Source organism: Oerskovia enterophila, from assembly GCF_044748475.1.
GTDB lineage: Bacteria > Actinomycetota > Actinomycetes > Actinomycetales > Cellulomonadaceae > Oerskovia > Oerskovia enterophila.
In genome coordinates this window covers 692,839-741,007 of the sequence record NZ_JBIVFZ010000004.1, presented here as the reverse complement: position 1 = coordinate 741,007, position 48,169 = coordinate 692,839, and the positions used below count along the sequence as shown (strand labels likewise).

Here is a 48,169-nt window from a genome sequence, read left to right as displayed (position 1 = left end):
GACGTGGACCTGTACCGGTACTACATCGGGCGCGCGGACCAGTCCGTCAACGAGGACGTCATGATCTCGCGGGTGGATCAACAGCTGCGCATCAACCGCGCCATGATGAACCACCTGCGCGCGGTGCGCGCCGACCCTAGCGCTCCCCGGGCCCTGCAGCGCTACATGCTGCACTACATCAACATCGTGAGCATGGTCTCCTCGATGCTGCTGCTGCGCTCGGGCACGCCCCAGTCCCTGGCCAAGAAGGACACCTTCTGGGCCGAGGTCCGCACCCAGGACCCCGCCCTGTACCGGCGCCTGCGTCGCACGACCTTGCACCAGATCTCCAACCTGCCCGGACGCCCCGGACGCGGCATCTCCGTCCTGGCCTACAAGACCGCCCAACGCGTCATCGGCTTCAACTGACGGCGCGCCCACGCGTGGGGACCTTGGCCGGCGGACAGCAGGAGATCCCCCGGTGGTGTTTTCGTGTAGCCACCACAAATGTGGTGGCTACACGAAAACAACACCCTCCCTCGGGGGAGGAGACCCTGACCTGGGCACCTGGGCACCTGGGCACCTGGGCACCTGGGCACCTGGGCGCCCGGCCCCCGTATCAGGGGCCCCGACCTCAGCGCTCGGGGAGCGGGATCAGGGCCCGCACCACGAACCACCCGGACTCCGCGTGCACCGTGAGGGACCCGCCGTAGCCCTCGACGACCTGGCGCATGTTCCGCAGGCCGTACCCGTGGTTGAGCGCGTCGCCCTTGGTGGTGCGCGGGATCCCGTCGTCGAACTCCAGGTCGCCCACGTGGTAGTTCTCGAAGCGCACCAGGACGAGCGAGTTCTGGGTGTAGACCGCGACGCGGACGAGGCGGTTCTCCGGGTCCGGCAGGGTCGCGCTGCTCTCGATCGCGTTGTCGAGCGCGTTCCCGAACAGCGCGCTCAGTCCCATGGCGTCCATGAAGGACAGCGCTGCGCCGTCGACCACGCACGTCAGGGTGATCCCGAGCTCGGCGCACTGTGCCGTCTTGGACGTCAGGATGGTGTCGAGCACGGGGTTCCCCGTCTCGACCTGGGCCCCGTAGCCCTGGATGCTCTCCTCGAGCTGGTCGAGGTACGACGCCTTCGCGTCCGGGTCGTTCTCCGACCGGATCGCCGTGACGAAGTGCTTGAGGTCGTGGTACTTGCGGTGGACGATGTCGATGTTCCGCTTGGAGTGCAGGTAGTGCTCGTGCTGGGAGCGCAGCATCCGGTTCATCGCCTCGACCTCGACCGCGCGCTGGAGCTCGAGCCGCTGCCCCTGCTGCGCATAGAGAGCGACGTACCCCGCGAGGTCGACGAGCGTGCGGATGTAGAAGATCTCGGGACCGAACTGCGCGCTGAACGGCGTGTTCGAGCTCACGAAGCTCACGTTGCTCATGAGGAACGTGACGGCGGCGATCGAGGCCGCGCTCAGCAGGCCGCGCCGGTCGACCTCGAGCCGCTGGTCGGGCGGGAAGTGTCTCCGCTCGATGAGGTAGGCCGCGGTGAAGGCCGCGCCGTACACCAGGACCAGCAGCCCCACCTGGATGCCGACCCCCGTGAAGCCCTGGTCCACGGCATAGCTGTAGAGCTGCCAGTGGAGCGACGCGACCAGCTCGGCGAGCACGAACGCGCGCGCCGTGAAGTACCCGGCCTCGCGCGTCGAGACGTCGGCACACACCACGACCACGCCGAACATCGCGGCCACGGCCATCGCCATGCCGGCCGTCCACAGGGCGATCGGCAGCCCGTCCGCGAACGTCTGGACGGCCCACAGGAGGCCCAGGCCCAGGCCGAGGGACAGCGCCAGGACCGGCGGGGTGAACCGCTTGCGCAGGAGCAGGATGTAGACGAGGCACGCGGACCACTCGGCGAAGGCCGTGAAACCGCGGGGGATGTCGGTCGGGAGATCCCCGATCACGCGACGTGCCCTCCGACGTGGTCGGCGAGCGCATCGAGGAACGCGCGCTTGCGCGGGCGGCTGATCTGGAGCTCGTCCCCACCGAGCATGACGCACGTGCTCTGCTTGACGGCCGTCACGTGGCGCATGTTCACCAGGTAGCAGCTGTTGCTCCGGAAGAACCCCTTCTCGCCGAGGTCGGCCTCGAACGCCTTGAGGGTGCCCGTGAACGAGTACGTCCGGTCGACCGCGTGCACGACCACCCGGTGCTTGATGCTCTCGACGTAGACGACGTCGAGCAGGTCGACGCGGGCCAGCTCGCCGTTCACGGTCAGCATGACCGAGTCGGTCCCGCTGCGCCGGACGCGCTCGATGCTGCGGCGCAGCTCCTGGGAGAACGCGAACCAGGGGACGGGCTTGACGAGATAGCTCAGGGCGTCGACCTCGTAGCCGTGGATCGCGTACTGGGCCATGTTGGTGACGAACACGATGACGACCCGCGTGTCGAGCGTGCGGATGTGCCGGGCGGTGTCCAGGCCGTCGAGGTCGTTCATCTGGACGTCGAGGAACAGGATGTCGAACTCGGGTCGATACCCCGTGACGAGCTCGCGTCCGTCGGTGAACGTGCGGACGTCGAACGTCACGTCGTTCTCCGCCTGGTAGCGATCGAGGTGATCGAGCACGATCTGCCTGCTCGCCGACTCGTCGTCGACCACGCCGATGCGGATCATAGGACTGCTCGACCTCCTCTGGGGTGACCCCCCAAGATACCAAGCACGGACGGGCTGGAATCCGTGCGAACAGGCGGATTCGGGCATCTCATGAGGTGATGCTCGGCGGTGGGGCGGCCGACGTCGCGCCGGGTGCGGCGCCTCCCGCCGAAGCGGCCGTCAGACCGTGTCGTCAGGGGGTGTGCGGGCATTGCCGAAGGGCCCCGGCAGCCCCGGCCGCTCCGTCAGTGCCCGCCGCTCCGGCGGTGCGCACCGCGAGCCCGGACCCGGTCACGCGCGCTCGGGCGCGAGGGTCCTGGCCTCGCGAGGCAGTGGCTTGACCTGACCGGCCAGCGCGAGGCTCAGCACCATGGCCGCGCAGATGGTCAGGAGCGCGTAGCGGCCCCCGATCTCGTCGGCGAGGAGGCCGAGCACCGGGGGAGCGGTGAGCTGGGCGAACGAGCTGAACGACGTCACGACGGACACGCGTGCGGGCGAGCGCAGCGGGTCGTCGGACGCCGCGGCGATCGCGATCGGGTTGGCCAGGGCCGCGCCGCAGCCCCACAGCACGATCCCGCACCACGCGAGCCAGATCTGCGGGGCCAGGCCGAACAGCAGGAGGCCCACGAGGGCCGAGACGCTCGAGGCGCGCAGCACCGTGACGCGACCGAACCGGTCGATGAGGCCCGTCCCGGCGAAGCGGAAGACGGTCATGGCACCCACGAACGTCCCGTAGGCCATGGCGCCCACGGCCTCGCGCACCTCGAAGCCGTCGACCATGGCGATCGAGAGCCAATTGCCCGCCGACCCCTCGGACAGCGACGAAGCCAGCAGGACCAGGCCGATGAGGATGGTCCGCGGCTCGCGCCACGCGGACAGGGCCGAGCGCATGCCCGCGCCGCGCCGGGGCAGCTTCTGCGCCGTGTCCCGGGCACCGCGGGCAGTGCTGCCACCGTCGGAGCCGCCGGTCGCACCGGCCGAGGCGGCTTCTGTGGCCGCTCGCGAAGCCTCTGCGCCGGCCGAGCCGTCCGCCGCGTCGACGACGGCCCCCGACACCGCCTGCTCGGTCGCGCTGCCGGCGGGTGACTCGGCGAGGTCGTGCTCGAGGTCGGCCGGGCTCACGCCCGGCGTGGTCGTGGCACCGGCCCGACGCTCGGGAGCGAACACCGTCGCGGGTCCGATCGTCAGGGCACGCGCGACCGCGACCGCGACCGTGACGATCACGAGCTGTACCGAGATGTGGATGTGGGCCGCGGAGAACGCTGCGCCCACGAGGGCGCCCGCGCCCGCACCGATCGAGAAGGCCGCGTGGAAGTGCGGCAGGATCGCGCGCCCCACCTGCTGCTCGACGAGCGCGCCGTTGAGGTTGATGGGCACGTTCATGAGCGCGCCGCTCACGCCGTTGAGGAAGGCGCCGGCCGCGAAGATCCCGACGCTGCCTGCCGCTGTGCCCCACGCGACGAGCAGCAGGGCCACGAGGTTGAGGGCCGTGGCCGCCACGAGGGTGCTGCGGCTGCCGAACCGGGACACGATCGCGCCCGTCGAGACCACCGCGAACAGGGCGCCGACCGCGCCCACGATGAGGATCAGCCCGAGCTGGGCCGAGGAGACCCCGAGCGCGTCGCGGATCGAGGGCAGCCGCGTCATCCAGCTCGTGCCCACGATGCCGAAGAGCGCGAAGAGCGCCATCAACGACCAGCGGGCGCGACCGACTGCAAGGTTTCCTGACATTGGACGAACTCTATGCCGCGTGGGATCGCGCTCTCTCACTGTTTCCCTGGGCGGGACGACGGTGATCACCCGCGGGATCACCCGTCCCTGTCTGGTCGGCGGGCTCCGCGTGGGATGAGATCGAGACGTGGTGCCGCACCAGCGCCCGGTGCGGCACCATCGCACGTCGTCCAGCGAGCCCGCTCAGGGAGAGGCCGTCGTCCCGAGCGGGGTCGAGACCGTGAGGGCACCGACGAAGTACTGGTCGCCGGTCGTCGTCGCGGTGACCGTGGCCCGGGAGGTGGCGAATCGCGCCCCCTCGAAGGCTTTGACGTCCACCCCGAGCGAGTTGACGTAGCGAGATCCCGTCGCGGTCGAGTCGAACGCGTTCCCGGCCGACCCCGCACGAGGCGGGCCGGTGGGCGACCACGTCCTCGGGGTGAGGGGCACGTCGTCGAAGAGGAGACTGTCGCCCGCGCTCCCGGCGTCGCCCTCCCAGGCGACGGCCCCGACGCGCGCCGATGCCCCCGCACGGCCTGCGACCGTGAACGTGCGGGGTGCGGCTGGCGACAGGACGGGGGCGTACCCGTCGAAGAGGACCACGAGGTCGTCCGCAGCGGGGTCGGTGTGGACGACGACGAGGGCCCATCCGCCGTAGCGTCCCGTCCCCGGGGTCGCGCACACGTCCGCGACCGCCCACTCGCCGGCGCCGTGGGCCGCGACGACCGCGGTCACGTCGATGCTCGCCTGGTAGTCGGTGCCGCTCCGGTCGAGATCGGCGTCCTCGGCCCGTCCGGCCGGTGCGAACGCTCCGGTCCCCGGGGGCTGGATCCGGACCTTGCGAGGATCGGACGCGCACCGGCCCGCCCAGTAGAGCCGTGCCGAGACGACCTGTGACCCGGCCGGGAGGCGGAGCACCGCGCTCGACGACGTCGTCCCCGTGCCTCGCTCGTCCACGGCCACCATGGACCACGCGTTGTTGTTCCGCGCGGACCCGGTCGCCGCACCGGCAGCGACCTGCGAGCACCCTGTGAGGTGGGCCGCGCAGTGCAGCACGGGTGCGCCGACCTCGGTCACCGCGAACCCGCCCGCCGCGACGAACCGCGCCCCCATACCCTGCGCGGTGACGTGGAGGTCCTGCACGATCTCGAGATCCTTCATGCCGGGGCCGCTCACGTGGATCGTGGCCGGGACGACGTGGTCGACGAGGGCGGGGGAGACGTCGACGGGGACGACGGCCGTGGTGGTCGCCCCCGGGAGGAGCTCGTCGAGCCCGCACGACACCGAGCCCTCGCCCTCCGTCGCCGTGCACACCCACCCCACGCCGTCGGACACCGTGCTTCGTCGGTCGGCGAGAGTGACTCCGGGCGGTAGGAGGATCTCGGCGCGCAGCGCGGAGATCCTTGCCCCCGCCGGGTTCGCGAGCGAGAACCCGACGACCCCGGCCCGACCGACCACCAGGTCGCCGAAGTCGTCCCCGTTGCTCGTCAGCACGACCGGCGCGCCCTGCGGCGGCGAGGTGGGTTCGGCGGGGGGCCGGGCAGGAGGCTGCGTGACGGGGGACGGGCCCTCGCGACCGGGCCGGACCACGGGCGGGGCGGGGGTCCCCGCCATCCTGTCGGCGTCGCCCGGCACCAGGTCGCTCACCGGCGTGATGTCGAGAGAAGATCCGGGGCTGACGGGCGGCGGTCCCGGGGAAGGCGGGGTACCGACCTCTTCGTCCATGGGGGATTCCGGATCGGTGGTGCCCGGACGATGCTCGGTGCCGCCGGGCTCGTGCGAGGAGCCAGGCGCGCTCGAGAGCACGCCATGACCGGTCGCACCGCCCGGCACCTGGGCGGCGGACGAGTCGTCGACGGCCGGTTCGGTCCGCGCAGCGGCCCATGCGACGAGCGCCCCGGCGAGCAGGACGGTCGCGGCGACAGCGACGCACACCTGCACGACCGAGAACCGTCGCAGGAGCCGGAGAGCGGCTCGCACGGACCGCCCGCCCCCACCCGCAGCGAGCCGCCCGACCCGGGCGGCGGCTCGGGCGAGGTCGACCCCCGAAGGACCGGACCACCCGCGGGTGGCCCGCCCGGAAGGCAACCCCGACGGGGCGGCGGGTGCGAGAGCCGCCGCCAGGCCCAGAGGAGGCATCGCGATCCTCATGCGGCTGCTCATGTCGGCCAGGTCCTCGGCGAGCGTCGTGCAGGGCGTGCACCCCTCGAGGTGCACCAGGATCCTGGCCCGTTCGCCCTCCGGCAGCCCACCGCGGGCGAACGCACCGAGCGCACGCGCGAAGAGCTCGCACGAGGGCGCGGCGTGACGCAGGTGGGCCTGGAGGTAGTGCTGGCGCAGTCCCTCGCGGGCCCGTCGCACGAGCGAGGAGACCGCGTTCGGGCTGAGCCCCAGCTCGACGCTCACCTGCGCTGGGGAGAGGTCCTCGACGTCGCACCGCCACAGTGCGAGCCGCCATCGCTCGGGCAGACGGGCGAACGCCTCCCGCATCCTGCTCGACTCGTCCCCGGCCAGGACGAGGTCGACGTCCGTGTGCGTCGAGTCGAGCGACTCGTCGTCGCCGACCGGGCGCTCACGCCGGGCGCTGATCGTGCTGCGCGCCGCGAGGTTGCGGACCGTGGTCGTGAGGTAGGCGCGGACGTGCTCGTCGGGTCCCAGGCCGTGCCGCAGCTTCTCCAGCAGCGACGCGAACGCCTCGGCCGCGATGTCCTCGGCCGCCGCCCCCGCAGGGCAGTGCCGGCGCGCGACCGCTGTCACGGCGTGGCGGTGACGCTCGTACAGCGTCGCGAACGCCGGCGAGTTTCCCTCGCGGACAGCGATCACGAGGACCCGGTCGGGAACGTCCGTCGTCCAGGGCGAGAGGGCTTGCTGGGAGACGGTCACTGTGTGCTCCTTCGAGGTGGTGCGCGAGGGGGCCCCGGCCGTCGTCGGTTCCTGGGGCCTGTGTCCGATACTGCGCGGGCACCCGTCGAGCGGGCCGGAGAAGGACGGGTGATCACGAGGGTGAATGTCCTCCCTGTGGCTCTCGCCATGCGGGTGTCGGCGTCATGGACCTGTCCTCACGACGTCTGGACAGGTGTGTGGAAAGCACCCGAGGACCCGTTGCGCGAGCTCTGCGAGAGCTGGCGGCAGCTCAGCGGTGCCGGGGGGTGGCGTGTGCCGCAGGACTGGGGGGTCCAGGCCGTCGTCACGGTGGCATCGGCCGTCGTGCGCGGGGCCGACGCGTCGACCCCCGCCCGCGCGCTCGGCGCGTCGCGCGCACGCGCCGGGGTCGGGATCGTCGAGGCGATCGTCGATCTCGCGTACCTGTACGAGGCGTACGGCACCCCCGTCGCGGTCAGGGCGCTCGCGGCGCTCGCCGACGGGTGGGTCGCCGTGACCGACAGCGGGGAGGTGCGCGCCACCGCCATCGAGGCCGGGAGCGGCCTCTCGACGGTCGAGCACCTCGCTCTCCGGCTGGCGGACGTCGCCACGGGCCGGGCATGGGAGCGGCAGGAGGGCGGGGTCACGGTCGTGCTGGTCATCGACGTCCGGCCCGGGGAGGCGAGCCGACCCGCCACGTGGGAGCGGGACATCCTGCTCGGGGCCGCTGTCAGGCGGGCGTTCGGCGACGACGTGCCGTCGGCGATCCTGCGGGGACGCGCGGTGGTGCTCGTGCGGTGCGCCGCGGATCCCGTCACCGCGTCGGACGTCCCGGGCGTCGAGCGCTGCCGGGAGGTCCTGACGAGCTGGTGGGGGCAGGGCGAGGTCCCGTCCCGGCTTCCCGGGCGATTCACCTGGTTCCCCGTTCCCACCGGGTCGCGGCAGGACGTCCTGACGAGCCTTCAGCTGATCGTCGGTCCCTGACCTCACGCGGCTGCCCGGTGAGGCGAGCGTCCGGTGGTCGCCTCCGCGGTCGCGGCGAGCCGACGTCGGATCTGCTCGCGTGCCCGGACCAGGAGGGCGGCGACCGCGTTGCGCGAGATGCCGAGCTCGTCGGCGACCTCCTGGAGGTCGACCCCCTCGCAGGCCGTCCTCCACAGCGCGAGGCGCTGACGCGCCGAGCACTGGCGCAGGACCTCGAACGCCTCGGTCAGCTCGAGCGCGGCCAGGGTCTCCCGTGCGGGGTCGTCGGGCGACGAGACGTCGTAGGCCGCCTCGATCGAGACCAGGTGGACGGTGCGCCTCCGTGACGCGTCCGTGGCGAGGTTGCGGACCGTCCGGGCGATGTAGGTCCTGGCGTGGTCGAGCGGCCCACGACCGTCCCGGAGGAGCGCGAGGATCTTGCAGAACGCCTCGGACGCGAGGTCCTCGGCGTCGCCGGTCGACGAGGTGTAGCGGCGCGCCATGCTCCGTGCGTACGGGTGGTGTCGCCGCCACAGCTCGTCCACGGCGCGCGAGTCGTGCGAGCGCGCGGCGTCGAAGAGCTCGGCATCGGTCGTCAGGCGGGTCAGGTCCATGGTGATCCCCTCGGCTCGTGCCCGGACGACGACGTCCCGGCAGCACGGCCCGCTCGGGCCGGTACGAGGTGGTTCGTCGAGGGGCGGGATCGTGTCGGCGCCCGGAGGGTGATCGCGAGGGTGATCCCGTCCCTACCTCGTCGACAGGGCCCAGACGAGGGCCGCGCCCGCGACGAGGAGCGCCCCGGCGAGCGCGCGCTGGAGGCGATCCGCAGCGAGGGGATGGTCCGATGCGAGACGGGCGATCCGCCGTCGGGCACCGAGGACCGCCCGCCGCCCGGCCGCACGACAGGCGACCATGCCGTGGACTCCCGCGGCGCACAGGGTGCGCGTCAGGCTCGCTCGGGGCCGGACGTCCGGGCGCTCGGCCGCAGGCGTCGGGGCCCCGTCGTCCCAGGGCGGGAGCGTCGAGCGGATCCAGGAGAAGACCTCGACCAGGGGTTCCTGCGCCGGCCGCGGGCCCGAGCCCCACGTCCATCCCACCTCGCGTGGTGCGCGGGGCGCGGAGGGCAGCTGCCCCGGGGACTGCTCGTCGGTGGTCGTCGGCATCGTGCTGCTCCTCTGTGCGGGTGGCGTTCGGGTTCTCGACGGTGGCGTGCCCCCGTCCCGGTCCAGACGCGTCCCTCGCACGGTCGTGACGGGTGAAGGGCAACGTGCCGGGCCTGTCGGGGCTGCCCTGACGCGCGGGCCGTCGCCCGATCGACCTTTCACCCGTAGTCACTCGTCGAGCGACGCCGTCTATGCCCTCGAACGGCCACGGACGTGGCACTCATCACAGATGGCGTGACATCGCGCTGAGGAGGTTCGACCATGTACAACTCACCAGGGATCGTCACGGGGATCGGGACCGGTGCCACCGGGGCCGGCATGCTGGCGGTCACCGGGGCGACGACGTTCGCCTACGTGGCTGCGGCCGTCGTGCTTGTGGTCAGCGGCCTCCTGCTCCTGCGGACGTCTCGCCTGCGGCGTCTCGCGGCGGCCGAGCGGTCCTCGTCGAGCGGCGACTGACCCGATGAGCTCCCTCGTTCAAGGAGCCCCTGGGAGGGCCTGGTCGGTGCCCCGGCTCGGCGCGAGCGCCGTGCGCTGGGCTTTGGCGTCGTCCTTGCTGGGCGGCGCGGCGTACCTGGCGTCCCAGGCGCTGCCCTACCGCATGGCCGAGGCGCGCGGAGCGTCGTGGGTGCTCCGCACCTTCTTCGCGCTCGAGAGCCGCACGAGCCCGGACCGGCCCGTCTTCTTCTATCAGCGTGTGGCCGGCGACGACTTCTCGTGGCGAGGGCTCGTCGTGACGGCAGAGTGCACGTCGCTCTTCTTCGTCCTGCCGATCCTCGTGCTCGGCGCCGTGGTCCTGTCCTCGCGCCGTGCGAGCACCTGGCGGGTCCTGGCAGCCGTCGCTGCGGCGACGGGATTCCTCGTGGCGGTCAACCTGGGCCGGTGCGCGGCGATCGCGCTCGCCTCGATCCGGTGGGGCGACGAGGGGTTCCGCTGGGCCCACCACACGGCCGGGAGCGTCGTCATGCTCGTCGCCCTGACCGGGTGCCTCGTGCTCTTCTTCCGGCTCGGGTTCTTCGGGCGCAGGGGCGGGCAGGCACGGCAGACGTCCAGGGCTCGTCGTGAGCGCGCCGAGGGCCGTCCGGGCGGTGAGAGCTGATGCAGGCGCTCAACGTCCTGGCGAGCATCGTCATCTGCCTCTCGATGGTCTACTTCGTGATGCTCATGGGCTCGGGGCTGACCCACCTGCGCAGGCGTCGTGCCCGCCTGGGCGTCCAGGGGGACACGACCTACGGGCAGGAGGCCTCGCCGGCGCACCCGACCCTCCGGGTCTACTTCATGGTCCCGTGCCTCAACGAGGAGGAGGTCATCGGCCTCACCGTGGCCGGCCTCACGCGGCTCGAGGGCGCGACGACGCTCGTGATCGACGACGGGTCGGACGACGAGACGGCCGCCCGGGCCGAGGCCGCGGGCGGTGACCGGGTCGAGATCCTGCGCAGGGTCGCCCCGGACGCCCGCAAGGGCAAGGGTGAGGCGCTCAACGCGGGCATCGCACGCATCCGCGACCTCGTGGCCGAGCGGGGCGAGGACCCCGACGACGTCGTCGTCTGCGTCATGGACGCCGACGGGCGGTTGTCGGACGGGGCGCTCGAGGCGGTCCTGCCGCTCTTCGAGGACCCGACCGTCGGCGGTGCGCAGCTGCAGGTGCGGATCCGCAACCGGCACGCGTTCCTCACGCGCTACCAGGACTACCAGTTCTGGGGCATCGCGGCCGTCACGCAGTTCGGCCGACTTGGCACAGGCACCGTGAGCCTGGGGGGCAACGGCCAGTTCGCGCGGCTCTCGGCGCTCGACGACGCGGGCCCCAAGCCGTGGTCCGCGTCGCTCACCGAGGACCTCGACCTCGCGATCACGCTCGCGATGAAGGGGTGGGAGCTCACCACGACGCCCGACGCCTCGGTGGACCAGCAGGCCGTCGAGAAGCTGGGGCTGCTCGTGAAGCAGCGGACCCGCTGGTACCAGGGCCACATGATGGCGATCACCCGTCTGCCGGAGATCTGGCGCTCGCCCGAGCTGTCGAACGCCAAGGCGCTCGAGCTCTCGGCGTACTGCCTGGTGCCATGGATCCTCGACCTGCCGTGGTCCTTCTTCTTCCACTACTGCCTGGTCATGGTCGCGCTCAACCACGAGGCCGTCTTCGCGTTCACCGACCAGGCCGTCGCGCTCGTGATCGTGGGAGTGGTCTGGTACCTGCTGGCGTTCGCCCCGGCCTTGATCACGGGCTGGATCTACTGGCGGCGCGACCGCCGCTGGAGCCTGTGGAAGTGCCTGCTCATGGGCAACTCGTTCGTCGTCATGAACTACCTCTCGTTCACCTGCGTGTGGCGTGCGCTCTTGCGCATCCTGCGCGGGCAGACGAGCTGGGACAAGACCGCGCGCGTCCGGGAGAAGGTGCCCGACGGCGCCGCTCCCGCCGCGCCGTCGACCATCGGCCCGCGTGGGCCGGCCCGTCAGGAACAGGAGGTGCCGGTCTGACGGGTCCCGGGGGACCCGCACGCTCTTCACCCTTCTTCGGCCCCGCGGGGCCGCGACGATGAGGAAACGACATGTTCAAGAGATCTCTCAGCTCACTGGCCGTCCTGGGCCTGAGCGCGGCGCTGGTCGTCTCGGGCGGTTCGGTGGCCTCGGCCGCTCCCGCGACGGGGACCGGTACGGCCTCGAACCTGCTGTACTCGGTCAACGGTGGTCCCTGGACCGCTGACGCGAGCGCGAACCGCGGCGACACGGTGACCGCTCGCCTGTTCTACGACAACAGCTCGGACGGGACGCTGTCGGGTACTTCGCTGACCACCGCGATCCCCGACGGGTTCACCTACGTGCCCGGTTCCACACGCAACGTCCTCGCGCCGGGCTCGAACGTGGCGACCGGGGCGGTCGGGGCCGAGACCAAGGCGGCCGCGGTCGCGGACTCGGTGTGGTCCGGCGGCACGCTCACGGTCTCGCCCTCGGCCGGATTCAACGGCGAGCCCAACACCTCGCAGTCCGGCGTGCTCCGCAACGGCGTCAAGCGCTACCTCAACCTCGAGCAGTGCGCGTGGTATCGCAGCGACAGGGTGAACACGATCACCAGTCTCGTGCCGACGACCGGTTCTGCCGACCGTGCGGCGGCCACCAACGTCTCGTCGACGCGCGACACGACTCTCAACTGCGCCACCGGATCGGCGAACTACCCCGGCATGGGCAACGAGCGCGGGATCACGTCGATCGATCTGCTCGGAAACAAGTACCTCAACCTGCACCAGTGCGCGTGGTTCAACGCTGCTGACCGGAACACGATCACCAGCCTGGTCCCGACGACAGCGATGAGCGCCCGATCCGCCGGGACGAACTCATCCAACTCGGCCGATGTCACGCTCAGCTGCGGTACTGGAGACGCACGTCATCCGGCCGTCCAGAACGAGCGGGGCATCGTGGCTCTCGATCTCGTCGGTAGCCGCTACCTGAACCTGCACCAGTGCGGCTGGTACGACTCGGGCATCGTCAACACGATCACGAGCTGGGTACCCACCACGAACAACGCCTTCCGTTCGGCCGGCACCAATGCTTCGAACACCAGAGACAGTGCGCTGGTGTGCGGAAGCGGCCAGGCGAACTACCCGGCCTCACCGAACGAGCGCGGCCTGCTGGTGCTCGACCTGTCCGACCCTGCACGAGGGCAAGGGTTCGTGGAGTTCAGGCTGACCTCCGACGTGCCGCCGCTTCCCGCATGCGGTGAGAGCGTCACCGTGCCCGCGGTGGTGAGCTCCCGTGAGGGGGTGCTGAGCGGTTCGGGGACCGGTACCCCGGTCTCGTCGGCGTCGATCACGTTGAACGAGTACTCCGCGACCGGCGAGGACTGCCCCGTCGAGCCGGCGCTTCCCCGTGCGGTGGACGACGTGGTGGCGACGACGCAGGACGTGCCGGTCACGATCGACGTGCTGGCGAACGACACCGATGTCGAGAGCGTGACGGTCACAGCAGGGCAGACCGGGCCGTTCCACGGTGCGGTCGTCGTCAACGCGGACAACACGATCACGTACACCCCCGAGCCTGGGTTCTTCGGGATCGACTCGTTCACCTACACGGTCACCGACGCGGAGGGGAACTCCTCGACCGCGACGGTGGACGTGACGATCGCCGAGGAGGACGACGGTATCCCGCTCGTGGCTCCGGGCATCGCTGGTGTCGCGGCCCTCGCGGGCCTGGTCACGTTCGGCCTGCGTCGCAGACTCACGGCTTGAGCGACACGCGTCAGAGATGAGGAGCGGGCCCGCTGACCGGCGGGCCCGCTGACCGGCGGGCCCGCTGACCGGCGGGCCGTCTGCCCGCCCGGCCGGCGACGGCCGGCGACGAGAGGTGCGGATCCACGACGGATCCGCACCTCTCGCGCGTGGTCCGTCACTCGTGGCCGGTCGATCCGTCTGTCAGGTATCGGCACAGTCGAGAGTCAGGAGCAGACCATGAAGACGGACCGGACGGCCAGGGACCTCGTCCCGACGATCTGGGGATTCACCCGGCTCGACCGCGGATCCGACGGGCGCCCGCCGGGCTCCAGGGGCCGGGTCGACACGATCCTCCCCTCCACGCTCACCGCAGCAGAGCTGGCCGCGGTGCAGGACTTCGTCCTGTGGCGTGCCTCGAGAGCTCGACGCCGAGCATGCGAGGTCGTGACCGGTCTCCTGGCAGGGCTGAGCCTCCTGGTCGGTCTGCTGTCCGCGCCGTGGTGGGGAGTCGCGCTGGCAGCGCCGGCACTGCTGCTGGGCCTGTCGATCGTCGTCTCGTGGGGAGTCGACGGATGGTGCGGGCCCAGGCTCAGCCGCAGCGCGAGGCTGACGCTCGGCAACGCGGTCGAGGTGCGCGGTGAGCACCTCGTTCCCGAACCGCTTCGGGGGGCTGGGAGCCGTGAGGACCCGCGGCTCACCTCGATGCGGCTTCTCGTGCGTGCGATGCGAGACGTCGAGGTGCTCGCCGACGAGCTGGACCCGCTCGAGAGTGCGCTCGCGCGTCAGATGGTGTGGACAGCTCTCGATCCTTCGGTCCCCCACAGGATCTCCAAGACCGTCGTGGCGGCGGCGTACCTCACGAGGGTCGCGCGACAGGTCGTGAGCGACGGTCAGGTGCGGACGGCGACCCTGGACGGCTGACCAGATCTTCACCCGTCACTCGCGGGAACCGTCCTCGTCCATCTTCTCGAAGGCCCCGTCTCGAGGGCCCGCGGAGAAGGGTGAAGTGATGTCACGCTCACGGAAGCGACCTGTGGCTGTGCTGTACGGGACCCGCCCAGAGGCGGTGAAGATGGCGCCGGTGATCAAGGCGTTGCAGGCCAGCGAGACCCTGCGTCCGGTGATCGTCACCTCGGGGCAGCACCGAGAGATGCTCGATCAGGTGAACGAGCTGTTCGGCATCGTCCCGGATCACGATCTCGACATCTTCCGTCACGGGCAGGGGCTCGAGGCCATGACCGCCGCTGCGGTCTCGGGCTACTCCGCGTTCCTGGCCACGCACCCCGTCGACGCCGTGATCGTGCAGGGTGACACGACCTCCGCCTTCGCGGGTGCGCTCGCGGCCTACTACCGGCAGACGCCGGTGGTGCACGTCGAGGCAGGGCTCAGGACGGGCGACCTCTACTCCCCCTTCCCTGAGGAGGGAAACCGGAAGCTCGTCGGCGTGCTCGCGGCCGTGCACTGTGCCCCCACCTCGACCGCAGCGCGCAACCTCTACGCAGAGGGTGTCCCTCGGGAGAGGGTCACGGTCACGGGCAACACCGTGATCGATGCGCTGCTCCACACGGCCGCTCTCCGCCGCGCGACGGGCGACCGTCTGGTCGACGCGGCGATCTCCTCTGGGCGGCGCATCGTGGTGGTGACCGCGCACCGCCGGGAGTCCTGGGGTGCGGGCCTCGGCGAGATCGGTGCTGCCGTCGCGAGGATCGCCGTCTCGCAGCCGGACGTCCTGGTGGTCGTCCCCCTCCATCGCAACCCTCTGGTCCGTGAGGTCCTGGTCCCGGTCCTGCGAGAGCTGCCCAACGTGCGGATGATCGAGCCGCTCGGATATGCGCCCTTCTGCCATCTCCTCGCGCACGCGACGGTCGTCGTCACGGATTCCGGGGGCATCCAGGAGGAGGCGCCCGCGCTCGACGTGCCCGTGGTCGTGACCCGGGAGACGACCGAGCGCCCGGAGGCCGTCGCGGCGGGTGCGGCCGTGCTCGTGGGGACCGACCAGGACAAGATCGTCAGGACCGTGCGAGCCCTCCTGACCGATGAGTCACGGCATGCCGCGATGGCGTCGGCCCCCAATCCGTTCGGTGATGGGAGGGCGGCGGCCAGGATCATCGCCGCGGTCGAGGCGTCGACCAGACAAGGTGCTGAGTCAGGCGTGACGGCGTTCGACCTCGTCAGAGCGTCCTGAGGCGCCGGAGCATTCATGACATTTCACCCACCGGAGCCGGGTGCCGTCGCGGTAGCGGGAAACGTGGTCGACATACGCTCGCTCGGTGGGCCGCGACGGAACCGTGGTGAACAGGAGGGGCGAAGGGGGCGCCGCCGTGCTGACGGTGGAGGAGATGGAATGCCTGGACGGGTTCGCCGAGACGACGAGGTTGCGCGCCATGTGCGTCCGAGCCGTGAGGTCGTCGCAGCTGGCCGAGGTCCCGCTGCCGAGGCCGGTGAAGCGGCGCTGGGCGGGGGAGTCGTCACGGTCGCTCACAACGTCGCCACGGTGCAGGACACGAGGCAGGGCTCCGGGAGCGGGCATGGGGTCGGTGCGGCGGTGCCACCGCGGTCGATGGCAGAGCAGGCTTTCGCTGCGGGCGATGCGCACGCTGCGATCCGGTGCGCGATCCGCGCCGGAGATGTCGACTTCGCATCCCGGGTGGCGGTGAAGTACTGGTACATACTGTGCGCCACGGACGTCGAGGGCACGATCGTCGTGCTCGAGGAGCTTGACCACCGCCAGCTCCGAGAGCATCCCTACCTGGCGATCATCCTCGCCCTCGCCTACAACACCACGACCACCCGGCGCCTGCGAGCCGTCGAGCTGTTCGGGACGGCCGTGGCGGCTCTCGCCCTGCGATACCCCGGAAGCGGCGTCGGCGAACGGTTGATCCTCAGCACTCTCGAGAGCGTCGCCTTCCGCGTGATGGGTCAGGGGACGGCTGCGCGTGCAGCGGCCAAGCGCGCTCGCGAGCTGCTGGCGACGGTCCGCGCGGGAGACAGCGAGATGATCGACCTGCTGCGTTTCGACCTGGCTCAGCAGGTCGGCACGTCCTTCTTCGTCGGTGGCGACCTCGTCGAGGCGAAGGCGACCTTGAACGACGTCCTGGCCGCTCAAGGGCGAGCCGGAGGTGCGAGGCTCACCCTGGGTCTCCTCGCCGGCCTCCATGCGACCAACGGCGAGATGCTCTCTTCTGCGCGACACGTCGCCGCCGAGCAGGAGCGGTCCTGGCCGCCCATCGTCCACGGGCCGTACATCGACGCGTTGTTCCACTCCAGTCGCGCATGGGACGCGGTGGAGCGGTTCGATCTTGCCGCTGCGCAGACGGTCCTCGACGACGTGGCCGAGGAGCTCAGGACCAACGAGCTCTGGCCGCTGTTCGCGCTCGCCCAGGTGTATGTCGACCTGGGATCCGGCACCCCTGCGCTCGGGGAGTCGCGACTTGCTCAGACGATCGCCCGGGGCGAGAGGGCGCCGACGACGGCGTACTGGCGCAGCCGGTTGGCAGTGGCGCGGTCGACGCTCGCACTTGCCGCGGGCCAGGGCGAACGTGCGCTCTCTGCTGTCCGCAAGCTGTCGCGGGACGACCTCGATGTTCGCGTCGCCGTGGCGCGGGCCGCCTTGGCTCAGCACGATCATGACGGTGCGCTGATGATCCTTGCAGGCACGCAGGGGGTGGCCGTCGCGGGGGCCCGCCATCGGGCGGAGCGTCTCTTGTTGCTCGCGGCCGCCGCGGCGCGCTCGGACCTCGGCGCGATGGCGGTCGCGACCGCCCAAGATGCTGCCATCACCCTGAGGACGTCGGGCACGCGCCTCCCGCTGATGCTCGTTCATCGTGACGACCGTCTTGCGGTCGCGGAGCTCCTCCGCTCTGCAGGTGACCTCCAGAGCGCCGAGCTGATCCACGGTGATCAGCACGTGCCGGACGTTCTCCCGAATGTCGTTCGAGTCGTCGACCTGTCGGAACGCGAGCTGGTCGTCCTGCAAGGGCTGGTCGCGGGAGCTGACCTCCCTCTGCTGGCCAGTCGCCTCTTCGTCTCACCGAACACGATCAAGACTCAGATCAAGAGCATCTACCGCAAGCTCGAGGTGCGGACGAAGAGGGACGCCGTGATCGCAGCTCTGCACAAGGGACTCGTCTAGCCGCGGCACGGCGGCACGAGCGCGGCCGGGCTCAGAGCAGCACGGTCCCCTCGATGCACGTCACGGCGTCGCCGCCGACCCACACCGTCTGCGAGTCGTCGCGCGTCACGTGCACGCGCCCGGCCCGCCCGAGCGCCGTCCCCTGGCTCGCGACGTATGCCTGCGGGAGCAGCCCGTCGGGCATGAGCCACTGCCCGACGACCGCGTTGAGGCTGCCCGTGACCGGGTCCTCGGGGATGCCCATGTCGAGCGCGTAGCCACGCACCTCGACCGCCGCGCCGTCGGGTCCGTCGTAGCGCCCGTCGCCGAGCGCGGTGTACGGCCCGACGACGCCGATCGCCAGGTCGCCCAGCCCCGTGAAGTCGGGGTCGAGCGCGAGGACCTTCTCGGCCGAGCCGAGCAGGAGCACGCGCCACCCGGGCCCGTTGTCGAGGAACCGGTGGTCGACGACGTCGCGCGCCTCGAGACCGAGCGCGCGCGTGATCGCGGCGAGGGTCGAGAGGTCGACGGGCTCGTCCGTGAGGAGGCCGGGCGCCGCGAAGGCGAGCCGACCGCCCGGGGCGGCTCCGCCGTCGGGCGGGGCGGACGACGCGTCGCGGCGCAGCGGCACCAGGCCGATCCCGCACTCCTGGACCACGACCCCCGGCTCGCGCGGCGTCCCGCCCGCTGCGAGCCACGCGTGGCACGAGCCGAGCGTCGGGTGCCCCGCGAACGGGAGCTCGCCCGCGGGCGTGAAGATGCGCAGGCGGTAGTCGGCTCCCGCGGCCGCGCCCTCGGCGGACGGGGGGAGCAGGAACGTGGTCTCGGAGAGGTTGGTCCAGCGGGCGAACGCGGCCATCTGGTCGCCCTCCAGCCCGACGGCGTCACGCACCACCGCGACCGGGTTGCCCCGGTAGGGGGTCGTCGTGAAGACGTCGACCTGCGAGAACGGGCGGTTCCGGGGCGGAAGGGTCATGCGTCCGACGCTACCGCCCGGCCCGCGTCGGCGCGCCGGGTCGGCAACCGCCGACCCGGCGCGGGTGTCGTGTGCCTCAGCGCACGACGTCCTGACCGGCGTACGCGATCTCGGCGACGTCGACGACGCCCTCGCGGGCGTACGGGCCCACGACCCGACCGGTGAACGACTCGCAGAAGTCCGAGGAGAGGAACGCGCCGTCGACCCCGCCGACCTCGACCCACCCGCCGTCCTCCCAGACCTCGCCGCGCAGGCGGTCGCACGAGGCGCCCAGCACGGCCTTGCCGACGAGCGGCGGGTCCGCGACGATGCGCAGGCGTGCCGGCTCGTCGGGGCTGGTGCGCTCACGGCTCCAGGACTGGGCGAGGCCGCGGGCCGTCATCGTCAGGGTCACGACGTCGGTCGTCGCCTCGAGGTCGAGGTGCGAGCTCTCGTCGTAGCGCATCGACAGGCCGCCCGCGCCCTCGGAGACGTCGACGGTCGTGGTCACGGTGCAGGCCTCGGTGACCTGCCGGATCCCCAGGAAGGTCGGGTGGGTCGCCTCCATGCCCTGACCCGTGCCGCGCAGCCGGGCCCACCCCGGGCGGGCCTCGAGGTCGGCGACGTCCCGGGGGAAGGCGCGCACGGCGACGACCTCGCCGTCGAACCCGTCGAGCGACGACGGCGCGTCGGACGGGAAGGTGACCGTGTGCTCGACCGGCTCGTGACGCTCGTCGAGCACCACGGGCTCGGCGTGCGGCCACCCCTCGTCGTCCCAGGTCACGGGCGTGATGAAGGTCTCGCGGCCCATGGGGGCGAACGCTCGCGTCATGGAGCGCGGGCGCGTGCCCAGCAGCATCATGGCCCACGAACCGTCGGGAAGCTGGACCAGGTCGCCGTGGCCCGTGTTCTGCACGGGGCGGTCGGAACCGCGCGCCGTGACGAGCGGGTTGTGCGGGCACCCCTCGAACGGCCCCTCGGGCGACGGGCCGCGCGCGATCGTCACGGCGTGCCCTCGCTCGGTGCCGCCCTCGGCGATCATGAGGTACCAGTGGTCGCCCACCTGGTAGAGGTGCGGCGCCTCGGGGAACATGCCGCCCGTGCCCGACCACAGCGGGCGCGGCTCGCTCAGCGCGGCCCCTGTCTCGGTGTCGAGCCGGACCTGGGTGATGCCGAGGTGGACCGCCGTGCCGTCCTCCTCGAACCCGAGGCCCGACATGGTGATGTAGCACGCGCCCTCGTCGTCCCAGGCGATGTCGGGGTCGATGCCGAACACGTCCATGACGACCCCGTCGGACCACGGGCCGGCCGGGTCGTCGGCCGTGAAGAGGACGTTGCCCCGTCCCGTGCCCATCATGTCCGGCACGACCAGGTAGAACCTGCCGTCGTGGTGCCGGATCGTGGGGGCCCAGGTGCCTCCGCCGGTCGGCACGCCGGTCGTGCCGAGCTGGCCGTCGCGCACCGCGACGTGGGTCAGGAGCTCGACGTGCTCGAGGTCGGTGGACCGGAAGATCGGGATGCCCGGGAGGTACTCGAACGTGGACGTCGCGATGAAGTACTCGTCGCCCACGCGGCACACGCTGGGGTCGGGGTGGAAGCCAGGGATCAGGGGATTGCGCACGGAGCGGTCCTTCGGTGGTGGGGAGCAGGCGCAGGCGTGAGCCCGACCGTCGTCGGCGACGTGCCACGGTCGACCTCGACCTGAATTCCTACCGAGTGGTTACTCGGTAGCGTACCCCGAAAGCCTACCGACCGGTAACGCTTGGTGTGCGGCTCCTCAGCGGTAGTCGTCCCACACGGGCGAGGGGAACAGGACCTGCTCGAACCGGGCCCACTGGTCCTCGAGCTCGACCGGCGGGTCGCGGAAGAGCCGGACCTGGACCCCGTCCATGGCCTCGATGCACATCTCGACCAGGCCGCGCTGGTCCTCCCAGGGCCCGACCTCGGGAGGCAGGCGCCAGGTGGTCTGCGAGTAGAGCCACCACACGCCGTCGGGGCGCTGCGAGAAGTACTCGTGGGCCGGGTGCTCGGGCGAGGCGGCCTCGGCGCCGAGCACCATGTAGAGGCGGATGAGCTCGGGGGTGCGCGCGTTGTTCCGCACCAGGTAGCGCAGGTACGCGGGGAGCGAGACGCCGTCGGGGTGGGTCGCGGCGGGGTCTCCCGTCGCGATGAAGTCGTCGGGGTCGAAGCGGCGGTCGTACCGCTGCTCGACGAGCAGCTGGAGCAGCCCCTCCTTGTTGCGCACGTAGTGCAGCAGGCCGGGCTGGGAGAGCCCGACGGCGTCGCACACGTCCTGGAGCGACAGACCGTAGAAGCCCTTCTCGGCGACGATCCGCGCGGCGGCCTCGAGGATCTGCGCACGCCTCTCGTCAGGGGTCAGGCGGACGCGGCGGCGAGGGGTCTCCTGCGTGGTGCTGGGCATTCCCTGACGCTAGCGCACCCGCAGGTCAGGGCCGAGGGCAGGGGCCCGCGGAGGTGGGGTGTGCGGCGCCCGGCCGTCCGTGGAGCCCGGTGTCGGCGGGTGTCTCGCGATGTGGAGACGGCCGTTCCGCGGGGCGCCTCGGGGCGCTCGGGGAGTTGACAGCCTCGCCGGGGGAGTCCTACGTTCCCTTCTATCTAGTAGGTACTCGGTAGTGGTTCTCGACCGGGTATCGACGGCTCGGCGTGGAGTTGTCCGACCCCGCGCCAACGGCAGAACGAGCTGCCTCGACCAAAGAAGGTTGACATGGATGCACACCCCGTCGTCACGGTGGACGACCCCTCGGCGCAGAGCATGACCGAGGATCTTGCTCCCGACACCGGGCGCCCCCTGACGCGCGGCCGCGTCCTCCGGTTCGGCGCCGGCTTCCTGGCGTTCGGTCTCCTGTGGATCGTGGGCCTCCAGATCGTCGCGGCCGTCCTCCTGCCCCAGCGTCTGCGGGACATCGGCGTCGAGTCGCCCGAGACCCTCCTCGGGTCGATCAGCGCGATCACGGCGATCGTCTCGCTCGTGTCGAACCTCGTGTTCGGCAACCTCTCGGACCGCACGCGCAGCCGGTTCGGCCGCCGCGCCCCCTGGATCCTCGGCGGAGCCGTCCTGGGCGGCGTCTCGCTGACCCTGGTCGGCTTCCTGCCCAGCGCAGGGCTCATCACGCTGGCCTACTGCCTGAGCATGGTCGGCCTCAACATGATGCTCGCCCCCGCGGTCGCGGTGCTCGCAGACCGCGTGCCCAAGAGCCTGCGCGGCACCATGTCCGCGTTCTACGGCGGTGGCCTCGCGGCCGGTGCCCCGCTCGGCTCGCTCGTCGGCGCGCTGTTCATCACCAACGCCGTGCCCGGGTTCGTGCTCGGTGGCGCCTTCATGATCGGCGGCGCGGTCGTCGCGCTCGTCGTCTGGCCGCGCGAGCGCTCGGCCCAGGACCTGCCCCCCGCGGCCGGCGGGCTCAAGGAGCTGCTGCTCTCGTTCCGTCCGCCGCGCAAGGCCCCGGACTTCTACCTCGCGTTCGCGGGGCGCCTGTTCATGCTGGTCAGCTACCAGATGGTGATGGCCTACCAGCTCTACATCGTGCAGGACCACGTGGGCCAGACCGTCGCGGAGTCGGCCGTCACGATCGCCACGATGTCCGGCATCCTGCTCGTCGTCTCGCTGCTCGGCGCCGTGGTCGCAGGGCCGATCTCGGACCGGATCGGGCGCCGCAAGCTGCCCGTCGTGGTCTCGAGCGTGCTCTTCGCGGTGGGTATCGCGATGCCGTGGATCTGGCCCTCGCCCATGGGCATGTTCCTGTTCGCGGGCATCGCCGGGTTCGGCTACGGCGTCTACACCTCGGTGGACCAGGCCCTCAACGTCGACGTCCTCCCGAACGACGAGGAGGCCGGCAAGGACCTCGGCATCCTCAACCTCTCGACGACGGCCGGGCAGACCGTCGGCCCGCTCGTCACCTCGGCGCTCGTGGTCGCGACCGGCAGCTACTCGCTCGTCTTCCCGGTCTCGATCGTCGCGGCCCTGCTCGGCGCGTTCTTCATCACGCGCATCAAGAGCGTGCGCTGAGCCTGCCCGCTCCCGCCACGCCCTACCGCCGCACCACTGCCGCACCACTGCCGCACCACTGCCGCACCACTGCCGCACCACTGCCGCACCACTGCTCTGCCCGCTCGGGCCCGCTGGGCCCGCCCCGCCCGATCCCTGAGGAGAACGACGTGACCACCTGGGTGACCTCGACCGACGACGCACGCTGGCAGGACGGAGGTGAGCCCACCCCCGGAGCGACGGCCGACCGCGGGCTGACCCTGACGGGTGCGCGCGGCCGACCGATCCGCGGGTTCGGCGGCACGTTCAACGAGCTCGGGTACCGCGCGATCTCCTCGCTCTCGGCGGCGGACCAGGAGCAGGTCTACCGCGAGCTCTTCCACCCCGACGAGCTCAACCTGCGGGTCAACCGGTCGGCGATCGGGGCCAACGACTTCGCGTCGTCCTGGTACAGCTACGACGAGGTGCCCGGCGACCTCGCGCTCGAGCACTTCAGCGTCGAGCGCGACGAGGAGGCGGTCATCCCCTACATCCGCCAGGCGCAGCGCTACCAGGACGACATGGTGCTGCACTGCTCGCCGTGGAGCCCGCCCACGTGGATGAAGAACCCGCCCGCGTACAACTTCGGCACGCTCGTCATGACGCCCGAGAACCTCGACGCGTACGCACGCTACTTCGTGCGGTTCGTGGAGGAGTACGCGGCGCGGGGGATCCGCGTGGACCAGGTCCACATCCAGAACGAGGTCTTCGCGGACCAGAAGTTCCCGTCGTGCGTGTGGAGCTCGGAGCAGCTGCGCACGTTCGTGCGCGACCACCTGGGCCCGGTCGTCGAGGCGTCGGGGCTCGACGTCGACATCTACCTGGGCACGCTCAACGGCCCCGAGGACATGGCGTTCACGGCCGCCGGGCAGAAGCTCACGAACTACGCGCGCTTCGTCGACAACATCCTGTTCGACGACGAGGCCCGCCGTCATCTCGCGGGCGTCGGCTACCAGTGGGCCGGGCAGCACGCGATCGCCCGCACGCACGAGGCGTGGCCCGAGCTCGACATCATGCAGACCGAGTCCGAGTGCGGGTTCGGCGACAACGCGTGGCAGGACGCCGAGTACGTCTTCCACCTGGTGCGCCACTACCTGCAGCACGGCGCGACGGGATACACGTACTGGAACATGGCGCTCGAGCCCGGCGGGCTGAGCACGTGGGGCTGGCCGCAGAACTCGCTCGTGACGGTCGACCGGGCCACGCGCACGTTCACCCGGAACCCGGAGTACTACGTGCTCAAGCACTACAGCGCGGGCGTGCGCCCCGGCGCCGTCCGGCTGGGCACGACGGGTCGGTTCGCGGCCCAGGGGTCGGCCTACGAGAACCCGGACGGCTCGGTGGCCGTGGTCGTGCAGAACGCGCTCGACCGCGCCGAGCAGTTCTCGTTCACCGACCCCGAGGACGGGTCGCGGTCGTTCACCGCGACGCTCGCGCCGCGCTCGCTCAACACGTTCGTCGTCCCGGCCTGACGGGCCGCCCTCCGCCCTCCGTCCCCGCCGGGGGCGGAGGGCGGAGCCGTGCCCGGCGCCGCGCGCCCCTGCGCAACGGTGCACCGGACCGTGCGTCGGCCGGGGCAGAGCGCCCTGGCCGACGCAGGCGTCGGGAACCCGCGGGCGCCCGGACAACCGCGGAAACCGGGCACGGCCGCGGAGCACGACGGCCGGTCGCCCCTCCCGCGGGAGGGGCGACCGGCCTTCGCCGTCGGGCGTCGTGCGCGGCGGGGTCAGCCCTCGAGGACCACCAGGTCCCACGGCCCGACGGCGAGCACGTCGCCCTCGGTGACCCGGGCGCCGTCGAGCACCGAGGTCGCGGTGACCGGGGACGGGACCTCGACCGTGCTCGCGGAGTAGTTGAGCAGGTACGTCAGCTCCCGGCCGCGGCCGTTGGTGCCCCGACGGACCGTGACGCGACCCGCGAGGTCCTGGGGCCACGACCACAGGTCGGCGTCGCGCAGCAGGGCGCCGAGCACGTCGCGCAGGACCTCGGGCTCGGTCATGGTGCCGAGGTACGTCGCGGTGCCTGCGCCGAAGCGGTGGCGGGTGATCGCGGCGTACTCGCCCCAGGCGGGGTGGTCGTAGGTCGCGAGCACCTCGGCCCCCTCGGGCCGCAGGAGCTCGAGCAGCGTCCGGGCCTCGGGCGTGCCGTCGACCGCGTCGGCGAGCCGGCCTGCGGGGGCGAGGCGGGCGCCGTCGGGCGTCGTGAACTGGTTGTAGGTCATGCCGAACACGTCCGTGAGCCCGTGGGGCGCGCGGTCGTGCCAGACCTTGACGTGCTCGTCGGCGACCGCGGTGCGGAACGTCGAGACCAGGTGGCCGCCCTGCTCGACGTACGTGCGCAGCGTCGCCAGGGTCGACTCGGGGGCCGTGTACAGGACCGGCGTGACGACCATCGCGTACCGGGAGAGGTCCTCGACGTGCGGCGGGACGAAGTCCACCTCGACGTTCAGGTCGAACAGGGCGTCGTAGACCCAGCGCAGCACGTCGTTGTAGCCGATCGACGAGCCGAAGACCCCGTCGATGAACCCCGTCTCGAGCGTGAACCAGCGCAGCGCGGTGAGGGCCTCGTTGCTGACCATGATCGCGACGCGGTTCGTCTTGCGCAGGTGCAGCAGCGACTGGCCGTGCTCGGCCCACTCGCGCCCGACGACCCCCGACTCCTCGTACGTGGGGTTGGGCTCGAGGTCGTGCGAGAGCAGGCCCTTCCAGTACGTCTCGAACGAGTTGTGGATCGAGTGCCAGTGCCAGTACATGACGCCGAACGCGCCGGACGCGAGGTGGCTGTAGGCCTGGAGGCGGAGCTGGCCCGGGTAGGGCAGCCAGCCCATCTGGCCCTGCGCCTGGGTCTCGAGGACGAGGTAGCTCGCACCGTCCTTGATCGAGCGGGTCATGTCGCCGCCGAACGCGATCTCCTTGCCCGTGAGGCGCGACTGTGTGGGGTGGTAGATGTCGACCCCGGCCACGTCGACCGTCCGCGCGGCGCTGAAGTGGTCGACCGCGGGCTGCAGGCCGTAGGACCAGCCGGGCGACCAGTCGAAGTCGAAGTTCTGCGTGAGGAACTGGTCGTCGCGCGCGTACTCGCGCACGATCTGGGCCTGCCAGCCCAGGTACTCGTCGACCAGCCCGCGGCGGTAGCGGTCGAAGGCTGCACCGAGCGAGCCGTTGACCGTGCCGCGCACGTCGGGGAAGTCCTCCCACGCGTCGACGCGGTTGGACCAGTAGTCGAGCCCGTACGCCTCGTTGAGCGCGCCGAGGTCGTCGTCGAACAGCGTGCGCAGGTGCTTGACGAACGAGCGCTGCACCGCGGGCGACGCGGTGTCGTAGAACTTGGTCTCGTTGTCGAGCTGGAAGCCGACGACCGAGGGGTGCTGCGCCGTGTGGTCCACGAGCGCACGGATGATGCGCTCGGCGTGCAGCCGGAACGCGGGGTGCGTGATGTCCATGATCTGGCGCGCGCCGTAGCGCCCGCGGCCCGTGCTCGTCTCGGCGAGCACCTCGGGGTAGGACGCGACGAGCCACGCGGGCACGGCGTAGGTCGGGGTGCCGACGATCACGTCGAGCCCGGCGCGGGACGCGGCGTCGAGAGCGCGGTCGACGTGCGAGAAGTCCAGGACCCCGGGCTGGGGCTCGAGCGTGCTCCAGGTCGACTCCGCGATGCGGATCACGGTGTGCCCGGCCTCGGTCATCATCGTCGTGTCCGTGGCGATGCGGTCGTACGGCAGGTACTCGTCGTAGTAGGCCGTGCCGTAGAAGATCTTGTCCATCTCTCACCCTTCGTCGCGTGGCCGGTGCCCCACGTCGTCGGGGGCCGTGGCACCACGACCGACACTACCGAGTATCTACTCGGTAGTGAAACCGTGGGGCGACCGCGGGCGACGGCGTCCCACCGTGCGGCAGGTCAGGCGTGCGGCGGCTGGATGAGGTCCCAGGGTGTGCCGTACAGGTCCTCGAAGATCGCGACCGTCCCGTAGACCTCGTGGCGGGGCTCCTCGCGGAAGCGCACCCCGTGCGCGAGCATGCGCGCGTGCTGGGCCGCGAAGTCGTCGGTCCGGAGGAAGAAGGCGACCTCGTCGCCCGCCTGCCGCCCCACGCGGGCGCGCGCGTCGTCGGACGTCGCGAGGGCGAGCACCAGTCCCGTGTCCGCGCCGTCCGCGCCGGTCCCGGCACCCGGGCCGACGACGACGCGGCGCCACCCGCCCTCGAAGGTCTCGTCCTGGCGCAGCGTGAAGCCGAGCGCGTCCGTGAAGAAGGCGATGGCGTCGTCGAGGTCGTGGACGAGGTACGTGGCGTTCTCGAGGCGGAGCATGACGGGAGCCTAGCCGCGACAGGTGTCCTGGGTGTGGCGACCGCGGGGCGGTGCCGGACGCCCGGCACCGCCCCGCGAAACATGACCGCGCGCGGTCAGACCTCGCGCAGGACCTCGCGCGCGAACTTCACGGACCGCTCGCGCAGGCCCGCGATGCGTCGCTCGACGAGCCCGACCGGGTCCTGCCCGGCCTCGACGATGGTCGGCTTGCGGCGCACGTTCCTGGAGCAGCCGAACTCCGTGCAGATCAGGGTGCCGATCGTGTCGCCGTTGCGACCGGCCGTGCCGGCCCGGCGCACGACGTACAGCGACACGTCGTCGGTCGCGATGACGTCCTCGCACCACGCGCACACCGCGCGGCGACGCGACGCCGTGCCCTCAGGGGCGCGCAGCGCGAGACCCACCAGGGCGTCGTCGACGGTCAGGACGACGTAGGCGCGCAGCGGCGCCTTGCGGTCCACCCATCCGAGGTAGTCGAGGCGGTCCCAGCGCAGGTCCGCCAGGTCGGACGGGAGCGTGAGCTGGGACGCCTCACGGCGCGAGGCGTTCACGAAGGACGAGCGGATCTGCTTCTCGGTCAGGGGGTTCATGGTTCTACCACTCTCGTGCGGAGGGGCCGTCGTGAGCGCGGCGCGCTGCTCGGCCGACGAGGGTCGGCAGGTGCGTGCGTCGAGCGACGGCAGGAGGGGGTCGGTCCGACCGGTGAGCACAGGTCACCGGAGGACAGGACGTCCGCCGAGGTACGCCGATCAGCCGACGCGACCGTGCGGTCCGTCGGGGTGGCGCCGTGGGGCGTCAGGCGTGCTGGGCGGGCGTCCGGCCCGCGCCCGAGCAGGCCAGGACGGCCGCCCCGCTTCCTCGCTGCATCGTGATGCGCTCCAAGATCAGGTGGCCGTGGGCTCGTCCCGCGGCACAGCTCTCCGTCGATGGTACGCCCGACGGCGGAGCCGCCCCAGGGGATATCGGTCACCCGCCGTCGTGGTCGCGCCGGGCGCCCGCAGTCGGCGGGCGGGCGGGGGCACCCTCGAGGCGCTCGCGGGCCCGCCCCGACGTACGGTGGCGAGATGACGGACGCTCCGACGGGGGGCGCGAGCGCCCCGCAGCTCGTGCGCCACGCGCTGACCGACGTGTGGCGTACCGTCTGCCGGGCCGACCTCGCGATCGCCTACTGCTCCGTGGTCCTCGTGGTCGCGGCCGTGCTGTGGTTCCTCCCCGAGGGGACCCGCGACCAGGTCCTGGAGGACACGAGCACCAACCTTGCGAACCTCCGCGACCGCCCCTTCTCGGTGCTCCTCGCGAGCGCGTTCGTCATCTCGAGCGCGGGCGAGGTGCTCCTGGTGCTCCAGCTCCTCGTGGTGCTGGCCTATGCACAGCGCTTCGTCGGTCGGCTCGGGGCGCTCGCGGTCGGGTTCATGGGGCACGTCGGGGCGACCGTCTTCACGGCCATGGTCCTGACGACAGGGATCTTCCACGGCTTCGTCAACCCGGGCGTCGCGAGGGTCGACGACGTCGGGGTCAGCTACGTCATGGCGACCGTGATGGGGTTCCTCACCGTGGTGGTGCCGCGTCGGTGGCGCTGGTGGTGGATCGCGTTCGTCGTCGTGTACTGGGTCGGCCCCGGGTTCCTGGCGCGGAGCTTCACGGCGGTGGGGCACACGACCGCGCTGGTCATCGGGCTCACCGTCGCGTTCGTCGCGGGGCGGACGCGGCAGGCGGCCGGGTGGGCTGGCGACATCCCGGGACGGTGACCCTGCTCGGGGGACCTCGCGTCGGGTGGCCCGGCCGGGTGGGCGGGCCAGCCGGGCGGGGTGGCCCGGCCGGGCGGGTTGCTGCGGGCCGCCCGCCCGCTCCCGGACCTGGTGGGCCGGGCGGGCCGCGGCCCGGGGCCACCGGGCATCTCTGCCGTGTGGACCCGGACCCCGGCGTCGAGCGGGCTCGGCCGTCGTGCGAGGCGCCCTGCGACCTTCGTCGCGGAGCCAGCGGCTAGCGGCTAGCGGCCGATCGTTCCGTCGGACGCGGCGACGGGCACGCGGGGCCTCGACATCGCGACGGCCGTCACGACCGCTCCGACCAGGGCGAGGGCTCCCGCCCCGACGAACGCCGCGGAGTACCCCTGGGTCAGGTCGACCCGTGAGGGGTCGGTACCGGAGACGACGTGGACGACGGCCGTGAGCGCCGCGAGCCCGAGGGCGGAACCGATCTGATAGCTCGTGCTCACGAGGCCCGAAGCGACGCCCGTCTCGGCCGCGGGTGCGGCGTTGATGGCGGTGCCGAGCGAGGGGACGAACGCGAGGGACATGCCGAGCGCTGCCAGGAGCGACGCGGGCAGGACGTCGACCACGTAGCTGCCGTCAGGACGGACGAACGAGAGCCACACGAGTCCGGCCGCCAGCAGGAGGAGGCCCGTCACGATGAGCGACCGCGCGCCGAACCTCTGCTGGAGCCGCGGAGCCCAGGCCAGCATGACCAGCACGACGAGACCGGTCATCGGGAGGAGCGCAGCGCCCGCCGCGAAGGAGCTCGCACCGAGGACCTGCTGCAGGTAGAGGTTCAGGAAGAACCACATCGAGACCCACGCGGCCCCCAGCAGGAGCTGCGCCCCGTTCGCCGCGCCGAGCTGGGGAGCGCGGAGCAGCCCGAGGCGGAGCAGCGGGTTGCGGCTGCGTGCCTGGATGACGAAGAAGATGCCGAGCAGGCCGATGCCTCCGGCGAGCACGCCGAGGGTGGGTGCGGTGAGCCAACCGACCTCCGGGGCGTTGACCACGGCGTAGACGACAGCAGCGAGCCCGGCCGTCACGGTGAGCGCCCCGGCGACGTCGATCGAGCCCGAGGGCTTCCGGGGGGTGCGCGGGAGCGTCGTCGCGGTGAACGCGAGCACGAGGACCGCGATCGGCACGGTCACGTAGAAGACCCAGGGCCAGCTCGCGTACTCGGTGAGGACCCCTCCGAGGAAGACCCCGGCGCTGCCTCCGACCGGAGCCGCTGCGCCGTAGACCGCGAAGGCCTTGGGGAGGTCACGGCTCCCGCCGAAGAGCATCATCAGCAGGGTCAGTGCGGCGGGCGCGATCATCGCGGAACCGGCGCCCTGGATCGCGCGGCCCGTGATCTCGAGCCCGACGCTGCTCGCGGCTCCCGCCAGGATCGATCCGACGATCAGCACGACCCAGCCCAGCGCGAAGATCTTCCGGGCGCCGAACACGTCGGCGAGGCGGCCGCCCAGCAGGAGCAGGCCGCCGAACGCGACCACGTAGGCGTTGAACACCCACGACAAGGACTCCGGCGTGAACCCGAGATCTCTCTGGATGTCCGGCAGCGCGACGCCGATGATCGACGTGTCCATGATGACGACGAACTGCGCCGTGGCGATCAACGCCAGGCCGAGCCACCGCTTCGTCGGCGACAGGGGTGGATGGGTAGACATGAGCTCTCCTCCTGAGGAACGGCCGGCAGACCCGGCGTCGCAGAACCTATACCCATAGGGGGTATGGGTGTCAAGGATGGGCGAACATGCTGATGAGCGGCTTCCGGCTCGACGTGGAACTACCCCGTAGGGGTATCTGGCCACTCGTCCTTCGTCGATCGGTGGAGATGTCCCTTCGCCCCGAGGAGCGGGGGGAGGATCGTGCTTGCGCTATACCCCCAAGGGGTATACATTCACGATCCAGAGGTACCCGGTGGGGGTATCGCTTCACGAGAGGGAGGCCCGCGATGGCCACGAACGAGTACCAGGTGTCGGGCATGACGTGCGGCCACTGCGAGCTGTCGATCCGCGAGGAGGTCGGACAGGTCGCCGGGATCGAGGACATCCAGGTGAGCGCGCAGACGGGTCGGCTCGTCGTGACGGGACCCCAGCCCGTCGACGACGCGCAGGTCCTGGCCGCGGTCGAGGAGGCCGGCTACTCGGCCGTGCGTTCGGCATGAGGACCGGTGTGCGACTGACCCTCTACGGGCTCGGGCTCGTCGTGGCCTTCGGCAGCGCGTTCGGCGTCGCCGGCGCCGTCGTGCCGGAGAGTGCCGTGGCCGGCTGGACCGGGGGGACCGAGACGGGCCGGCACGACGACGTCTCGCACCCGCAGGGCCCCTGAGCGAAGGGCCCGACCCTTTCCCACCAGTCGAGAGAAGGAGCTGCACATGAGCACAACAGCGCCCGCGGGCGTGACCACAGGCGTCGAGCTGGAGATCGGTGGGATGACCTGCGCGTCCTGCGCGATGCGGATCGAGAAGAAGCTGAACACGCTCGACGGTGTGGTCGCGACCGTGAACTACGCGACCGAGAAGGCCCGTGTGACGGTCCCGGACGGGTACGACCCGGCGGTGCTGATCGCCGAGGTCGAGAAGACCGGGTACACCGCCGCCCTGCCCGCGCCCCGAGGTGGGCGCAAGGTCGGAGGACCCACAGGAGGAGGAGAGGAGGGCGACCCCGAGCTGACCTCGCTGCGCCACCGTCTGATCGGTGCGGTCGTGCTGACCGTGCCGGTCATCGCGATGGCCATGGTCCCGGCCTGGCAGTTCACGTACTGGCAGTGGGCGTCGCTCGCGCTCGCCTCGCCCGTGATCGTGTGGGCGGCCTGGCCGTTCCACAAGGCGGCGTGGGTGAACCTCAAGCACGGCGCCGCGACGATGGACACCCTGATCTCGATGGGCACCTCCGCCGCGTTCCTGTGGTCGGTGTACGCGCTGTTCTTCGGCACCGCGGGCACCCCGGGCATGACGCACCCGTTCGAGCTCTCGCTGGCACCGTCCGACGGTGCGGCGAACATCTACCTCGAGGTGGGGGCCGGGGTCACGATGTTCATCCTCGCCGGCCGGTACTTCGAGAAGCGCTCCAAGAAGCAGGCCGGCGCGGCCCTGCGCGCACTGCTCGAGCTCGGCGCGAAGGAGGTCTCGGTACTGCGCGGAGAGGTCGAGACCAAGATCCCCGTCGAGGACCTGCAGGTCGGCGACGAGTTCGTCGTCCGCCCGGGCGAGAAGATCGCCACGGACGGCGTCGTGGTGACCGGCACGTCCGCCGTGGACGAGTCCATGCTCACCGGGGAGTCTGTACCGGTCGAGGTCTCCGCGGGAGACACCGTCACCGGCGCCACGACGAACGCCGGCGGTCGGCTCGTGGTCCGTGCGACCCGGATCGGGTCGGACACGCAGCTCGCGCAGATGGCCCGGCTCGTCGAGGACGCCCAGACCGGCAAGGCCGAGGTGCAGCGTCTGGCTGACCGGATCTCCGGCGTGTTCGTCCCGGTCGTGATCGTGGTCGCGGCCCTCACTCTGGGGGGCTGGCTGGGCGCCGGGTTCCCCGTGACCGCGGCGTTCACCGCGGCGGTCGCGGTCCTCGTGATCGCGTGCCCCTGCGCCCTGGGGCTCGCCACACCGACCGCACTCCTGGTCGGCACCGGCCGCGGCGCGCAGATGGGCATCCTCATCAAGGGCCCCGAGGTGCTCGAGTCCACCCGCACGATCGACACCGTCGTGCTGGACAAGACCGGCACGGTCACGACCGGCAGGATGACGCTCGTCGACGTGGTCGTCGAGCCCGGGGTCGATCGTGCCGAGCTGCTCCGGCTCGCCGGCGCACTCGAGGACGCGTCCGAGCACCCGATCGCCCAGGCGGTCGCCAAGGGCGCCACCCAGGAGGTCGGTGCCCTGCCGATCCCCGAGGACTTCGCGAACGTCGAGGGCAAGGGAGTGCAGGGCGTCGTCGACGGCCACGCCGTCCTGGTGGGTCGCGAGTCGCTGCTCGCCGAGTGGTCTCAGGAGCTGAGCCCCGCCCTGGCCGCCACGAAGGCGCGTGCCGAGGGCGAGGGCAAGACGGTCGTCGCCGTGGGCTGGGACGGCCGCGCGCGCGGCATCCTGGTCGTGGCGGACACGGTGAAGCCGACGAGCGCCGAGGCGATCGCGCAGCTCAAGGGCATCGGGCTGACCCCCGTGCTGCTCACCGGCGACAACGAGGCCGTCGCCCGGCGGATCGCCGCGGAGGTCGGTATCGACGAGGTCATCGCCGAGGTCCTCCCGAAGGACAAGGTCGACGTGGTGACCCGCCTCCAGCGCGAGGGGAAGACCGTCGCGATGATCGGTGACGGCGTCAACGACGCCCCCGCCCTCGCCCAGGCCGACCTCGGGCTCGCCATGGGCACGGGTGCCGACGTCGCGATCGAGGCGTCCGACATCACGCTCGTACGCGGCGACCTGCGGAGCGCGGTCGACGCGATCCGCCTGTCCCGCAAGACGCTCGTGACGATCAAGACCAACCTCTTCTGGGCCTTCGCCTACAACGTCGCGGCCATCCCCGTCGCGGCGCTCGGCATGCTCAACCCCATGCTCGCAGGGGCGGCGATGGCGTTGTCGAGCGTCTTCGTCGTCGGCAACAGCCTGCGCCTGCGCGGGTTCCGGAGCGTCGCCAGACCGTGACGCCCCGACCCTCACACCCACTGGAACCACGAAGGGAATCACCCACGATGACGAACGAACCCCCGGCGCCCACGAGCTGTTGCAGCACCGGCACGGCCGACCCGGACGTGGCGGGCACAGGCTCCGAGACCGTTCCCGGAGCGGCGAGCGACGACATGACGACCTGCCCGGTCATGGTCGGGAGCGCGGTCAGCAAGAAGGCTGCCGAAGCGGCGGGCCTGTATCGCGACCACGAGGGCGAGCGGTACTACTTCTGCTGCGCCGGGTGCGGGCCTGCGTTCGACGCGGACCCCGCCCGGTACGCCGTGGGCGTGGCGTAGCGGCGGACGCACGAAGGGCCCGCCTCCTCAGGACGAGGAAGCGGGCCCTTCGCTCTGCCACCGCGGCCGGACGGGGCGCGACGAGCGCGCGGTGACGGCCTGGGGGAGCGGGTCGGTCAGGCGGTACGACCGTTGCGCCCGCGCACCGCGCCGTAGATGCCCAGCACGATGACCGAGCCGATGATCGCGAGCAGCCACGTCTGGATCGAGAAGAACTCCTCGAGGGGCGCCGAGAACAGGACGCTCCCGAGCCAGCCGCCGAGCAGCGCACCGACGATGCCGAGGAGGATCGTCATGAGGATCGACCCGGTCTGCTTGCCCGGGAGGATGGCGCGAGCGATGAGTCCGGCGAGCAGTCCCAGAACGATGAATGCGATGAAGCCCATGTCATTCTCCTTTTGTCCCGAATGTGCCTTATTGGCCGGTAAGCACCTACCTTGACAGCGTTCCGCGCGGCTCGCACGTCGAATGGCGCAGATCGTCGGACACGTCACGTTCCGGGTGATTCGGGTTGCGACGAGCAGTCGGCGGTGGCACCGCGCGTCCCCGTGCGCGCGGACTGCACACCGGTGGGCGACCCGTCGGGCGCGCGCCGCGCCCCGGTCGTACCGTGGGGGAATGACCGAGGACCGAGGGATCCGGCAGTACATCGGCGACCTGGTGGCGGAGGAGCGGCGCCTGCGCGACGAGCTCGCCGGTGGGGAGATCACCGCGTCGGAGGAGCACGTGCGGCTCCGCGCGATCGAGACCGAGCTCGACCAGTGCTGGGACCTGCTGAGACAGCGCGACGCCGCGAGGGAGTTCGGGAGTGACCCGGATGCCGCGTCGATCCGGGATGCCGGTACGGTGGAGCACTACCTGGACTGACGGCCGGACGCCTCGCGTGCGTGACGTCGTCGGGCAGACGCCCCCCGCTCGCGCGGGGGAACCCCGCGAGACCCCACCGAACGACACGACCAGTACGGAGCGAAGAGCATGAGCAGCCAGACGACGCAGCGCAACGAGGCCACCGAGCGAGCCGGGGCCGTCGCCCGCTTCCTCGTGGCGTTCATCCTGTTCGTGGGCGGGATGGTCGCCTTCGGGTGGGCCTTCACGGTCGAGTCGGGCCACGCCTGGATCTTCTCCGCGGGCCTCGCGCTGGTCACGCTCGGCTGCTTCATCCCGATGGCCGGCCGGGACCGCTGACGCCGGACGGCACGCACGACGAGGGGCCCAGCACCGCACGGTGCTGGGCCCCTCGTCCGTCCCGGCGGCTTCCGTCCGCCGCGCGGCCCGGGAACGGGCGGCGCGGGTGCCTACCTCAGGCGATGCGCGGGAGCTGCGCGAGCGCGGCGACGACCTCGATCGCGTCGGCCTTGCCGAGCTGGACCTTCTGCGCCATGAAGGCCTTGGTGGCCACGCTCTCCTCGGGCAGGCTCGAGCCCGCGAAGACCTCCATGAGGGCGCGCGCGTCGGCCTCGGGCAGACGGAAGCTCACGACCTGCGTCAGGTTGCGCAGGATCGCGGTGCGGTCGGTCTCCGAGAACCCGAGGCGCAGCGTGAGGGAGCCCTGCTCGATCCGCGTGTACGCGTAGGTGACGTCGGAGAACGGACGCGCGGGCCCGTCGCCGATGCGCAGCGTGCGTGTCTGGAGGTCCACCGAGAACGGCGTGGCCTGGCGCACCCAGTAGACGAGGAACGGGAGGATGATCGCGAGCACCGCGACGACCGCGATCACGAGGAACAGCCCGAAGTTCTCGTCGTCGCCGAACCGCAGGAACGCGATGAGCGCGAGCAGCGCCACGGCCAGGAACGGGGAGACGGCAGCGGTCAGCCGCATCTTCTTCCGGCCCTCGGCCCAGAGCAGCTGGTCGGTCGTGGTCGGTACGGGTGCGGCGGCGTGCATGGTTCCCCCATCGGGACGAAGAGTCTCGCCCCACGGTGGAGCGAAGTCGTGCGCGCCGATGCTACTGGTGGCGGTGGTCCCCAGGGAATGGGGAGAACTTCCCGGGGAGCGGTGGGCCGTGGGCCCGCCGCTCCCCGGGTGTCCCGAGCGTCAGCCGAGCTGGGCGCGCACCGCGTTCGTCGCCGCGACGAGGTTCTCGAGCGAGGCCACGGTCTCCTCGTAGCGACGCGTCTTGAGACCGCAGTCGGGGTTGACCCACACGAGGCGCGAGTCGATCGACTTCACCGCGAGCTCGAGGAGATCGGTGACCTCCTCGGTCGAGGGGACGCGCGGCGAGTGGATGTCGTAGACACCCGGGCCGATCCCGCGGGCGTAGCCGGCCTCGGCCAGCTCGGGCACGATCTCCATGCGCGAGCGCGCGGCCTCGACCGACGTCACGTCGGCGTCGAGCCCGTCGATCGCCCCGATGACCTCGCCGAACTCCGAGTAGCACAGGTGCGTGTGGATCTGCGTCTCGGCCTCGACGCCCGCGGTCGCGAGGCGGAACGAGCTCACCGACCAGTCGAGGTACGCGGCCTGGTCGTCCTTGCGCAGCGGGAGGAGCTCGCGCAGCGCGGGCTCGTCGACCTGGATGATGCCGATGCCGGCCGCCTCGAGGTCCGCGATCTCGTCGCGCAGCGCCAGGCCCACCTGGTTGGCCGTGTCGCCGAGCGGCTGGTCGTCGCGCACGAACGACCACGCGAGGATCGTGACCGGACCGGTCAGCATGCCCTTGACCGGCTTCTCGGTGAGCGAGGCCGTGAACGTCGACCAGTCGACCGTGATGGGGGCGGGACGCGTGACGTCGCCCCACAGGATCGGCGGGCGCACGCAGCGCGAGCCGTAGGACTGGACCCAGCCGTTCGCGGTGACGGCGAACCCGTCGAGGTTCTCCGCGAAGTACTGGACCATGTCGTTGCGCTCGGGCTCGCCGTGCACCAGGACGTCCAGGCCGATCTGCTCCTGGAGCTCGACGACGCGGCGGATCTCGTCCTGCATCGCGGTCGTGTAGTCGACGTCGGACAGCTCGCCCTTGACGTTGAGCGCGCGGGCGCGGCGGATCTCCGGGGTCTGCGGGAACGACCCGATGGTCGTGGTCGGCAGCAGCGGGAGGTTCAGCTTGGCCTGCTGGGCGGCCGCGCGCTCGGCGTAGTCGCCGCGCGAGAAGTCGCCCTCGGTCAGGGCTGCGGCGCGCTCGCGCACCGCAGGCACGACGACGCCGCTCGCCACCGCGCGCGAGGCCACCGCGGCGCGGGACGCCTCGATCTGCTCGGCGACCGCGTCACGCCCCTCGGTCAGTGCCCGGGCGAGGATCGCGACCTCGCCGACCTTCTGGTCCGCGAACGCGAGCCAGTCACGCAGGCGGGCGTCGATCGAGCCGTTCGTCCAGTCCTCGGCTTCGACGTCGTGCGGGACGTGCAGGAGGGAGGTCGAGCTGCCGACCGACACGGCGCCGGCACCCAGCCCGCGCACCGCGTCGAGGACGTCGAGCTTCGCGGTGAGGTCGGCGCGCCAGATGTTGTGGCCGTCGATCACGCCCGCGACGACGGTCTTGTCCGCGAGGCCCGCGACGGGGCCCGCCGGGACGGCGCCCTTGACGAGGTCGAGCGAGATCGCCTCGACGTCGGACGCGGCCAGGAGAGCGAGGCCGTCGAGGCCGTCCTGCCCGGAGCCGACGAGCCCGCCGAACGGTGCCCCCACGAGGATCGCGGGACGCTCGGTACCCACCGCGAGCTCGGTCGCGAGCACCCGGTACGCCTCGGTGATCGCGGCGTGGACCTCGGCGGCCGGCACGTCGATCGAGTCGGACACGAGCGCGGGCTCGTCGAGCTGCACCCACGGTGCACCGGCCGCGGCCAGGGCGCGCAGCAGCTCGACGTACACGGGCAGGACGTCCGCGAGGCGCGAGAGCGGGCTGAAGCCGGGCGCGCTGTCGTCGGCGGCCTTGGACAGCGCGAGGAACGTGACGGGCCCGACGACGACGGGACGGGTCACGACGCCCGCGGCCTTGGCCTCGACGAACTGGCGCACGATGCGGTCGTCCGCGAAGCGGAACGGCGTGGACTCGCTGATCTCGGGGACCAGGTAGTGGTAGTTCGTGTCGAACCACTTGGTCATCTCGAGCGGAGCGTCCTCGCCCGCGCCGCGCGCGACCGTGAAGTAGCCCGCGAGGTCCAGCGCGCCCTTCTCGTCGGTGAGCGACGCGAAGCGCGACGGGACCGCCCCGAGGAGAGCGACGACGTCGAGCACCTGGTCGTAGTAGGAGAACGAGCCGGGCACGGCGCCCGACGAGGCGTCGAGGCCCAGGTCGACGAGACGCTGGGCGGCCGCGACGCGCAGCGCCGAGGCCGTGGCCTCGAGCTCGTCGGCCGTGGTCCTGCCGGCCCAGAAGGACTCGACGGCCTTCTTGAGCTCGCGGCGCGGGCCGATGCGGGGGTAGCCGAGGACGGAACCGGAGGGGAACGTGGGTGCACTCATGGTGATTACCTCTGAACTGGTCAGACCGATGCGCTGCCCAGGGCAGGCTCGGAGGAGGGAAGGGGAGTGCCGGAGACCCACGGCCCGCTGGCCAGGTCGGGGGTGCGGGACGAGACGCCGCTGGCGTCCCCCGCTGCCCCACCGCCGAGGTCGACTCCCTCGAGCAGGTCTAGAGCGGCTTGGTGCTTGTTGAAGGTGTAGATGTGGAGGCCGGGCGCGCCGGCCGCGAGGACCTGGCGAGCGAGCTCGACCGAGTGCCGGATGCCCAGCGCGTGGCGCGCGGCCGGGTCCGGCTCCGCCTCGAGGGCCTCGACGACGCGACGCGGCGCGGGGACCCCCGTGAGCTCCTCGACGCGTGCGAGGCGGGCCGGGTCCGTCATGGGCAGGAGGCCCGCGAGGATCGGGATGGTTACGCCGGCGGCGCGCGCCTCGGCGACGAAGTCGATGTAGGACGACGCCTCGTAGAAGAGCTGCGTGATCGCGAAGTCCGCTCCGGCCTGCTGCTTCTGCCAGAGGCGGCGCACCTCCTGGGTGCGGCTCGTGCCCGCGGCGAGGTTGCCGTCGGGGAACGTCGCGACCGCGATGGTCAGGGGGCGGGCCGCGCCGCGCAGCGCGACGCTCGGGCTCGCGGCGCAGCGCGCTGCCTCGACCTCGCGCAGCAGGGCCACGAGCTCGGTGCTCGACCGCACGCCGTCCTCGGCGGGGCGCCAGTCGGGCTGGTCGCGCGGCGGGTCCCCGCGCAGGGCGAGGAAGCTGCGCACTCCCGCGTCGAGGAAGTCCGTGATGACGTCCTCGACGTCCTCGCGCGAGGCACCCACGCAGGTCAGGTGCGCGATGGGCAGCACGGGCGTGCCGTGCAGGAGCTGGCTGATGACGCGGCGAGAGGTCTCGCGGTCCGTGCCGGCCGCGCCGTAGGTGACCGACACGAAGTCGGGCGAGGTCGCGACGAGCCGGCGCGCGGTCTCCCAGAACTTGGGCGCGGCGTCGGGGCGGCGCGGGGGCATGAGCTCGAACGACACCGTGGGTCGCGGCGCCTCGTGCCCGAAGTGCCCCAGGTCGACGATGCTCATCGGGCGACCGCCGGGAGGGCGAGGGGCGCGCCGGCGGTGACCACGGTGGCCGTGCGCGGGGCGCGGTGGACGGTGCACAGGACCCCGTGGTGCGGGGTTGCGCGGAAAGATGCCTCGGTCATGAATCGCTCCATCGAACCTGGCTGTAGCACCCGTACCCGCGGGAGGCTTCCGTTGGGGGGTTGCTGCGGTGTCAACGAGCCAGGACTCTCGACCGCTCTGGATGGTGTTGACGATCGTAGGGGGAATCCATGATCTGAGCCAGTATCTGCTCGAAGAGTGAGACAGAAGGGTCTGGCGGTGCGGATTCGACCCGTTTCACGGTTCTCACGCACTCCCGCGCGGTGCTCCGTCGGTCCCGCGGGCGCTCTCCCAACGTACGCCCGTCGGCGGTCCCGAGGGAGGTCGGGGCGCCCCGCCGGCGACCACTAGGCTCCGAGCGTGCCCCGCCGACGCAGCCAGCAGACCGTCACGTTCGTGCTCGACGACTCTGCGGAGGAGAACGACCTCGACGCGCCGGGCGGGCCGGACCCGGCTGGAGGGCAGGGGGGACCGGCGCGCCGTGGGCGCTCCCCGCAGACCCGACGTCGGCGCGCGGGCCTCGTGCTCGGCGTCGCCGCGGTCGGGGTCGCGCTCGCCGTGGTGCTCGTGGACAGAGCGTCGACGCAGGACGACACGCACGAGGCGATCGAGCGGACCGACGGCGGCGTGCTCGACCTGAGCCACGCGCCACGCGACCTGTGGAGCGTCACGACCGACGGCGGGACGCCCTTCGTCGTCGACGACCTGCTGGTGGTGCCGGGCCGCTCCGGTCTCGCGGGGTTCGACGTCGGGACGGGCACCGAGAGCTGGCGGCTCGACGAGCTCGCGGGGCAGGACTGCAGCGCGAGCACGGAGTCCACGGCCGGCTCGACCGAATCCGCTGTCGGGGACGGGACGGCGAGGTTCGTCGTGTGCCTCGAGACCGCTGCCGACGAGGTGACCGCCCGGCTCGTGAGCCTCGACGGCTCGGTGGTGGCCGACGGCGTGCTCGACCTGGCGGCGGGGACCCCGACCGTCGGGGTCGGTGGCGTGGTGCTCCAGGCGAGCAGGGACGCGGCAGGGGCCGTGGTGCGCGCCACCGACGTGCGGACGGGCGAGGTCGCGTGGGAGCAGCGGCTGACCGTGCGGGAGTCCGGCCTGGAGTGGACGTGCGAGGGATCGGTGGGGGGCGTCCTGCGGACCGAGGTCCGGTCAGGGGTGGTCACGGTGTTCGGCTGCGGGGTCTGGTCGTTCCTGACCGCCGACGGCCTGGTCGTCGACGAGCCCCTGGCTCTGACGACGGTTGCCGCGCTGGGTGACGGGACGTTCCTCCGGTCGTCGGGTACCGCTGTGGCGGGCCCGGCCGACGCCCTGGCGGCAGACGGTACGGTGCGGTGGACGAGCGAGGGACTGCTGCTCGAGGGCGGCGCGCACCACGGGACGACCCAGGACCTGATCCTGCTGGACCAGGGCGACGCGTTGCTCGCGCTGCACCCCGGCGGCGCGACGGCCTGGACCGCACAGGTCGCGGCGCGGCAGGTTCTCGTCCGGACCGCGGACGTCGTGATCGTGCAGACCATCGACCGGGAGACCGTCGCGCTCGACGCCGTGACGGGCGACGAGCGGTGGCGTCGCGTCGTCGGCCCGCTCTCGGACGCTCTACCGCAGCGCGTCGGTGGCACCGGCGCCGACGGGGCCACGGCGATCCTGGTGGGGCCGGCCGCGTCGGGGGGATACACCGTGGTGGCGCTCGACCAAGCGACGGGCGATGTCCGGTGGACCCAGGAGCACGGCGGGGATCCTGAGGCGTTCCTGGCCGCGGACGGGCGGTTGCGGTTCGACCGGTCGGCGATCACCGGGCTGGGATGAGAGTGCCGGGCCGCCGGGCCCCGCGGTCGACCCGACGAGCTGCGCGACGCCGTCGTGCGGCGCCAGGACCCCCTGGCACCGCACGACGGTCGAGCTCCTCGGTCAGCTCCCCGAGATGACGAACTGCGAGCCGGGCTCCTTGTCGATGTCCCCCTCACCGGAGTTGGTGATGGTGACGCCCGACAGGATCGCGTTGCCGCGCGCCCCGCTCATCGCGAGGATCCCGGACCCGTTCTGCGACCCGTCGATGCGGACGTTCGAGATCCGGACGTCGGGCATGCTCCCGCCGCCGTTCTTGAACTGGATCCCGTCGTAGGTCGAGTCGTAGACGTCGGTGTCGCGGATGATCACACCCGTGATGTCGTGCGTCTGCGGGAACAGCGTGATCGCACCGAACTCCTGGTCCTCGTTCCAGAACGCCCCACCGGTGCGGTAGAGCCCGTTGTTGGCGATGAGCGTCGTCCCCGAGAACGGCAGCGGGGAGTGGTCGGTCGCCAGCATGATGCCGGGGTAGTTCGCGGTGTCGGAGATCAGGTTGTTCTCGATCGAGTTGTCGTAGCCGCCGTAGATCGCGATCCCGTTGGCGCGCCACGGCAGCTGGACCGTGTTGTTGCGGAACGCGTTGCTGTGGGCGACGTCGACGGTGCGGTCCTTGACGTAGGGGTTGGCCCAGACGGCGAGCGCGTCGTCGCCCGTGGTGCGGAACGTCGAGTTGACGACGAGCGAGTTGCGCGTCCCGTTGCTGAAGTTGATGCCGTCCGCGTAGGTGTTGCGGATGCGCATGCCGGTGAGCTGCAGCCCGTCGGCCGGCCCCCACAGCTCGGGGATGTTGTCGTAGTCGCGACCGACCCACACTCCGACGTTCGCGTGCTCGATCCACACGTTGCTGATCTTCGTGTTCTTGCCGAACCGGCCGTTGAGGCCGACGCCACCCTCCTCCTGGGCGTTGTTGCCGCGGATCCGGCCGGACCCGAAGATCGCGATGTCGGAGATCTGGACGTTGTCGTCGATGTCGAACCCGAAGTTGCCCTCGTGCGGGTGGTTGATGACGCCCGGGGCGAGGTGCGGCTCGAGGAGCGTGTAGAGCTGCGAGTGCCACATGCCGGCACCGCGGATCGTCACGTCGCTGATACCCACCTGGTTGTGCATGCCGCGGTTCAGCGGGTCGTCGGTCAGGATCTTCTTCTCCTGGCGCCACTGCCCCGCCGGGATCCACACGCACTCGATCTCGCCGTTCTGGTTCGCGGTGACCGCGGCCTGGATGGCGGCCGTGTCCTCGAGCCCGTCGTTCGGCACGGCGCCGTACTCGGTGATCGACGTGCACTGTGCGGGCTTGGCGGTCGGGGGAGCGACCTGCTCGAGCTCGACGAGGTCGATGACGTAGAACGCCGCGTCGTCCCCGGCGTCGCGCTGGAGCGTGAACACCGTGCCAGCCGGGAAGGATCGGCCGAGCAGCGCGTGCGACTCGTCGAAGAGACGACGTGCGTCACCGCTGGGCGTGTTGCTCAGCGACTCGGGCCCGTCGGAGGTGCCGTAGAGCCAGGAGTGCTTCGACGACAGGGTCAGCTTCTGCACGAACTGGCCGTCCGCGTAGAGGCTGATGGTCTTCTCCTGGCCCCCGCCGCCGGGGGCGTCGGGGATCGAGCTGCGCACGACGATCGAGTTCGTCGCGCTGGTCGAGGTGAGCTGGACGTACTGGCCCGTGCTGGTGAGGCGCACGGACTCACGGCCCGACGACTCCGAGGCGAAGTTCGTGTGCCCGAACGTGCGCAGCGGGTCGGCCTGGAGCAGCGTGCCCGTGTACTGACCCTTCTCTGCCTCGTACGTCGTGTACGGGACGGCCGCGCCGCGGCCCACGGTCACGGTGAGCGTGCCCGTGTTGTTGTTCTCGTTCGTCTCGGCGACGACGTCGGTCGCGTCGGCAGTGGCCGTCACGGTGGCTCCGCCGTTGGTCGCGGTCCACGAGCCGCTCGGGGAGACCGTGACGGTCGCGCCCGCGGCGATGGCCGGCGTCGTGCCGCTGAGCGTGGTCGAGCCGGCGACGACGCGCGTCACCGAACCGGCCGGGACGGGCTGGTCGCCGCGGTTGCGCACCTGCACCGAGAACGTCACGGCCGCACCGACGGCGGGGTTGGCCGGGGTGGACGAGACCGAGACGATCTCGAGGTCCGGCCCGGGCGCCTCGCCCACGACGAGCTTCGTCGGGGACGTGAAGGCGTTGTCGGTCTCGTCCTTCTCGACCACGGTGTTCGTCGGGTCCACGACCGCACCGATCGTGTACTGGCCCGCGGGACGGGCGCCGATCGCGACCGTGACCTGGGTCGACGCGCCGGGCTGGAGCGCACCGACCGCGGCCGAGCCGACCTTCTGGCCGTTGGCCGTGACGTCCAGCGTGGTCGCCGCCGATGCGCGGTCGCCCGTGTTCCTGACCGTCGCCGTGAGCGCGACGGGGGTCGTCGCGTCGGGCGCGGCCGGTGTCGCGCCGACCGCCGTGACGGTCAGGTTCGGGTTGGCGGCCGGGGTGCCGTAGACCTCGAGCTCGGCGACCTGGCCGTTGCCCGCGCCGGTGTTGGCCGTGAACTGGAGCCGCACGTCGGTGACGCTCCCTGCCACCGTGATGCTGCGGGTGTTCCCGGTCGAGGGCGCGAACGCGTAGGCCGCAGAGGCCTTGAGCTGCTGCCAGGCCCCGCTCCCGGACCGGCCCCACACCGAGAAGGTCTGCGTGCGCGGACCCCAGGCCGCGTCAGGGTTCAGCCTGACGGTCACGGTGCTGACCTCGGTCGGGGAGGCGAGCTGCACGTCGAGCGTCGACGGGTACTGCCCGCCCGCGCCCTCCCAGTAGGTGCTCGGCTGCCCGTCGACGGCGTTGCCCGCCGCGAACTGCCACTCGGTCGAGGAGGCGACGGCCGGCCGGCTCTTGGCATGGTTGGTCCCGGACGGGTCCGTGGGGGTCTCCGTGGGCTCGGGCGTCGGCTCGCCCGACCCGTCGGACGTGCCCCAGACCTGGAGCTCGGCGACCTGCGCGTTCGCCGCCCCCGTGTTGCCCGTGAAGGCGAGGCGGACGTCCGCGACCTCGGCCGAGACCGGGATCGCGACGCTGTTGCCCGTCGCCGGGTCGAACGCGTAGGCCGCCGAGGCCTTGAGGGTCGTGAAGGTCGTCGCGCCCTCGGCGCGGCCGAGCAGCGAGAAGGTCTGGGTCCGTGAGGACCAGGCGGAGGGCGGCGGCAGCTTGACCACGACGCGGTCGAGGTCGGCGTCCTTGCCGAGGCTGACGGTCAGGTGCGAGGGGTACTGCCCGCCCGCGCCCTCCCAGTAGGTGCTGGTGCTGTCGTCGTTCGCGTTCGAGGCCGCATAGCTCTGCGTGACCGACGAGGCCGCGACGGGCTTGCCGACGGCCAGGTTGGTCGGTGCGGGGGGCGCGGCCTGTGCCACGGCCGCCGCGCCGAGCGGTACGACGAGCGCGATCGCGGTGCTCACCACGACCAGGTGCTTCAACGGTGTTCTCATGATCGTCCTTGATCTCCCGCCCAGGGCGGGTCGGTCTTCCGGGTGCGGGGTGGTCGGGGACGACCACCCCGGGGGCCCGACGACGGGCGGCCGGAGAGTGGCCGGCCGCCCGCCGTCGGGGATCGGCCGCTACGGGTTGCGGACGATCGTGAACGTCGACGTCGTGTTCTTGATGTCCTGGACGTTGTTGCTCATCTGCAGGTTGTTGAACGTGACCGAGCCGACCGCCGGACCCTGGCCGGCCTCGGCCGCCTCGTTGACCCAGATGCCGAAGCCGGACTTGGCGTCGAACTGGTCGCCGCTCTTGCGGGCACCGGTGATCGAGACGTTCGAGAGGACCGTGTCCTGGAACGGGTTCTGCGGGGTGGACCCCACGTAGTTCGTCTGGAACATGATCCCGGCGTAGGTCGGGTCGACGATGTCGAGGTCGTTGACCCGGATCGCGCTGAACTTCTTCGACGCCGAGAACAGCCAGACCGCCGGGAACGTCTGGGAGCCCCAGAAGTGCCCGCCCGACCGCACCACGGTGATGCCGTCGAACGTCGTCGGCAGGGGGCCGAACCCTTCCATCGGGTAGCCGAAGTCGAGCGAGCTGATCGTCACGCCCGAGTAGACGAGGGTGTCCGCGATGTAGAAGTTGCGGAACGTGTTGTCCTGCCCCCCGTAGACCGCGAGGCCGGCCGCACGCCAGGTGAGCGTCGACGTGAGGTTCTCGAACACGTTGCCCTGCTGTCCGCTGCCTCCCGAGTCGGTCGCCGCGAAGAGCGCGAACGAGTCGTCCCCGGTGCCTCGGGCCGAGCTGTTGTGCACGTGGTTGTTCGCGCTGCCGTTGGTCATGTTGAGCGCGTCCGCGAACGTGTTGCGGATGCGGGAGTTCTTGATCTCCGAGTCGTCCATGTTGGACGCCCAGAACATGCAGATCATGTGCTCGACCCAGATGTTGTCGATCGTCATGTCCTTGACGTTCGCGAAGTCGAAGACCTTGCCCGGCCCGTCGATGCGTGACGTGTAGTTCCCGAAGTAGGCGAAGTCGCGGAACGCCGAGCCGTTGGCCGTGCCCTCGGCCCGGAAGCCGATGTCGGTGTTCTCCTGGGACGCCGGGGCGAAGAAGCGCGTGAACCAGGGGCCCGCGCCCACGACGTCGACGGCCTTGCCGTAGACCTGGAACTTGCTCGCGGTCTGGTAGTCGCCGGCCGGGAGGTAGACGCCCTTGAGGGTGCCGGTCGTGTCCATGCGGACCTTGTCGAGGGCGTTCTGGACCGCCTGGTGCGTGAAGCCCGCGGGCTGGACGTACGCGACGGGGTTCGGGTTGGGCTGCGCCGTCGCGAGCTCGAGGTCGACGAAGTCGATCGCGTAGCGGGAGGTGTTGCTCGCGGACTTCTGGAGCCTGATCTTCGCGCCGGCCGGGACGGTGGTCCCGAGCAGGACGCTGGTCTCGTCGTAGATGTGACGGGGGCCGCCGGCCCCGGGCTGGTTGCCGGGGTTGGTCTCGTTGCCGTAGAGCCACGCGTACCGCGACGTGAGGTCGAGGGTCTTGAGGAGCTGCCCGTCGACGTAGACGTCGAGCGTCGCGTCGGTCCCGCCGCCGCCCGTCGAGTCGGGGATCGAGAACCGGGTCACGAGCGTGTTGGTCGGAGCCTTGGTGGTCCACTCGACGTAGGCGCCCGTCGTGTTCAGGGTGACCGCCCTGCGGCCCGACGCCTCGCCGGCGATGTCACCGACGGTCCGGTTGGGCCCGACGACCTGTGCGCCCCCGCCCACGACGCCGTCCTCCGCCTCGTAGGTGTCGTAGGGCATGTTCGCGCCACGCCCGACGAAGAGCGACCGCGTCGCGGTGTTGTTGGCCTGCTTGGCCGCGACCTCGTGGGCGTCCGCCGCGACGACCACGGTCGCGTCGTAGCTGCCGTCGCCCGCGACCCAGGTGCCCAGGTTCACGCCCGCGCTGGTCGCGCCGACCGCGACGGACCCGGAGACGCTCCCCGTGAGCGTCTTGACCGTGGCGCCCGTCGCTGTGTCCCTGAGCGTGACGGTCACGCCGTGGCTGCCGGCGGCCGAGGCGATGTTGCCCTGGTTGGCGAGCGTCGCCGTGAACGTGACGGTGCTGCCGGCCGCGGGGTTGCTGGGGTTCCAGGTCAGGGTGGGGATCAGGTCGGAGCTCGGCACGGCCGTGACGACCAGCCGGGTCGGGTGCGTGTAGGCGTTGTTGGACTCGTCCTGCTCGACCACGGTCTTCGCCGCGTCGGCGGCGGCCCCGATCGCGTAGGAGCCCGCCGTCCGGCTGCCGATGCTCGCGGTGACGACGGACTGCGCGCCGGCGGCAATCGCCCCGACGGGCTTGGTCGTCACGGTCTGCCCGTCGAGCGTGAAGGCCACGTCGGTCGCGGCCGACGCCTTGGTCCCGATGTTCTTGACCGTCGCCGTCAGGGTGATGGCGTCCGACTCGAGCGGGGACACCGGGGTCGCCGTGACCCCTGTGACGGTGAGGTCGGGGTTGGACGCCGGGGTGCCGTAGACCTGCAGCTCGGCGACCTGACCGTTGCCCGAACCGGTGTTGCCCGTGAAGCGCAGCCGGACGTCGGCCGCGGTGCCGCTCACGGGGACGGACACCGAGTTGCCGGTCGAGGGATCGAACCGGTAGGCAGCCGAGGCCTTGAGCGTGGTCCACGCCCCGCCGGTCTGGGCCCGGCCCTGGATCTCGAAGGTCTGGGTGCGGGCCGACCAGGCGGCCGCCGGAGGCACCTTCACGACGACGTCGCTGAGCGCCACGTCGGACCCCAGCCCCACGGTGAGGGTGCTCGGGTACTGCCCGCCCGCCCCCTCCCAGTAGGTCGCCGGGTTCCCGTCGGTGGCGTTCGACGCCACGAAGGTCCACTCGGTCGAGGAGCCCTCGACGGGCCTGCCCTGGGCGAGGTCGGTGCCGGTCGGCGGGGTGCCCGGGCCGCCGGGGTCGGTGCCCCCGCCGGTCCCGGCCGTCCCGCGGACCTCGAGCTCCGAGAGCTGCCCGGCCGGCCAGCCGGTGTTGGCCGAGACGCTCGCACGGACGTACCGCGCGGACGTGTCGGGCACGTCGACCGTCACGGTGTTCCCCGAGGCGGGGTCGAACGTGTACGCGGCGCTCGCCTTGAGGGTGCTGTACGACGAGCCGTCGGTGCTGGACTGGAGCGTGATGGTCTGGGTCCGTGCTCCCCAGCCGGCCGGGAGCTTGAGCACCAGGTCCTCGACGGTGGCCTCCGACCCGAGGTCGACCTGCGCCCACTGGGGGAACGCGCCGTTCGAGGACTCCCAGTAGGTGCCCTGGTTGCCGTCGGTGAGGTTGCCCGCCAGGTAGGGCGAGCTGTTGCTGCTCGCCGCGGCGGGCTTGCCCGCCGAGAGGACGACGGGAGCCGCGGCGGCCGACGTCGCCAGGGCGAACGGTAGGAGCAGGGTGGCGCTGGTGGCTGCTGCGAGCAGCCGGAGTGACGTGCGTGGACTTCTCATCGGTAGGTCCTCGATCTCCCGTCAACGGTGACGGTGGTAGGGCGAGCCCCGTGCCAGACCGGCCTCGCTCCATCGCTGAGGCCCTGAAGGCGCAGGCGTGGCCCGGGGATCCCGGGCTGCTCGACTGGCTAATCCTTCGAGAGTTGCAGCCATCTGCTCCACTTCGAGC

At 71.6% G+C, this 48,169-nt stretch carries 37 protein-coding genes, 2 pseudogenes and 1 riboswitch; of the genes and pseudogenes, 19 read left to right on the top strand and 20 right to left on the bottom strand.

Translation table 11 applies throughout. The features are described 5' to 3' along the window. Nucleotides 1–408 (top strand): annotated as a pseudogene (locus ACIPWA_RS16115) (glycosyl transferase); the annotation flags it as partial. A gap of 205 nt (nt 409–613) precedes the next feature. Here ACIPWA_RS16115 and ACIPWA_RS16110 read toward each other — a convergent pair. The 4 genes from ACIPWA_RS16110 to ACIPWA_RS16095 all read right to left on the bottom strand — a co-directional run bounded on the left by ACIPWA_RS16110 (nt 614) and on the right by ACIPWA_RS16095 (nt 7,209). Then, nucleotides 614–1,927 carry a sensor histidine kinase gene (locus ACIPWA_RS16110; RefSeq protein WP_056648280.1) on the bottom strand — a complete coding sequence of 438 codons (1,314 nt, stop codon included), beginning with the start codon at nt 1,925–1,927 and terminating at the stop codon, nt 614–616. After that, nucleotides 1,924–2,637 (bottom strand): LytR/AlgR family response regulator transcription factor, encoded by a 714-nt coding sequence (locus ACIPWA_RS16105; protein ID WP_056648283.1) that lies wholly within the window; start codon nt 2,635–2,637, stop codon nt 1,924–1,926. Before ACIPWA_RS16105 ends, ACIPWA_RS16110 begins: the two co-directional genes overlap by 4 nt. A gap of 270 nt (nt 2,638–2,907) precedes the next feature. Then, complete coding sequence (locus ACIPWA_RS16100) at nt 2,908–4,347, bottom strand: MFS transporter (protein ID WP_400291597.1); 1,440 nt, start codon at nt 4,345–4,347, stop codon at nt 2,908–2,910. Between the two features lie 183 nt (nt 4,348–4,530). Further along, nucleotides 4,531–7,209 carry a sigma-70 family RNA polymerase sigma factor gene (locus ACIPWA_RS16095; protein WP_400291595.1) on the bottom strand — a complete coding sequence of 893 codons (2,679 nt, stop codon included), beginning with the start codon at nt 7,207–7,209 and terminating at the stop codon, nt 4,531–4,533. Nucleotides 7,210–7,404: 195 nt separating this feature from the next. On the opposite strand from ACIPWA_RS16095, the gene ACIPWA_RS16090 reads away from it, so the two are divergent. Then, nucleotides 7,405–8,172, top strand: a complete 768-nt coding sequence (locus tag ACIPWA_RS16090; protein WP_400291593.1) for a hypothetical protein — start codon at nt 7,405–7,407, stop codon at nt 8,170–8,172. 2 nt (nt 8,173–8,174) lie between these two features. Here ACIPWA_RS16090 and ACIPWA_RS16085 read toward each other — a convergent pair. Beyond that, a pseudogene (locus tag ACIPWA_RS16085) lies at nt 8,175–8,675 on the bottom strand (sigma-70 family RNA polymerase sigma factor); the annotation flags it as partial. Nucleotides 8,676–8,897: 222 nt separating this feature from the next. Beyond that, nucleotides 8,898–9,314: a hypothetical protein gene (locus ACIPWA_RS16080; RefSeq protein ID WP_400291592.1), complete on the bottom strand. Its 417-nt coding sequence runs from the start codon at nt 9,312–9,314 to the stop codon at nt 8,898–8,900. A gap of 261 nt (nt 9,315–9,575) precedes the next feature. On the opposite strand from ACIPWA_RS16080, the gene ACIPWA_RS16075 reads away from it, so the two are divergent. From ACIPWA_RS16075 to ACIPWA_RS16045, 7 genes are all read left to right on the top strand, one after another. Further along, the gene (locus ACIPWA_RS16075) at nt 9,576–9,773 is read left to right on the top strand and encodes a hypothetical protein (protein WP_068627522.1); all 198 of its coding nucleotides are present in this window, start codon (nt 9,576–9,578) and stop codon (nt 9,771–9,773) included. A gap of 4 nt (nt 9,774–9,777) precedes the next feature. Further along, nucleotides 9,778–10,413 (top strand): archaeosortase/exosortase family protein, encoded by a 636-nt coding sequence (locus ACIPWA_RS16070; protein WP_400291591.1) that lies wholly within the window; start codon nt 9,778–9,780, stop codon nt 10,411–10,413. Next, entirely contained in the window at nt 10,413–11,789 is a 1,377-nt protein-coding gene (locus ACIPWA_RS16065) for a glycosyltransferase family 2 protein (protein WP_400291590.1), read from the top strand. Before ACIPWA_RS16070 ends, ACIPWA_RS16065 begins: the two co-directional genes overlap by 1 nt. A 71-nt stretch (nt 11,790–11,860) precedes the next feature. Further along, nucleotides 11,861–13,534, top strand: a complete 1,674-nt coding sequence (locus ACIPWA_RS16060; protein WP_400291589.1) for a cadherin-like domain-containing protein — start codon at nt 11,861–11,863, stop codon at nt 13,532–13,534. A gap of 219 nt (nt 13,535–13,753) precedes the next feature. Further along, nucleotides 13,754–14,437, top strand: a complete 684-nt coding sequence (locus tag ACIPWA_RS16055) for a hypothetical protein (protein ID WP_400291587.1) — start codon at nt 13,754–13,756, stop codon at nt 14,435–14,437. An 88-nt stretch (nt 14,438–14,525) separates the two neighbouring features. After that, nucleotides 14,526–15,701 carry a non-hydrolyzing UDP-N-acetylglucosamine 2-epimerase gene (wecB, locus tag ACIPWA_RS16050; RefSeq protein WP_400291585.1) on the top strand — a complete coding sequence of 392 codons (1,176 nt, stop codon included), beginning with the start codon at nt 14,526–14,528 and terminating at the stop codon, nt 15,699–15,701. Between the two features lie 375 nt (nt 15,702–16,076). Next, nucleotides 16,077–17,648 (top strand): helix-turn-helix transcriptional regulator, encoded by a 1,572-nt coding sequence (locus ACIPWA_RS16045; RefSeq protein WP_400291583.1) that lies wholly within the window; start codon nt 16,077–16,079, stop codon nt 17,646–17,648. Between the two features lie 31 nt (nt 17,649–17,679). Here the strand turns inward: ACIPWA_RS16045 and ACIPWA_RS16040 are convergent, their stop codons facing one another. The 3 genes from ACIPWA_RS16040 to ACIPWA_RS16030 all read right to left on the bottom strand — a co-directional run bounded on the left by ACIPWA_RS16040 (nt 17,680) and on the right by ACIPWA_RS16030 (nt 21,004). Continuing rightward, on the bottom strand, nt 17,680–18,603 hold the full coding sequence (locus ACIPWA_RS16040) for a PhzF family phenazine biosynthesis protein (protein WP_400291581.1): 924 nt from the start codon (nt 18,601–18,603) through the stop codon (nt 17,680–17,682). Between the two features lie 76 nt (nt 18,604–18,679). Next, nucleotides 18,680–20,203: a glycoside hydrolase family 43 protein gene (locus ACIPWA_RS16035; protein WP_400291579.1), complete on the bottom strand. Its 1,524-nt coding sequence runs from the start codon at nt 20,201–20,203 to the stop codon at nt 18,680–18,682. 156 nt (nt 20,204–20,359) lie between these two features. Beyond that, nucleotides 20,360–21,004 (bottom strand): TetR/AcrR family transcriptional regulator, encoded by a 645-nt coding sequence (locus ACIPWA_RS16030; protein WP_056648294.1) that lies wholly within the window; start codon nt 21,002–21,004, stop codon nt 20,360–20,362. Between the two features lie 303 nt (nt 21,005–21,307). Between ACIPWA_RS16030 and ACIPWA_RS16025 the strand changes: the two genes are divergently transcribed. After that, nucleotides 21,308–22,609 carry an MFS transporter gene (locus tag ACIPWA_RS16025; RefSeq protein ID WP_211268519.1) on the top strand — a complete coding sequence of 434 codons (1,302 nt, stop codon included), beginning with the start codon at nt 21,308–21,310 and terminating at the stop codon, nt 22,607–22,609. Between the two features lie 149 nt (nt 22,610–22,758). After that, a complete protein-coding gene (locus ACIPWA_RS16020) occupies nt 22,759–24,099 on the top strand; it encodes a glycoside hydrolase family 30 protein (RefSeq protein WP_400291577.1) in 1,341 nt (446 codons plus the stop codon). Between the two features lie 254 nt (nt 24,100–24,353). Here the strand turns inward: ACIPWA_RS16020 and ACIPWA_RS16015 are convergent, their stop codons facing one another. From ACIPWA_RS16015 to ACIPWA_RS16005, 3 genes are all read right to left on the bottom strand, one after another. Then, entirely contained in the window at nt 24,354–26,390 is a 2,037-nt protein-coding gene (locus tag ACIPWA_RS16015) for a beta-galactosidase (RefSeq protein ID WP_068709373.1), read from the bottom strand. A gap of 134 nt (nt 26,391–26,524) precedes the next feature. Then, nucleotides 26,525–26,932: a VOC family protein gene (locus ACIPWA_RS16010; protein WP_400291574.1), complete on the bottom strand. Its 408-nt coding sequence runs from the start codon at nt 26,930–26,932 to the stop codon at nt 26,525–26,527. Between the two features lie 95 nt (nt 26,933–27,027). Next, nucleotides 27,028–27,522 carry an FBP domain-containing protein gene (locus tag ACIPWA_RS16005; protein ID WP_400291573.1) on the bottom strand — a complete coding sequence of 165 codons (495 nt, stop codon included), beginning with the start codon at nt 27,520–27,522 and terminating at the stop codon, nt 27,028–27,030. A gap of 474 nt (nt 27,523–27,996) precedes the next feature. Between ACIPWA_RS16005 and ACIPWA_RS16000 the strand changes: the two genes are divergently transcribed. Then, nucleotides 27,997–28,680, top strand: a complete 684-nt coding sequence (locus ACIPWA_RS16000; RefSeq protein WP_400291571.1) for a rhomboid-like protein — start codon at nt 27,997–27,999, stop codon at nt 28,678–28,680. A 242-nt stretch (nt 28,681–28,922) separates the two neighbouring features. On the opposite strand, the gene ACIPWA_RS15995 is transcribed toward ACIPWA_RS16000, so the two are convergent. Beyond that, entirely contained in the window at nt 28,923–30,353 is a 1,431-nt protein-coding gene (locus ACIPWA_RS15995; RefSeq protein WP_400291570.1) for an MFS transporter, read from the bottom strand. A gap of 287 nt (nt 30,354–30,640) precedes the next feature. Here ACIPWA_RS15995 and ACIPWA_RS15990 point away from each other — a divergent pair, with 287 nt between their 5' ends. Genes ACIPWA_RS15990 through ACIPWA_RS15975 form a run of 4 tightly spaced genes read left to right on the top strand, consistent with a single transcriptional unit; the run spans nt 30,641 to nt 33,654 of the window. Then, a complete protein-coding gene (locus ACIPWA_RS15990) occupies nt 30,641–30,853 on the top strand; it encodes a heavy-metal-associated domain-containing protein (protein WP_400291568.1) in 213 nt (70 codons plus the stop codon). 8 nt (nt 30,854–30,861) lie between these two features. Further along, nucleotides 30,862–31,017, top strand: a complete 156-nt coding sequence (locus ACIPWA_RS15985) for a hypothetical protein (protein ID WP_400291566.1) — start codon at nt 30,862–30,864, stop codon at nt 31,015–31,017. A gap of 46 nt (nt 31,018–31,063) precedes the next feature. Continuing rightward, a complete protein-coding gene (locus ACIPWA_RS15980; RefSeq protein ID WP_400291564.1) occupies nt 31,064–33,334 on the top strand; it encodes a heavy metal translocating P-type ATPase in 2,271 nt (756 codons plus the stop codon). Between the two features lie 47 nt (nt 33,335–33,381). After that, a complete protein-coding gene (locus ACIPWA_RS15975) occupies nt 33,382–33,654 on the top strand; it encodes a YHS domain-containing protein (RefSeq protein ID WP_400291562.1) in 273 nt (90 codons plus the stop codon). Nucleotides 33,655–33,770: 116 nt separating this feature from the next. On the opposite strand, the gene ACIPWA_RS15970 is transcribed toward ACIPWA_RS15975, so the two are convergent. Further along, complete coding sequence (locus ACIPWA_RS15970) at nt 33,771–34,040, bottom strand: GlsB/YeaQ/YmgE family stress response membrane protein (RefSeq protein WP_400291560.1); 270 nt, start codon at nt 34,038–34,040, stop codon at nt 33,771–33,773. A gap of 232 nt (nt 34,041–34,272) precedes the next feature. Between ACIPWA_RS15970 and ACIPWA_RS15965 the strand changes: the two genes are divergently transcribed. Both ACIPWA_RS15965 and ACIPWA_RS15960 read left to right on the top strand, forming a co-directional pair. After that, nucleotides 34,273–34,521, top strand: coding sequence for a DUF2630 family protein (locus ACIPWA_RS15965; protein ID WP_056648330.1), 249 nt, complete (start codon nt 34,273–34,275; stop codon nt 34,519–34,521). Nucleotides 34,522–34,629: 108 nt separating this feature from the next. Continuing rightward, nucleotides 34,630–34,839 (top strand): hypothetical protein, encoded by a 210-nt coding sequence (locus ACIPWA_RS15960; RefSeq protein ID WP_056648334.1) that lies wholly within the window; start codon nt 34,630–34,632, stop codon nt 34,837–34,839. A gap of 115 nt (nt 34,840–34,954) precedes the next feature. Here ACIPWA_RS15960 and ACIPWA_RS15955 read toward each other — a convergent pair whose 3' ends face one another. From ACIPWA_RS15955 to ACIPWA_RS15940, 4 genes are all read right to left on the bottom strand, one after another. Further along, nucleotides 34,955–35,539, bottom strand: coding sequence for a hypothetical protein (locus ACIPWA_RS15955; RefSeq protein ID WP_400291558.1), 585 nt, complete (start codon nt 35,537–35,539; stop codon nt 34,955–34,957). 150 nt (nt 35,540–35,689) lie between these two features. Then, nucleotides 35,690–38,056 (bottom strand): 5-methyltetrahydropteroyltriglutamate--homocysteine S-methyltransferase, encoded by a 2,367-nt coding sequence (gene metE / locus ACIPWA_RS15950; protein ID WP_068627461.1) that lies wholly within the window; start codon nt 38,054–38,056, stop codon nt 35,690–35,692. Nucleotides 38,057–38,076: 20 nt separating this feature from the next. Beyond that, a complete protein-coding gene (locus tag ACIPWA_RS15945) occupies nt 38,077–39,126 on the bottom strand; it encodes a methylenetetrahydrofolate reductase (RefSeq protein WP_056648341.1) in 1,050 nt (349 codons plus the stop codon). Next, on the bottom strand, nt 39,123–39,248 hold the full coding sequence (locus ACIPWA_RS15940; protein WP_400291554.1) for a hypothetical protein: 126 nt from the start codon (nt 39,246–39,248) through the stop codon (nt 39,123–39,125). Before ACIPWA_RS15940 ends, ACIPWA_RS15945 begins: the two co-directional genes overlap by 4 nt. A gap of 5 nt (nt 39,249–39,253) precedes the next feature. Continuing rightward, nucleotides 39,254–39,356: riboswitch (SAM riboswitch) on the bottom strand. A gap of 211 nt (nt 39,357–39,567) precedes the next feature. Between ACIPWA_RS15940 and ACIPWA_RS15935 the strand changes: the two genes are divergently transcribed. Continuing rightward, the gene (locus tag ACIPWA_RS15935; RefSeq protein WP_400291552.1) at nt 39,568–41,016 is read left to right on the top strand and encodes an outer membrane protein assembly factor BamB family protein; all 1,449 of its coding nucleotides are present in this window, start codon (nt 39,568–39,570) and stop codon (nt 41,014–41,016) included. A gap of 102 nt (nt 41,017–41,118) precedes the next feature. On the opposite strand, the gene ACIPWA_RS15930 is transcribed toward ACIPWA_RS15935, so the two are convergent. Then, nucleotides 41,119–44,523 (bottom strand): CARDB domain-containing protein, encoded by a 3,405-nt coding sequence (locus ACIPWA_RS15930; RefSeq protein ID WP_400291551.1) that lies wholly within the window; start codon nt 44,521–44,523, stop codon nt 41,119–41,121. 129 nt (nt 44,524–44,652) lie between these two features. Then, nucleotides 44,653–48,000: a discoidin domain-containing protein gene (locus ACIPWA_RS15925; protein ID WP_400291549.1), complete on the bottom strand. Its 3,348-nt coding sequence runs from the start codon at nt 47,998–48,000 to the stop codon at nt 44,653–44,655. Nucleotides 48,001–48,169 lie beyond the last annotated feature (169 nt).

Bases quoted from the DNA above. Each gene is read 5' to 3' on its own strand.
- ACIPWA_RS16025 (WP_211268519.1), top strand. From the start codon at position 21,308: ATGGATGCACACCCCGTCGTCACGGTGGACGACCCCTCGGCGCAGAGC.
- ACIPWA_RS16070 (WP_400291591.1), top strand. From the start codon at position 9,778: ATGAGCTCCCTCGTTCAAGGAGCCCCTGGGAGGGCCTGGTCGGTGCCC.
- ACIPWA_RS16065 (WP_400291590.1), top strand. From the start codon at position 10,413: ATGCAGGCGCTCAACGTCCTGGCGAGCATCGTCATCTGCCTCTCGATG.
- ACIPWA_RS16000 (WP_400291571.1), top strand. From the start codon at position 27,997: ATGACGGACGCTCCGACGGGGGGCGCGAGCGCCCCGCAGCTCGTGCGC.
- ACIPWA_RS16015 (WP_068709373.1), bottom strand. From the start codon at position 26,390: ATGGACAAGATCTTCTACGGCACGGCCTACTACGACGAGTACCTGCCG.
- ACIPWA_RS15930 (WP_400291551.1), bottom strand. From the start codon at position 44,523: ATGAGAACACCGTTGAAGCACCTGGTCGTGGTGAGCACCGCGATCGCG.
- ACIPWA_RS15980 (WP_400291564.1), top strand. From the start codon at position 31,064: ATGAGCACAACAGCGCCCGCGGGCGTGACCACAGGCGTCGAGCTGGAG.
- ACIPWA_RS16005 (WP_400291573.1), bottom strand. From the start codon at position 27,522: ATGAACCCCCTGACCGAGAAGCAGATCCGCTCGTCCTTCGTGAACGCC.
- ACIPWA_RS16040 (WP_400291581.1), bottom strand. From the start codon at position 18,603: ATGACCCTTCCGCCCCGGAACCGCCCGTTCTCGCAGGTCGACGTCTTC.
- ACIPWA_RS15925 (WP_400291549.1), bottom strand. From the start codon at position 48,000: ATGAGAAGTCCACGCACGTCACTCCGGCTGCTCGCAGCAGCCACCAGC.
- ACIPWA_RS16055 (WP_400291587.1), top strand. From the start codon at position 13,754: ATGAAGACGGACCGGACGGCCAGGGACCTCGTCCCGACGATCTGGGGA.
- wecB (WP_400291585.1), top strand. From the start codon at position 14,526: ATGTCACGCTCACGGAAGCGACCTGTGGCTGTGCTGTACGGGACCCGC.
- ACIPWA_RS16080 (WP_400291592.1), bottom strand. From the start codon at position 9,314: ATGCCGACGACCACCGACGAGCAGTCCCCGGGGCAGCTGCCCTCCGCG.
- ACIPWA_RS16105 (WP_056648283.1), bottom strand. From the start codon at position 2,637: ATGATCCGCATCGGCGTGGTCGACGACGAGTCGGCGAGCAGGCAGATC.
- ACIPWA_RS16010 (WP_400291574.1), bottom strand. From the start codon at position 26,932: ATGCTCCGCCTCGAGAACGCCACGTACCTCGTCCACGACCTCGACGAC.
- ACIPWA_RS16075 (WP_068627522.1), top strand. From the start codon at position 9,576: ATGTACAACTCACCAGGGATCGTCACGGGGATCGGGACCGGTGCCACC.
- ACIPWA_RS15975 (WP_400291562.1), top strand. From the start codon at position 33,382: ATGACGAACGAACCCCCGGCGCCCACGAGCTGTTGCAGCACCGGCACG.
- metE (WP_068627461.1), bottom strand. From the start codon at position 38,056: ATGAGTGCACCCACGTTCCCCTCCGGTTCCGTCCTCGGCTACCCCCGC.
- ACIPWA_RS15995 (WP_400291570.1), bottom strand. From the start codon at position 30,353: ATGTCTACCCATCCACCCCTGTCGCCGACGAAGCGGTGGCTCGGCCTG.
- ACIPWA_RS15955 (WP_400291558.1), bottom strand. From the start codon at position 35,539: ATGCACGCCGCCGCACCCGTACCGACCACGACCGACCAGCTGCTCTGG.
- ACIPWA_RS16100 (WP_400291597.1), bottom strand. From the start codon at position 4,347: ATGTCAGGAAACCTTGCAGTCGGTCGCGCCCGCTGGTCGTTGATGGCG.
- ACIPWA_RS15990 (WP_400291568.1), top strand. From the start codon at position 30,641: ATGGCCACGAACGAGTACCAGGTGTCGGGCATGACGTGCGGCCACTGC.
- ACIPWA_RS15940 (WP_400291554.1), bottom strand. From the start codon at position 39,248: ATGACCGAGGCATCTTTCCGCGCAACCCCGCACCACGGGGTCCTGTGC.
- ACIPWA_RS15965 (WP_056648330.1), top strand. From the start codon at position 34,273: ATGACCGAGGACCGAGGGATCCGGCAGTACATCGGCGACCTGGTGGCG.
- ACIPWA_RS15960 (WP_056648334.1), top strand. From the start codon at position 34,630: ATGAGCAGCCAGACGACGCAGCGCAACGAGGCCACCGAGCGAGCCGGG.
- ACIPWA_RS16030 (WP_056648294.1), bottom strand. From the start codon at position 21,004: ATGCCCAGCACCACGCAGGAGACCCCTCGCCGCCGCGTCCGCCTGACC.
- ACIPWA_RS15945 (WP_056648341.1), bottom strand. From the start codon at position 39,126: ATGAGCATCGTCGACCTGGGGCACTTCGGGCACGAGGCGCCGCGACCC.
- ACIPWA_RS16060 (WP_400291589.1), top strand. From the start codon at position 11,861: ATGTTCAAGAGATCTCTCAGCTCACTGGCCGTCCTGGGCCTGAGCGCG.
- ACIPWA_RS15970 (WP_400291560.1), bottom strand. From the start codon at position 34,040: ATGGGCTTCATCGCATTCATCGTTCTGGGACTGCTCGCCGGACTCATC.
- ACIPWA_RS16045 (WP_400291583.1), top strand. From the start codon at position 16,077: ATGGCAGAGCAGGCTTTCGCTGCGGGCGATGCGCACGCTGCGATCCGG.